This is a genomic window from Mesorhizobium loti R88b (genome assembly GCF_013170845.1).
Classification (GTDB): Bacteria; Pseudomonadota; Alphaproteobacteria; order Rhizobiales; family Rhizobiaceae; genus Mesorhizobium; species Mesorhizobium loti_B.
In genome coordinates, this window is the sequence record NZ_CP033367.1 from 4,294,121 (window position 1) to 4,350,727 (window position 56,607).

Annotated in this window: 53 protein-coding genes and 1 pseudogene (2 of these 54 only partly in view); 26 read left to right on the plus strand and 28 right to left on the minus strand. The window is 62.3% G+C overall.

All coding sequences use genetic code 11. The features are described 5' to 3' along the window. The 3 genes and pseudogenes from EB235_RS20880 to EB235_RS20890 all read right to left on the minus strand — a co-directional run. Nucleotides 1-23 (minus strand): annotated as a pseudogene (locus EB235_RS20880) (3'-5' exonuclease) (it extends 591 nt beyond the left edge of the window). A gap of 41 nt (nucleotides 24-64) precedes the next feature. Continuing rightward, a complete protein-coding gene (locus EB235_RS34825) occupies nucleotides 65-436 on the minus strand; it encodes an Imm1 family immunity protein (protein WP_027029145.1) in 372 nt (123 codons plus the stop codon). Between the two features lie 141 nt (nucleotides 437-577). Then, nucleotides 578-7,258 carry a kinesin gene (locus EB235_RS20890; RefSeq protein WP_027029144.1) on the minus strand — a complete coding sequence of 2,227 codons (6,681 nt, stop codon included), beginning with the start codon at nucleotides 7,256-7,258 and terminating at the stop codon, nucleotides 578-580. A gap of 272 nt (nucleotides 7,259-7,530) precedes the next feature. Here EB235_RS20890 and EB235_RS20895 point away from each other — a divergent pair, with 272 nt between their 5' ends. The 3 genes from EB235_RS20895 to EB235_RS20905 all read left to right on the plus strand — a co-directional run bounded on the left by EB235_RS20895 (nucleotide 7,531) and on the right by EB235_RS20905 (nucleotide 9,439). Further along, nucleotides 7,531-7,899, plus strand: coding sequence for an Hpt domain-containing protein (locus EB235_RS20895; RefSeq protein WP_027029143.1), 369 nt, complete (start codon nucleotides 7,531-7,533; stop codon nucleotides 7,897-7,899). A 96-nt stretch (nucleotides 7,900-7,995) separates the two neighbouring features. Beyond that, nucleotides 7,996-8,316 carry a 2Fe-2S iron-sulfur cluster-binding protein gene (locus EB235_RS20900; protein ID WP_027029142.1) on the plus strand — a complete coding sequence of 107 codons (321 nt, stop codon included), beginning with the start codon at nucleotides 7,996-7,998 and terminating at the stop codon, nucleotides 8,314-8,316. 91 nt (nucleotides 8,317-8,407) lie between these two features. Next, the gene (locus tag EB235_RS20905; RefSeq protein ID WP_027029141.1) at nucleotides 8,408-9,439 is read left to right on the plus strand and encodes an NAD(P)/FAD-dependent oxidoreductase; all 1,032 of its coding nucleotides are present in this window, start codon (nucleotides 8,408-8,410) and stop codon (nucleotides 9,437-9,439) included. 16 nt (nucleotides 9,440-9,455) lie between these two features. On the opposite strand, the gene EB235_RS20910 is transcribed toward EB235_RS20905, so the two are convergent. After that, nucleotides 9,456-10,937, minus strand: coding sequence for an MDR family MFS transporter (locus tag EB235_RS20910; RefSeq protein ID WP_027029140.1), 1,482 nt, complete (start codon nucleotides 10,935-10,937; stop codon nucleotides 9,456-9,458). Between the two features lie 229 nt (nucleotides 10,938-11,166). Next, a complete protein-coding gene (locus EB235_RS20915; protein ID WP_027029139.1) occupies nucleotides 11,167-11,790 on the minus strand; it encodes a DUF922 domain-containing Zn-dependent protease in 624 nt (207 codons plus the stop codon). A gap of 115 nt (nucleotides 11,791-11,905) precedes the next feature. Here EB235_RS20915 and folP point away from each other — a divergent pair, with 115 nt between their 5' ends. Genes folP through folK form a run of 3 tightly spaced genes read left to right on the plus strand, consistent with a single transcriptional unit; the run spans nucleotide 11,906 to nucleotide 13,628 of the window. Next, a complete protein-coding gene (gene folP / locus EB235_RS20920) occupies nucleotides 11,906-12,769 on the plus strand; it encodes a dihydropteroate synthase (protein WP_027029138.1) in 864 nt (287 codons plus the stop codon). Between the two features lie 3 nt (nucleotides 12,770-12,772). After that, complete coding sequence (folB, locus tag EB235_RS20925) at nucleotides 12,773-13,132, plus strand: dihydroneopterin aldolase (RefSeq protein WP_027029137.1); 360 nt, start codon at nucleotides 12,773-12,775, stop codon at nucleotides 13,130-13,132. Further along, nucleotides 13,116-13,628 (plus strand): 2-amino-4-hydroxy-6-hydroxymethyldihydropteridine diphosphokinase, encoded by a 513-nt coding sequence (gene folK / locus EB235_RS20930; protein ID WP_027029136.1) that lies wholly within the window; start codon nucleotides 13,116-13,118, stop codon nucleotides 13,626-13,628. Before folB ends, folK begins: the two co-directional genes overlap by 17 nt. Nucleotides 13,629-13,662: 34 nt before the next feature. Here folK and EB235_RS20935 read toward each other — a convergent pair whose 3' ends face one another. After that, the gene (locus EB235_RS20935; RefSeq protein ID WP_027029135.1) at nucleotides 13,663-14,208 is read right to left on the minus strand and encodes a DUF924 family protein; all 546 of its coding nucleotides are present in this window, start codon (nucleotides 14,206-14,208) and stop codon (nucleotides 13,663-13,665) included. A gap of 15 nt (nucleotides 14,209-14,223) precedes the next feature. Then, entirely contained in the window at nucleotides 14,224-16,059 is a 1,836-nt protein-coding gene (locus EB235_RS20940; RefSeq protein ID WP_027029134.1) for a monovalent cation:proton antiporter-2 (CPA2) family protein, read from the minus strand. A 162-nt stretch (nucleotides 16,060-16,221) separates the two neighbouring features. Between EB235_RS20940 and EB235_RS20945 the strand changes: the two genes are divergently transcribed. From EB235_RS20945 to EB235_RS20955, 3 genes are all read left to right on the plus strand, one after another. Beyond that, nucleotides 16,222-17,211 (plus strand): AraC family transcriptional regulator, encoded by a 990-nt coding sequence (locus EB235_RS20945; protein WP_027029133.1) that lies wholly within the window; start codon nucleotides 16,222-16,224, stop codon nucleotides 17,209-17,211. Between the two features lie 59 nt (nucleotides 17,212-17,270). Beyond that, complete coding sequence (locus tag EB235_RS20950) at nucleotides 17,271-18,479, plus strand: MFS transporter (RefSeq protein WP_027029132.1); 1,209 nt, start codon at nucleotides 17,271-17,273, stop codon at nucleotides 18,477-18,479. Between the two features lie 180 nt (nucleotides 18,480-18,659). Next, nucleotides 18,660-18,926, plus strand: coding sequence for a hypothetical protein (locus tag EB235_RS20955; protein WP_027029131.1), 267 nt, complete (start codon nucleotides 18,660-18,662; stop codon nucleotides 18,924-18,926). An 86-nt stretch (nucleotides 18,927-19,012) separates the two neighbouring features. On the opposite strand, the gene EB235_RS20960 is transcribed toward EB235_RS20955, so the two are convergent. The 4 genes from EB235_RS20960 to EB235_RS20975 form a co-directional block, all read right to left on the minus strand. Beyond that, a complete protein-coding gene (locus EB235_RS20960; protein WP_027029130.1) occupies nucleotides 19,013-19,564 on the minus strand; it encodes a hypothetical protein in 552 nt (183 codons plus the stop codon). Nucleotides 19,565-19,687: 123 nt separating this feature from the next. Further along, a complete protein-coding gene (locus tag EB235_RS20965; protein ID WP_027029129.1) occupies nucleotides 19,688-20,773 on the minus strand; it encodes a YcjF family protein in 1,086 nt (361 codons plus the stop codon). Next, complete coding sequence (locus tag EB235_RS20970) at nucleotides 20,770-22,248, minus strand: YcjX family protein (protein ID WP_027029128.1); 1,479 nt, start codon at nucleotides 22,246-22,248, stop codon at nucleotides 20,770-20,772. Before EB235_RS20970 ends, EB235_RS20965 begins: the two co-directional genes overlap by 4 nt. Before the next feature lie 76 nt (nucleotides 22,249-22,324). After that, a complete protein-coding gene (locus tag EB235_RS20975) occupies nucleotides 22,325-22,828 on the minus strand; it encodes a SixA phosphatase family protein (RefSeq protein ID WP_027029127.1) in 504 nt (167 codons plus the stop codon). Between the two features lie 277 nt (nucleotides 22,829-23,105). Between EB235_RS20975 and dksA the strand changes: the two genes are divergently transcribed. After that, nucleotides 23,106-23,522 (plus strand): RNA polymerase-binding protein DksA, encoded by a 417-nt coding sequence (dksA, locus tag EB235_RS20980; RefSeq protein ID WP_006202025.1) that lies wholly within the window; start codon nucleotides 23,106-23,108, stop codon nucleotides 23,520-23,522. A 135-nt stretch (nucleotides 23,523-23,657) separates the two neighbouring features. On the opposite strand, the gene EB235_RS20985 is transcribed toward dksA, so the two are convergent. Beyond that, on the minus strand, nucleotides 23,658-24,416 hold the full coding sequence (locus EB235_RS20985) for a flagellar biosynthetic protein FliO (protein ID WP_027029126.1): 759 nt from the start codon (nucleotides 24,414-24,416) through the stop codon (nucleotides 23,658-23,660). Between the two features lie 326 nt (nucleotides 24,417-24,742). On the opposite strand from EB235_RS20985, the gene cckA reads away from it, so the two are divergent. Further along, nucleotides 24,743-27,319: a cell cycle histidine kinase CckA gene (cckA, locus tag EB235_RS20990; protein WP_027029125.1), complete on the plus strand. Its 2,577-nt coding sequence runs from the start codon at nucleotides 24,743-24,745 to the stop codon at nucleotides 27,317-27,319. Nucleotides 27,320-27,466: 147 nt separating this feature from the next. Here the strand turns inward: cckA and EB235_RS20995 are convergent, their stop codons facing one another. After that, entirely contained in the window at nucleotides 27,467-27,772 is a 306-nt protein-coding gene (locus EB235_RS20995) for a ribbon-helix-helix domain-containing protein (RefSeq protein ID WP_027029124.1), read from the minus strand. A gap of 231 nt (nucleotides 27,773-28,003) precedes the next feature. On the opposite strand from EB235_RS20995, the gene EB235_RS21000 reads away from it, so the two are divergent. The 3 genes from EB235_RS21000 to EB235_RS21010 all read left to right on the plus strand — a co-directional run bounded on the left by EB235_RS21000 (nucleotide 28,004) and on the right by EB235_RS21010 (nucleotide 30,634). Beyond that, a complete protein-coding gene (locus EB235_RS21000) occupies nucleotides 28,004-28,399 on the plus strand; it encodes a VOC family protein (RefSeq protein WP_027029123.1) in 396 nt (131 codons plus the stop codon). An 83-nt stretch (nucleotides 28,400-28,482) separates the two neighbouring features. Next, nucleotides 28,483-29,013, plus strand: a complete 531-nt coding sequence (locus tag EB235_RS21005; RefSeq protein ID WP_027029122.1) for a hypothetical protein — start codon at nucleotides 28,483-28,485, stop codon at nucleotides 29,011-29,013. A gap of 49 nt (nucleotides 29,014-29,062) precedes the next feature. After that, entirely contained in the window at nucleotides 29,063-30,634 is a 1,572-nt protein-coding gene (locus tag EB235_RS21010) for a GMC family oxidoreductase (protein WP_027029121.1), read from the plus strand. 124 nt (nucleotides 30,635-30,758) lie between these two features. Here the strand turns inward: EB235_RS21010 and EB235_RS21015 are convergent, their stop codons facing one another. After that, nucleotides 30,759-31,166 (minus strand): hypothetical protein, encoded by a 408-nt coding sequence (locus EB235_RS21015; protein ID WP_027029120.1) that lies wholly within the window; start codon nucleotides 31,164-31,166, stop codon nucleotides 30,759-30,761. 344 nt (nucleotides 31,167-31,510) lie between these two features. Here EB235_RS21015 and urtA point away from each other — a divergent pair, with 344 nt between their 5' ends. From urtA to EB235_RS21045, 6 genes are all read left to right on the plus strand, one after another. Continuing rightward, nucleotides 31,511-32,791: an urea ABC transporter substrate-binding protein gene (gene urtA / locus EB235_RS21020; RefSeq protein ID WP_245268748.1), complete on the plus strand. Its 1,281-nt coding sequence runs from the start codon at nucleotides 31,511-31,513 to the stop codon at nucleotides 32,789-32,791. 108 nt (nucleotides 32,792-32,899) lie between these two features. Further along, complete coding sequence (gene urtB / locus EB235_RS21025) at nucleotides 32,900-34,516, plus strand: urea ABC transporter permease subunit UrtB (RefSeq protein WP_027029118.1); 1,617 nt, start codon at nucleotides 32,900-32,902, stop codon at nucleotides 34,514-34,516. Next, the gene (gene urtC, locus EB235_RS21030) at nucleotides 34,513-35,748 is read left to right on the plus strand and encodes an urea ABC transporter permease subunit UrtC (protein ID WP_027029117.1); all 1,236 of its coding nucleotides are present in this window, start codon (nucleotides 34,513-34,515) and stop codon (nucleotides 35,746-35,748) included. The genes urtB and urtC overlap by 4 nt, the downstream gene beginning before the upstream one ends. A gap of 6 nt (nucleotides 35,749-35,754) precedes the next feature. Continuing rightward, nucleotides 35,755-36,501: an urea ABC transporter ATP-binding protein UrtD gene (urtD, locus tag EB235_RS21035; protein WP_027029116.1), complete on the plus strand. Its 747-nt coding sequence runs from the start codon at nucleotides 35,755-35,757 to the stop codon at nucleotides 36,499-36,501. A 69-nt stretch (nucleotides 36,502-36,570) separates the two neighbouring features. After that, a complete protein-coding gene (gene urtE, locus EB235_RS21040; RefSeq protein WP_013895283.1) occupies nucleotides 36,571-37,266 on the plus strand; it encodes an urea ABC transporter ATP-binding subunit UrtE in 696 nt (231 codons plus the stop codon). A gap of 261 nt (nucleotides 37,267-37,527) precedes the next feature. Further along, nucleotides 37,528-37,704, plus strand: a complete 177-nt coding sequence (locus tag EB235_RS21045) for a hypothetical protein (protein ID WP_080680721.1) — start codon at nucleotides 37,528-37,530, stop codon at nucleotides 37,702-37,704. A gap of 44 nt (nucleotides 37,705-37,748) precedes the next feature. Here EB235_RS21045 and EB235_RS21050 read toward each other — a convergent pair whose 3' ends face one another. The 9 genes from EB235_RS21050 to EB235_RS21090 all read right to left on the minus strand — a co-directional run bounded on the left by EB235_RS21050 (nucleotide 37,749) and on the right by EB235_RS21090 (nucleotide 46,211). Further along, entirely contained in the window at nucleotides 37,749-38,897 is a 1,149-nt protein-coding gene (locus EB235_RS21050) for a GGDEF domain-containing protein (protein ID WP_027029115.1), read from the minus strand. 180 nt (nucleotides 38,898-39,077) lie between these two features. Then, nucleotides 39,078-39,884 carry a DUF72 domain-containing protein gene (locus tag EB235_RS21055; protein WP_027029114.1) on the minus strand — a complete coding sequence of 269 codons (807 nt, stop codon included), beginning with the start codon at nucleotides 39,882-39,884 and terminating at the stop codon, nucleotides 39,078-39,080. A gap of 43 nt (nucleotides 39,885-39,927) precedes the next feature. Further along, entirely contained in the window at nucleotides 39,928-40,392 is a 465-nt protein-coding gene (locus EB235_RS21060) for a GNAT family N-acetyltransferase (RefSeq protein WP_027029113.1), read from the minus strand. After that, entirely contained in the window at nucleotides 40,389-40,799 is a 411-nt protein-coding gene (locus EB235_RS21065) for a DUF302 domain-containing protein (protein ID WP_032925368.1), read from the minus strand. The genes EB235_RS21060 and EB235_RS21065 overlap by 4 nt, the downstream gene beginning before the upstream one ends. Continuing rightward, nucleotides 40,799-43,720, minus strand: coding sequence for an excinuclease ABC subunit UvrA (gene uvrA, locus EB235_RS21070; protein WP_027029112.1), 2,922 nt, complete (start codon nucleotides 43,718-43,720; stop codon nucleotides 40,799-40,801). Before uvrA ends, EB235_RS21065 begins: the two co-directional genes overlap by 1 nt. A gap of 694 nt (nucleotides 43,721-44,414) precedes the next feature. Beyond that, on the minus strand, nucleotides 44,415-44,714 hold the full coding sequence (locus EB235_RS21075; RefSeq protein ID WP_032925367.1) for a hypothetical protein: 300 nt from the start codon (nucleotides 44,712-44,714) through the stop codon (nucleotides 44,415-44,417). A gap of 88 nt (nucleotides 44,715-44,802) precedes the next feature. Then, on the minus strand, nucleotides 44,803-45,408 hold the full coding sequence (locus EB235_RS21080; protein WP_027029111.1) for an ATP-dependent Clp protease proteolytic subunit: 606 nt from the start codon (nucleotides 45,406-45,408) through the stop codon (nucleotides 44,803-44,805). A 21-nt stretch (nucleotides 45,409-45,429) separates the two neighbouring features. After that, a complete protein-coding gene (locus tag EB235_RS21085; protein WP_027029110.1) occupies nucleotides 45,430-45,900 on the minus strand; it encodes an SRPBCC family protein in 471 nt (156 codons plus the stop codon). Further along, nucleotides 45,897-46,211 (minus strand): ArsR/SmtB family transcription factor, encoded by a 315-nt coding sequence (locus EB235_RS21090; protein ID WP_027029109.1) that lies wholly within the window; start codon nucleotides 46,209-46,211, stop codon nucleotides 45,897-45,899. Before EB235_RS21090 ends, EB235_RS21085 begins: the two co-directional genes overlap by 4 nt. Before the next feature lie 227 nt (nucleotides 46,212-46,438). Between EB235_RS21090 and EB235_RS21095 the strand changes: the two genes are divergently transcribed. Then, the gene (locus tag EB235_RS21095; RefSeq protein WP_027029108.1) at nucleotides 46,439-46,960 is read left to right on the plus strand and encodes a single-stranded DNA-binding protein; all 522 of its coding nucleotides are present in this window, start codon (nucleotides 46,439-46,441) and stop codon (nucleotides 46,958-46,960) included. Between the two features lie 134 nt (nucleotides 46,961-47,094). Continuing rightward, nucleotides 47,095-47,520: an OsmC family protein gene (locus EB235_RS21100; protein ID WP_027029107.1), complete on the plus strand. Its 426-nt coding sequence runs from the start codon at nucleotides 47,095-47,097 to the stop codon at nucleotides 47,518-47,520. 24 nt (nucleotides 47,521-47,544) lie between these two features. On the opposite strand, the gene EB235_RS21105 is transcribed toward EB235_RS21100, so the two are convergent. After that, nucleotides 47,545-48,174 (minus strand): MarC family protein, encoded by a 630-nt coding sequence (locus tag EB235_RS21105; RefSeq protein ID WP_027029106.1) that lies wholly within the window; start codon nucleotides 48,172-48,174, stop codon nucleotides 47,545-47,547. 161 nt (nucleotides 48,175-48,335) lie between these two features. Further along, a complete protein-coding gene (locus tag EB235_RS21110; RefSeq protein ID WP_027029105.1) occupies nucleotides 48,336-48,869 on the minus strand; it encodes a hypothetical protein in 534 nt (177 codons plus the stop codon). Nucleotides 48,870-48,954: 85 nt separating this feature from the next. On the opposite strand from EB235_RS21110, the gene EB235_RS21115 reads away from it, so the two are divergent. Further along, nucleotides 48,955-49,851 (plus strand): helix-turn-helix transcriptional regulator, encoded by an 897-nt coding sequence (locus tag EB235_RS21115; protein WP_051429576.1) that lies wholly within the window; start codon nucleotides 48,955-48,957, stop codon nucleotides 49,849-49,851. On the opposite strand, the gene EB235_RS21120 is transcribed toward EB235_RS21115, so the two are convergent. Both EB235_RS21120 and EB235_RS21125 read right to left on the minus strand, forming a co-directional pair. Further along, entirely contained in the window at nucleotides 49,815-50,438 is a 624-nt protein-coding gene (locus EB235_RS21120; protein WP_027029104.1) for a ParB-like protein, read from the minus strand. The genes EB235_RS21115 and EB235_RS21120 overlap by 37 nt on opposite strands. Beyond that, the gene (locus tag EB235_RS21125; protein WP_032925366.1) at nucleotides 50,435-52,135 is read right to left on the minus strand and encodes a SulP family inorganic anion transporter; all 1,701 of its coding nucleotides are present in this window, start codon (nucleotides 52,133-52,135) and stop codon (nucleotides 50,435-50,437) included. Before EB235_RS21125 ends, EB235_RS21120 begins: the two co-directional genes overlap by 4 nt. Nucleotides 52,136-52,347: 212 nt before the next feature. Between EB235_RS21125 and gyrA the strand changes: the two genes are divergently transcribed. Then, complete coding sequence (gyrA, locus tag EB235_RS21130) at nucleotides 52,348-55,152, plus strand: DNA gyrase subunit A (protein WP_027029102.1); 2,805 nt, start codon at nucleotides 52,348-52,350, stop codon at nucleotides 55,150-55,152. Nucleotides 55,153-55,222: 70 nt separating this feature from the next. Here gyrA and EB235_RS21135 read toward each other — a convergent pair whose 3' ends face one another. Continuing rightward, on the minus strand, nucleotides 55,223-55,375 hold the full coding sequence (locus tag EB235_RS21135; RefSeq protein WP_080680719.1) for a hypothetical protein: 153 nt from the start codon (nucleotides 55,373-55,375) through the stop codon (nucleotides 55,223-55,225). A gap of 194 nt (nucleotides 55,376-55,569) precedes the next feature. Here EB235_RS21135 and coaD point away from each other — a divergent pair, with 194 nt between their 5' ends. Together coaD and EB235_RS21145 are read left to right on the plus strand one after the other, a co-directional pair. Continuing rightward, complete coding sequence (gene coaD, locus EB235_RS21140) at nucleotides 55,570-56,070, plus strand: pantetheine-phosphate adenylyltransferase (protein ID WP_027029101.1); 501 nt, start codon at nucleotides 55,570-55,572, stop codon at nucleotides 56,068-56,070. Between the two features lie 110 nt (nucleotides 56,071-56,180). Continuing rightward, a protein-coding gene (locus EB235_RS21145) for a peptidylprolyl isomerase (protein WP_245268950.1) crosses the window boundary here: on the plus strand, nucleotides 56,181-56,607 show its 5' portion. Its footprint extends 68 nt past the window's final position; 427 of the gene's 495 nt are visible here — the first part of the coding sequence; its start codon is at nucleotides 56,181-56,183; the stop codon falls past the right edge of the window.

Sequence of the window (56,607 nt, forward strand, 5' to 3'; positions counted from 1 at the left end):
TCGAATATGATCGCCGTCTTCACGGTGAGCGCCCTTTTCATCCAGCGTTCGCTGGCCGCGTTGGTCACATGTCCTGCCATGCCACTGACTGGTATTGGCCACCGTTTTTGAGGAAGAAGTATGCTATCGCCTCGTAGCATTGCTCGATCGGGATGCACCACGACAGCGGATATTCGTCAACCTGACCGTTCGCGAGCGTGTAAACGCTCGTCCCATCCTTGCGTTGGGTGCCTTGTGTCACCGAACCGCTGTCTCCATCGAAGCGCAAATACATCAGCCAGGCGTTGTCGCCATTCCTCAGCATAGAGAGGGACTGGCCACCCGGGGCCGAGATCCATAGTTCAAACTGTAGCTCCAGGTCGAAATGACCAAGGACTGGGGCGAACTCTTCGAAGGTCTCGTATGGCTGAGTGACTCCCTTGAATGTGACTTTCACCGCGTAGGCTCGCTTGGAGAAGGTGATGGCACTCTCTAGATGTGGTCAAAGCCGACAGGGAACTCGGCGTTTCGGCGCCCAGCTTGCGGAAACGCAGAGGTCTCCGCAAGCGAACCTCGGTGGTCGCCTGGCCGCCGAGGCTTAGTGCAGGCGGCCGCTGGCGTGGGCCAGCATGGTGTAGACCTTGCCGGTGTCCGAGGTCAGGTAGGTCTGCGCCATGATGTTGTCGCGGTCGTTGCGCGAGACATCCTTGAGCAGCTTTTCAAAGTCGTCGCAGTAACGGTCGACGGCGGCGCGGAACTCGGCCTCTCCCTGATACTTGCGGCGGATTTCGTCGAACGTCTGCTGGCCCTTCAGCGTGTAGAGCCGGCGTGTGAACACGTCCCGCTCGCCGCGCCGATAGCGGTTCCACAACTCGATCGAAGCATCATGGTCGATGGCCCGTGCGATGTCGACGGAGAGCGAGTTCAGCGATTCCACGACATGGGCCGGCGAACGCTGGGCAGGGGCCGCGCGCGGTGCTTCCGCGGGCGCCGAAGGTGCTGCGGGCCTCAGATCCGCATCGGTCGACGCCGCGGTCAGGAGGTCTCGCACCCAGCCGCCTTGTGGCGTGCGGGTGTTGGCGTCTGGACGCGGGCGCGGTGCCGCCTCGGCCGGACGCTCGAGATCGAGCGTGCCGCGCAGTGCTGCGCCGCCCAGCGGCGCCTGAGGCGTGCGAAGCTCCGGCTGCGGTGCCGGCGCGCGACGCGGCGGCTCGGCGGGACGTGCAGCCGGTGCTTGCGGCGCCGGGCGCAGGTTGCGTGGCTCCGAGGTGTCGCCGCCGCGACCGGACTTCGCGACGATGTCCGAAAGCTCCTTCAAGGCGTTGATCTGCTCGGAAACAGCACGGCGGATGGCGGAGGTCGATTCCTTCGCCTCTTCCGGCATCTCGATGACGCCTTTCTTGAGCTCGGCGCGGGTGAGGTCGAGTTCGCTCTTGATCGAGCCTGCGGTGCGCCGCATCTCCTCGGTGGCGTCGGCGAAGCGCTTGGTTGCCGAATCCACGACGTCGGTGATGGCAATGCGGATCTTGTCAGCCGACTCCATCGTCTTGCCTTCGGCGTTCTGCAGCGTCTGGCCGACGAGGTTTTCGAACGAGCGCATGACCCTTTCGAGATCTTCCGACTTCTTGACCAGGCCGACGGCGAGGTCTTCGAGCGACGACTGCCTCTCCAGCGTGTGTTCGAGGTTGCTCTGGGCGGAGCTCAGCAGGTCAGAAGCACTGGACAGCAGGCGGCTGTGCTCGTCGAACTTGGTGGCGATCGAGGCCACTTCGCGCAAGGTCGACGATGACAGTTCCGTCAGCCTTGTCGTGTTCGAATCGACCAGACGCGCCGAGCTGGCAAAGGTCTGCGCCGCCTTTTCGGTGGTGGCCGCGAAGCTCTGCGTGCTGCCGCTCAGACGTTCATCGACCTGGCCGAGATTGACGGCGGCCTGCTCGATCAGCTGACCGAGCTGCGAGCTGGACTTGGTCATGCGGCCGATGAGGTCGGCGACGCTGTCGGACAGCGACGAGCGGGCGCCTTCGACCGCCGACAAGGTCTCGGCGGTGCGGTTGGCGAGCGCGTTGACGAGGGCTGCATTTTCGCTGCGCAGCTTTTCGGTGGCACGTTCGGTGACCTCTTCCATGCTCTTTTGCAGTTCCGAGCCGCCCTGGGCGAAACGCTCGACCAATGGCCGTGCGGTCTCGTCGAGGATCTTCGCCATTTCGGCCGATCGCGCCGCGAGCATGGTGTTGAGTTCGCGGGTGTTGGCGCCGATCGTCTTGGCGGCGTCGTTGGTGCTCTGGCCGATATGCTGGCCAACCGCGGTGAAGGTCTCGGCGATCACATTGGCGCGCGAAACCAGTTGCGCCTCGGCGGTCGAAACCTGCTCGTTGAGCCTCTGGCCCATCGCCTCGGTGGTGTAGGTGAGCCGGTTCTCGACGCTGGCGATCTGCTCCTCGACACGGGCGGCCGCGGCCGCCGCGCTCGATGCAAGACGCTCGTCGGCGCCGGCAAGTGCCTGCTCGATTTCCCGGGCATGCACGGCCATTTCCTGGCCGGTCTGGCGCGCACGGTCGGCGACCCTCTGCTCGGTGCTGGCGAAGGCACCGACGATGGTCTGCGCGTGCTCGCCAATCGTCGACGAGCTGTCGGCGATGCGCGCGACGAGACGCTGGTCTGCGTCGTCGAAGATACGGCCGATTTCCGACGCACGGCTGGACAGCGCGTCCGAACCTTCGGCGATGCGTGAGACCAATTGCTGGTCGGCGGCATCGAAGATGCGGCCGAGATCGGATGCACGGGCGGCGAGCGCCTCGGCGGATTCGCCAATGCGCATGCCGAGCCGTTGGTCGGCGCTTTCGAAGTTGCGCAGGATGTCACCGGCGCGGGCTGCCAGCGACTGTGCCGTCTCCACGGCGCGGGCAACCAGTTTCTGGTCGGCCGCATCAAAGGCCCCGGCAATCTCGTTGGCACGGGCGGCCAGATGATCGGCGGTATCCTGAGCCCGGGCGGCCAACTGATCGGTGGTTGCCTGGGCGCGGGCGGCGAGCTTCTGGTCCGCCATGTCGAAGGTGCCGGCGATCTCGCCGGCGCGTGCGGCCAGCTGATCGGCGGTTTCGTGGGCACGGGCCAGCAGCGTGCTGGAGGTGTCATCCGCACGGGCAAGCAAGGCGTTCGAGGTATCTTCCGCACGGGCGTGGAGGCGACGATCGGCCTCCTCGAAGGTGCGGGCGATGTCTTCGGCCCGCGCCAAAAGGGCGGCGGACGTCTGTTCGGCGCGCTCGGCGATCTTGCGATCAGCGTCACTGAAGGCTGCACCGGCCTGCTCATGCAGCGTGCTGGTGACTTCCAGGACCTTTTCGCGCAACGCGCCGGCAACGAAGACCGCGCTCTTCTCGAGCACGCTGCGAACATTGTCGACGCCGGTCGAGAGCGCGCGCTCCATGGTTCCGGAGCGTTCCTCGATGATGCCGGTCTGACGGCTGAACGCCTGCTCGATCTTCTCCACATCGGCGGCGATCGCGGCAGAAATGTCGGTGCTCCTGGCCGCGATCTGGTCGATGTGGCCGGACAGTGAGCGGTCGACGTCCTTGCGGGTGTCGGCGAGCTTGACGAGATCGTCTTCCAGCGCGCGGGTGAGCATGTTGCGGCCTTCGGCCAGCTTGCCGACATGGCCGGCGATAATGCCGTCGATATCGCCGCGGCTTTCGGTCAGCTTCTGCAGGTCCGCTTCGAGGATCCGCGAAAGCTGCCCACGATCCTCCGCCAGCTTCTCAGACTGGCTGGATATGACACCTCTGATGGTGTTGAGGTCCGATTCCAGCGCGCGCTTGAGGATGTCGCGGCCTTCGGCGAGCTTCTCGACCTGACCGGCAACCAGACCATCGATGCTAGAGCGGCTTTCGGCCAGCTTGGCCAGATCGGCTTCGAGCGCGCGCTTGAGCACGTCGCGGCCTTCCGCCAGTTTCTCGACCTGGCCGGCGACCAGACCGTCGATGCTCGAACGGCTTTCGGCCAGCTTGGCAAGATCGTCCTCGAGCGCCTTCGACAGCGTCGAACGATCCTGGACGAGCCTTTCGGCATGACTGTTTACCAGGCCGCTGACACCTTCAAGGTCGGCTTCCAGAGCGCGCGCGAACTGTGCGCGGTCATCGATAAGCTTCTGTGACTGGTCGGCAACGGTGCCTCTGATCGTGTTGAGGTCGGCTTCCAGCGCGCGCTTGAGGATATCTCGGCCTTCGGCAAGCTTCTCGACCTGACCTGAAACCAGCCCGTCGATACCCGAGCGGCTCTCCGCCAGTTTGGCGAGGTCGTCTTCCAACGCCTTGGAAAGGGCCGAACGATCCTGAACGAGCCTTTCGGCGTGGTTGTTCACCAGCCCGCTGACGTTTTCGAGGTCGGCGTCCAATGCCTTCGACAAGGTCGAGCGGTCTTGAACAATCCGTTCGGAGTGGCTGTTGACGAGGCTGTTGACGCTTTCAAGATCGGCTTCGAGTGCCCGGGCGAACTGCGCGCGGTCGTCAACCAGTTTCTGCGACTGGTCGGCAATGGTGCCTTTGATCGTATTCAGATCGGATTCGAGGGCACGCCGCAGGATGTCACGGCCTTCAGACAGCTTCTCGACCTGACCGGCGACGAGGCCGTCAATGCTGGAGCGGCTGTCGGCCAGCTTGGCCAGGTCGTCCTCGAGAGCCTTCGATAAGGTCGAACGATCCTGGACCAGCCTGTTCATATGGTCGGCGATGACGGCGTTCACATTCTGCAGGTCGGCTTCCAGGACCCGCGAAAGCTGTCCGCGATCCTCCGCCAGCCTTTCCGACTGGCTCGATATGACACCCTTGATGGTGTTGAGGTCCGATTCCAGCGCGCGCTTGAGGATGTCGCGGCCCTCGGCCAGCTTCTCGACCTGGCCGGCGACGAGGCCGTCAATGCTCGAACGGCTGTCGGCCAGCTTGGCAAGGTCGGCTTCGAGTGTCTGCGACAGCAGGCTGCGATCGTTGACAAGCCTACCCGAATGATCGTCGAGCAGGCCCCTGATGCCCGAGAGGTCATTCTCGAGCGAACGACCGAGCTGGGTGCGGTCTTCCGCAATCTTTGCCGAATGGGTCTCGATCAGGCTCTTGATGCCGACAATGTCGTTTTCCAGCGCCTTGGCGAGCACCGCACGGCCCTCGGCGATCTTCTCGACCTGACCGGCGACAAGACCATCGATGCTGGCGCGGCTGTCGGACAGTTTGCCGAGGTCTGCTTCCAGGGCGCGCGACAGGATGTTGCGGCCTTCGGCCAATTTTCCGACATGTCCGGCGACCATTTCATCAATGATTGTACGGGCTTGAACGAGTTTCCCGGAGTCTTCATTGAGAGCCAGCGAGAGCCGGTTGCGGCCTTCTTCCAGCCTTTCGAGGTGGCTGCCGAGCGACGCATCGATGGCTGCGCGCGATTCGTTGACCTTGCGCAGATCCTCTTCGAGGGCACGCGCGATCAGGGTGCGGCCTTCGGCCAGCTTCTGCACCTGGTTGGTCACCGCGGCATCGATGCCCGCGCGGCCCTCGGCGAATTTCGCCAGGTCCGCCTGCATGGCGGACGCCATGCGTTCGCGACTTTCGGATAGCTTGCGGCTGTGGTTTTCGACGGCTTCCTCGATGCCGACGCGGGCGTCGGCAAGCCGCTGGATGTCGCTGTCGAAGGAACGCGAGACGACATGACGCGCCGCTTCCATGCGGCCGGCGAAGTCGCTGGCGCGGGCTTCGAGCATGCTCGAAGTCGAGGTGACGATGTCGGCCATGTCGGCACCGATCTGGGTCTTGCCCTGATCGATCATCGCGGAAAGCGTATCCTTGCTTTCGGCGAAAGTGTGGGCGATCTCGCGGGCGCGCTCGACCAGCGTCTCGTTGATCTGGCGGGCGCGGGCCTCAAGGGCGGCGTTGAGCTTCTGCGTGCCGGTGTCCAGCGCCTCGGCGCGGGTCTGGAATTCGCTGATCAGCGCCTGGCCGCGTTCGGCCAGCGTGCGCTCGATGCCGTTAAGGCTGGCTTCGAACTCCGAATTGAGGGTGCGCGCGGCGCCGCCAAGCAGCGACACCATGCCGGTGGTGCGATCGTCGAGCAGATCGGTCAGCGACCGGGTCAGGCCGTCCGTCGTATCCGTCAGTTTGGCAATGCGCGTGTCGAGCAGGCTGGCGAAGGCCTCGCCAGAGGTCGACAGCCGGTCGGTGATGTTGTCGAGGCGGCCTTCCACCGAATCAAAGATCGACATCGAGCTTTCATTGATGCGGTCGATCAACGTGTCGCCGGAATTGGTGATCGTCATCGACAGCTTGGTCGATGCGTTGAGGATCGAGTCGCGGATGATGTCGCTGGCAGCGCCGATTTCATCCCGAAGCGTCTCATGCGCCCCCGAAATCGAGGCGCGGACCCGCTCCGCATGGGTGACGACCGCCTCGCGCTCGCTGCCGAGCCCGTCGACGAGCGAACGGATACGGGTTTCGTTTTCCGAATAGGAGCGCTCGATCTGGTTGACTTCGCTGTGGACCAGCGTTTCCAGTTCCACGGCGCGGGCAAGCGTGCGTTCGATGCCTTCGCCCATGGCCGCCACCTCGCGGCGAACGGCCTGGCCGATCATCATGACGCGATCCTGCGCCATGTTTTCCGGCTCGGTCAGACGGAAAGCAACCTCGGTCATCGACTGCGCGGCAATGCGCATGTCCTGGGCGCGGCGAATCATGGCCGCGAAGGCCCAGAACAGGATGACCGGCACGATCGCCGCGATCGCGAGGCCAATCAGCTCGGGACGGGCAAGGAGCTGATCAAGCGTGCGGATCCGCCAGATGGTCGGTCCAAACAGCAGGTTGGCCAGCCCGCCGGCGCCTGCGATCCAGGCGAGCGAGACAAAGGCAATAATCCAGTAGACGGTGTTGGAGGCACGCCTGTTGAGGCTGTGCAGGAGCGTCTTGTAGTCCTTCTGGCGATCGTCGTTGGCCGGCGCGAAACCTGCTGGCTGGGCGGCATTGCGTGTTTCAACAGGACGCAGCTCGGCGGGCTTGGCCTTTGGTGCGGGCTTCGCGGCCTGATTGGTGATGGGGGCCTGATTGGCGGTCGGCGCCGGCTTCTGGTTGCGTCCCTCGCGTGCCAGCTCGTCGGCGGCTTGCGATATCTGCGCTTCCAGATCTTCCATCGAAGCCGCGATGTCGAGGTCGCCGTTGTCGACATCGCTGCTGAGGTCGAGATCGAGCGCTTTTTCCAGTTCCCTGGCCACGTCGCTGTCGAGAGTTCTCGTCGTCGTCGTTGGTTTCTTTGCCATGCCTTCGCTACCCTGTACTAGCTGCCGCGGGCTTATAATTGTCTTTGTCGTACCCCCGCGCAGGAGGCTGAAAATGGACCCTCGTATCGTAATGACACAGGGGGGTAAAGAAAACATGCATTCCGCGAGATACGTAAAACTTTAAATATAAGGTTAACGGAAGCGTGATTTGGGTGCCGCTTTCGCAACATTTTTCCAGGCCATTCATTAACCCGTTGTCCACTGGATTCGCCTAGTTTTTCAGGCGATCGAAGAAAATGGAGTTCGAGTTCATGCGTGGCGAAAGCGGCATTGCCTTTTCAATGCCCGGGGGCGACGTATCGGGAACGAGGCAGTCCCGACCAGTCGATTTGGCACACCTTGCCCGACAGACGATGGGTGACCGAGCCCTTGAGCAAGAGGTGCTGGCGCTGTTTGTACAACAGGCACTGTCGGTGCGCGACAAAATAGTCGATGCCGACATCAAGGACCGACTGCTGCTGGCGCACGGGCTGAAGGGGTCGGCTCGCGGTGTCGGCGCCTTCGCCATTGCCGATTGCGCCACCGAGATCGAGCAGCGGCCGGAAGACAGCCAGACGCTTAGGCGGCTTGGCAAACTGATCGACGAAGTGCGCGATTTCATCGCCGCCATCAATCGCTAGGCCGGTTTGCGGAAAAACGTCACGGAGCGGCGCTTTCGCGCGGCAGTTGACTTGTCTGCCGGAGTGATTATCTCGGCGGAAACTCTCAGGTGACAAATGACCAAGCTGACCTTCATCGCCCGTGACGGCACACATTTCGACATGGATGCCGAAAACGGCTCGACGGTGATGGAAAACGCCATCCGCAACGCCGTGCCGGGGATCGAGGCGGAGTGCGGTGGCGCCTGCGCCTGCGCAACCTGCCACGTCTATGTCGATGAGGCATGGACGGCGGAAGTCGGCGAACCGGAAGCGATGGAGGAGGACATGCTGGACTTCGCCTACGACGTCCAGCCGAATTCGCGGCTGTCCTGCCAGATCAAGGTGCGCGACGCCCTCGATGGGCTGGTGGTGCGGGTGCCGGAGCGCCAGGGTTAAGGCCCACGCACCAATTTCTTTGACACTGGCTGCTTGGCAGCGGGCCAGTGGTCATGCAGTCTCACGCCAATCCAGCAGCGAGGCACAGCGCATGACCGGGACCATCAGCACAGACGTCCTCATTGTCGGGGCAGGGCCGGTCGGCCTGTTTGCCGTGTTCGAACTCGGCCTGTTCGACATGAAGTGCCACCTGATCGACATCCTCGACAAGCCCGGCGGCCAATGTGCGGAACTCTATCCGGAGAAGCCGATCTACGACATTCCGGGCTGGCCTTCGATCTCGGCGCAGGGGCTGGTCGACAAATTGCTCGAGCAGATCGCGCCGTTCAAGCCTGACTTTACCTACAACCGCATGGTCTCCAGCCTCGAAAAGCTGGAGGACGGCAGCTTTCGCGTCGTCACGGACGAGAACGAGGTGTTCGAAACCAAGGTGGTGGTGATTGCCGCCGGTGGTGGCTCGTTCCAGCCGAAGCGCCCGCCGATCCCGGGCATCGAACCTTATGAGGGCAAGAGCGTCTTCTATTCGGTGCGCCGAATGGAGGATTTTCGCGGCCACGACCTCGTCATTGTCGGCGGCGGTGACTCTGCGCTCGACTGGACGCTGAACCTTCAGCCGGTGGCCAAGAGCGTGACGCTGGTCCATCGACGGCCCGAATTCCGCGCCGCACCCGACAGCGTCAACAAGATGTACGCCATGCAGGAGATGAAGCAGCTGGAATTCAGGGTCGGCCAGGTGACCGGGCTCACGGGCGCCGATGGTCAGCTGTCATCGGCCACCATCAAGGGTGGCCCGGATGGCGATATCGAGGTGCCATGCACGCGCATGCTGCCGTTTTTCGGCCTGACCATGAAGCTCGGGCCGATTGCCGAATGGGGGCTCAATCTTCATGAGAACCTGATTCCGGTCGATACCGAGAAGTTCCAGACATCGGTGCCCGGTATCTTCGCGGTCGGCGACATCAATTCGTACCCGGGCAAGCTGAAGCTGATCCTGTCGGGTTTCCACGAGGTGGCGCTGATGGCGCAGGCCGCCAAGCGCGTCATCAGCCCCGGCGAACGTATCGTCTTCCAGTACACGACCTCGTCAACCAGCCTGCAGAAGAAGCTCGGCGTTTCCGGCTAGGGCCCAAATTAGGTCCTTACTCCGCCAGGATCGGCGCCGGATTGTCGACATGACCGCGAAGCTCTTTCTCGGGCATCAGCGTCAGCGTGATGAGCCCCAGCACCAAAGTGGCGGCGGCGACGAGAAAGATCATCACGAAGGGTTGGACCGATGCGACATGTCCAGCCACCTGCACGCCTTCGCCGGCCAGCGGCAACCCATAGCCCAGCGCGACCGCGCCGAGTATCGCGACACCCAACGCGCTGCCCAATGAACGCAGGAAGGTCAGCACGCCCGTTGCTACGCCAAGGTGTATGCGACCGACAGCGTTCTGCACGGAGACGGTGGTTACCGGGAATGTCGTTCCGGTTCCCAGTCCGATACAGATGGTCAGGACTTCGACGACGATCAGCGATGCATGGCCGGCGACAAAGGCCAGCAGGCCCATGCACAGCGAAGCGAAGATGACGCCGGTCATCGCGATGCGCTTGTAGTGAGTGAAGCGGGGTATCAGGCGGCCGCTGGAAGCGGCCCCGCCAACGGTTCCAAGCAGAAGGCCAAGCATTGCAATGCCTGACTGGCTGGCCGTCAGGCCAAGTATCGACTGCAGATAGACAGGCAGGTAGACCGCAACGCCGACGCTGGAGGCCTGAAAAAGGAACATCGACAGAGTGCCGGCGAGCACGATCGGATTGCCCAGCACCTCGAGCGAGATCAGTGGTTCGGCGGCTCGCATAAGGCGCAAGGCGAAGGCGCTCCAGAAAACAGCGGAGCAGGCCAGGACGCCAATGACTTCCGGCGAGATCCAGGGATAGGCGCTACCGCCCCAGTTCAGCGCCAGCAGCAGCAGGGCCGTGGCCACGATGAGAAGCAACGCGCCAAGACCATCGATGCTGTGGTTCTTGGCGGCGATCGGCAGCTTTTTGAGTGGCTTGTTGATGATCGCCATCGCAACGAAGCCCAGCGGGATGTTGATCCAGAAGATCAGCGACCAGTGCAGATGTTGCGCAAAGGTGCCGCCCAGCAGCGGCCCGGCGACGCTGGCGACGGCCCACGTGCCGGAAAACCACGCCGCATAGCGCGCGCGCTCGCGCGGCGGAACAAGATCTCCAACCACCGTTTGCGTCAGCGCGAAAAGGCCACCGCCACCGGCACCCTGGATCGCGCGTCCCAGGACAAGGACGAACATGTTGGGGGCAAGTGCGCTGATCAGCGATCCCAGGAGAAAGATAAGGATGGCCGCATAGACGGTCGGCCGGCGGCCGTAAACATCGGAAATCTTGCCGTAAAGCGGCGCCACGGCGGTTGCGGTCAAAAGGTAGCCGGTGACGATCCATGGCAGGTATTCGGCATGGCCGAGCGAGCGCCCGATCGTCGGCATGGCGGGCGCGACGATGGTCTGGTCAAGTGCGGCCAACAGCATCGACAACAGCACGCCGCCGATGATGGCGTTCTTCTCGCGTTCGGTCAGCGGTGTTGCGGCAGCCGCGATGGTCTGCTTATCGACAGCCTGGTCCATAGTCTTGTCCGTGTGTTTGTGCGCTACGCGTTCACCGATTGGGCTTGCCTGGTGCATCCGCGGCGCGATCGATCGTGGTGCTCGTGCTTCGTAGGTTGTGCCCTGCCAACCCCGTGATATGTCGTTCCGTATAAGCCGATTTCGACCTCTGCTCGAAAATTTTTCGAAGCTGGCACTACGCTTCGGCCCGCTTGGCTTGCGTCGGCGCCATTGAGTGCGCCGCCGAAATTCAGGCCGGTGGCGGCAGCTGGCCGTTCTCGATGCGCTCGATACGATAGCGCATGAGCCGCAGGATACGGCTTTCGAAATTGACGCTTTCGACGCGGTCGAACTGCACCTGGGCGCGGTCGTGCCTGGCGAGGACGGCGGCGGTGATCTCGGCCGCCTTGGCCTTGGCCGCGTCGCAATCCTTCTGCGGATAGGCCGCCTTCAGCGCGTCTTCCAGCTCGCGGGCGTGGTTCTTGGCGATCTCGACATGGCGTTCTTCGTGGCGCTTGATGTCGGCCGCCAGCGTGTCCCAGAACAGCTTCACATCGGGGTCCGCCTTGCGTGGACGGCGCCATTCCGGAAGGATCACCTTGACCTTGACCGTTACGGCGGCGTCGGCGATCCGGCAGGAGCTAGCCTGCCTTGCGTAGCTGATGCGGGTGGTGAAGGCCATCTGGGTGGCGCCGGGGTGGCGGGAGCCTGTGCTTTTGACCTGCGGCCCGTGTGTGGAGAGCTGCTTCTCGATCTCGTCGAGCGTGCTGCCGCCAATGGAAAAATAGCTGTATGTTTTCACCAGATTGGCAGCGCCCGCCGGGACGGCGGTTACAGCAAGCAGCAGCGCGCAGAGCAGGGATCGTTTCATCATATTGCCTCTTCGACCACCTTGCTTTACGGCCGTTGCCGGCGCAACGGAATTGATCCTTTGCGGATCACACATCGTTGATGAGCCCTTGGTTGATGAGCCCCATGGTTGATGGACAATGACGGCGAGGCGATGGCAGCTGGCGCATGGACGCCATCTCGACCTTGGCGGCAAGGCCGTGGTCGTCGGCATCCTCAACGTCACCCCCGACAGCTTTTCCGACGGCGGCCTGTTTGATGCTCCGCAAGCGGCGCTGGCCCAGGCGCGTCGCATGATCGGGGAAGGGGCTCATATTATCGATGTCGGTGGAGAATCGACCCGACCCGGCGCTGCCGCCGTATCGGCCGCTGAGGAACAGGCGCGTATCCTGCCGGTGATCGAGGCGTTGGCGAAGGCCGGCGAGGTGCTGATTTCCGCAGACACCTATCGCGCCGAAACCGCGCGGCTTGCGGTGGAGGCCGGCGCCCATATCGTCAACGATGTCTGGGGCCTGCAGCGCGAGCCCGATATTGCGCATATCGCCGCCGAAACCGGTGCAGGGCTGATCGTCATGCATACCGGGCGGGATCGCGAGAAACTGCCCGACGTGATCGCCGACCAGTTTGTTTTCCTGGAGAGATCGCTGGTCATCGCCCGTCACAATGGCGTTGCGGACGACCGCATCGTGCTTGACCCCGGATTCGGCTTTGCCAAGGAGACGGCGCAGGAAAATCTCGACCTGATGGCGCGGTTTTCCGAACTTCATGCGCTCGGTTTTCCATTGATGGCCGGCACTTCGCGAAAACGCTTCCTCGGCACCGTCACCGGCCGCGATGCGGCCGATCGCGCTGCCGCAACGGCGGCAACCAGCGTCATTCTCAGGCTCAAGGGCGCGCATCTGTTTCGCGTCCATGATGTCGCAATCAACGTGGACGCGCTGGCCGTGGCGGATGCTATGCTGGCGCGGGAGACCGCTAGGTCGGACCACAGATCGGAACGCTGAGCCATGTATGTCATCCGCATGAAGAACTGCGCCTTCTTTGCCCGGCACGGCGTGCTCGACGAAGAGGAGGCGCTTGGTCAGCGCTTCTATGTCGACGCGGAGCTCACCGTGGAGCCAGGTCGCGCGCTTGTCGATGACGCCATCGGGGAAACGGTCAATTACGGTATTGCGTTTACAGTGATCGAAAAGATCATCACCGGGCAGCGGCGCTTCCTGATCGAGGCGTTGGCGATGGAGGTGGCAAAGGCGCTGACGGCACGCTTTCCGCAGATACGCAAGGCCGAGATCACCGTGCGCAAGCCGAACGCTCCGGTGCCTGGTGTGCTCGATTACGTCGAGGTGACCGTTGTCTGGCCCGAGTAACACTGTCTATCTCAGCCTCGGCGGCAATCTGGGCGACCCGGCAACCTCTATGGCGGCTGCGCTGCGCATTCTCGATGCCGATGCGGACACGCGCGTCGCTGCCGTCTCGTCGCTCTACCGCACGCCGCCCTGGGGCAAGCTCGACCAGCCGGATTTTCTCAATGCCGCCGCCGAATTGTCGACGCGGCTCCCGCCGCGGGCGCTGCTCGACCTCTGCCTTGATGCGGAGCGCAAGCTGAAGCGGGTGCGCGAGGAGCGTTGGGGGCCGCGCCTGATCGACATCGATATTCTGGTGTTCGGCGACCAGATCATTCACGAGACCGGGCTGGAAGTGCCGCATCCCCGCATGCTGGAACGCGCCTTCGTGCTGGCGCCGCTGGCCGAGATCGCGCCGGATCTTGCCGTCGGCGGACGAAGTGTGTCGGATCGATTGGCCGTGGTCGATACATCAGGGATCGAACGTCTGGCGTCGGGCCGTGATTGGTGGCTGGCCTGAGCTCTCGTTGGCTAACTGCCGGGCGTCGTAGCGGTCAGCCGGAGAACCCGCCTTCATCGAGAAATGCCTGTTCCTGCGGTGTCGTCTCGCGGCCAAGCATCTTGTTGCGGTGCGGAAACCTGCCGAAGCGCTGGATGATGTCGTGATGCTCCAGCGCATATTTCAGGTTGAACTCGGCCTTGGCGGCGTGCAGTTCCACCGAAATGTCCTGGTCGGCAAGGTTTTCCGCATGTTCAAACGGCAAATAGAGGAAGACGCGGAGCTCCGGTTCCAGCGCCAGATCATGCCCTGATGTGACCGCCTTTTGAGCGAAATGCTTCGCCAGCGGGTCGGTGGCGTACATATGGCCGGTGCCGCGAAAGCAATTGCGCGGAAACTGATCGAGCAGGATCATCAGCGCCAGCGAGCCTTCGGCGTGCTCCGACCAGTCGTCGCATTCGCGCCGCGCGGCGGAGTAGTGCAGGTCGAGAAAGCGTTCGCGAAAATTGGTATCGAAAGCATCGTTCTTTTCGAACCACGCATCTTCGCCGGCGTCACGCCAGAATCTGGTGACCGACAGGGCCCTGTTGTCCAATTCCATGCCTGGGTTCCCTGTTCAGTCGGTCGTTTCGGATTTGTGCAGAACGCCGGCCGTCTCCTCGTTGAGGGCCTTGCCCGGGCGGCGCGGCGTGGAGAGCGGTGTCGGGATCGGCGTGCCGATATTGCCCCGCAAGAAGCGTTGGCCGGCACGAATGCCTTCGGCGAGCTGGGTTTCGAAACGGTCGGTGTCGCGGCGCCTGACGTCTTCGATCGTTTCAGCGACGTCTTCAGGATCAACGCCAAGCGATTCCAGCGCCGAGCCGCCGAAAACCAGAGCCGATTCAAACGTCTCGCGCAGCTGATAGTCGACGCCGGCGCGGATGAGCTGCAGCGCCGTACCGCGGTCGAAAGCGCGCGCCAGCACGGTAAGCAAGGGAAACTCAGCCTTGACGAGCTCGGCGATGCGAACGGCGGCATCGGCCTTGTCGACGCAGATCAACACCGCGCGCGCCTGGCCAGCGCCCGCGGCGCGCAGGATGTCGAGCCGTGTGCCGTCGCCGTAGTAGACCTTGAAGCCGAAATCGGCAGCCGCCTGGATCATCTCGACATCATTGTCGATGATCGAGACGTCGATACCGCGTAGCAGCAGCGGCTGGCTGGCGATCTGGCCGAAGCGGCCGAAGCCGATGACCAGCACGCTGCCGGTCAGGCCGTCGGCGACATCGACCCCGTCAAGCGACTGCTCGTCGCGCGGCGTGATATAGCGCAAGGCGATGATCGCCAGCGGCGTCAGCACCATCGAAATGATGACGATTGCCGTCAGCGTTGCGTTGGCGTTGCCGTCGATGATGCCGACCGCTGCGGCCGCTGAATAGAGGACGAAAGCGAATTCGCCGCCTTGCGCCATGAAGATCGCGCGCTCCAGCGCTTCGCGATGGCCGGTCTTGAGGATGCGGGCGACGATGTAAATGCCGAACGCCTTCATCACCATGTAGGCGACGACATAGATCGCAATCAGCTTCCAGTTCGCGGCCACCACATGCAGGTCGAGCGACATGCCGACCGCAAGGAAGAACAGGCCGAGCAGAATGCCGCGGAACGGCTCGATGTCGGCCTCGAGCTGATGGCGGAAGGTCGATTCGGACAGAAGCACGCCGGCCAGGAAGGCGCCCATCGCCATCGACAGGCCGCTGAGCTGCATGACGAGTGCCGATCCGAGCACGACCAGGAGTGCGGCGGCCGTCATCACCTCGCGGGCACGGGCGTCCGCCAAGATGCGGAAGAAGGGGTTGAGCAGGTAGCGTCCGGCCAGCACCAGTCCGACGATCGCGGCAAGGCCAATGCCGACCTCGGTCAGGCGCTCCGACAGGCTGGTGTCTGCACCGCCCGGCGCCAGGAACGCGATGAGGGCCAGCAGCGGCACGATGGCCAGATCTTCCAGCAGCAGGATGGAGACGATGCGCTGGCCTTTCGGCGAGGCGATCTCGCCGCGTTCCTCGAGAAGCTGCATGACGATCGCCGTCGAGGTCAGCACAAAACCGGCGCCTGCGACGAAGGATTGCGAGACGGGGAAGCCTCCAGCCACACCGACACCGGTCAACAGAATCGCGCAGACGCCCACCTGCAGCGCGCCGAGGCCAAAAATCTCCCGGCGCAGGCCCCAAAGCCGCGATGGCTGCATTTCCAGCCCGATGATGAACAGGAACATGACGACGCCGAGTTCGGCGACATGGAGGATGGCTCCCGATTCGGAAAAGACACCGATGCCGAACGGACCAATCACGACGCCGGCGGCCAGATAGCCCAGGATCGAACCGAGACCCACGCGTTTGAAGATGGGAACGGCGATGACCCCCGCGGCAAGCAGCGCCACCACCTGAATGAGATCGCTGCCTGATGCTTCCGCTGCCATGCCTCTTGTCCCTGTGTCCGACAGCAACTCCTTGCATGCAGTTGAAGCGGGAGGCAAGGGCGGCGAGCCTGCCAGGACGGGCAGGGTGCCGTTGAAGCGTTTCCCCTGGTGGAACAACGGTCTCTGCTTGCTCGCCGGACGATTGGTGTCTATATCGGTGGGATGCCTGACCATTCGTCCCGACCGTCTTTAGCGCCACATATTCCGATGGATGCGCTCAGCGAAGTCCTACAGGACTTTCGCTTGAGTGGCGTCAACTATGGCCGCTGCGAGCTCCGGCATCCATGGAGCATCGCCTTTCCGCAACAACCGCTGCTTCGTTTTCACTTTGTTGGTCAGGGTCCATGCTGGATCCATACCGAAGCGCAGGGCTGGCAGGAATTGCGCGATGGCGATCTGGTGCTGCTGCCGCAAGGCATTGCCCATCGGCTGGCGAGTGCCCCGGACGTTGCAGGCGACTCGCTCGAGGGTTGCCAGGTGATCAAATTGGGGGGCAATTTCTGCGAGGTGGTGCGGGAAGGAACGGGCGCGACGAGCACGCTTTTCTGCGGCTCCATGGCCCTGGGCTCTTGTGCGCTTAACCCATTGATCACGTTGATGCCGCCTATCATCAAGGGGTGCGATGTGGCCGGCAATGACCCGATTGTCGGCCCTCTGCTGGCGGCCATGACGGCGGAGGCCGCGCAACCGCAGATGGGCAGCGCCACGATTCTGTCGCGTATGGCGGACTTGCTGACGGCCCGGCTCATCCGCTGCTGGGTCAATTGCAATGGGGCCTCGACCACCGGTTGGCTTGCAGCCATCCGCGACCCCCATATTGGCCGCGCTCTGGCAGCCATGCACAGAGACCCCGGCCATAACTGGACGCTGGAAAGCCTCGCCGGGCTGGCAGGCCAGTCGCGCTCGATTTTCGCCGAGCGCTTCAGCGCTGTGTTGGGGGAGGGTGCTGCACGCTATCTCGCCCGTCTGCGCATGCAGCTTGCCCGCGAGTTGCTGGGGCAAAGCGGCTTGTCGGTGGCCGAGGTCGCTGCCCGCCTGGGCTATGATTCCGAGGCATCCTTCGCTCGCGCGTTCAAGCGCATCACCAATGTCTCGCCCGGCGTTGTGCGCCGCACAATTCCCGGACGAATAGACATGAATTTCGGATTTTAAGGTACATATAATCCGACCGGACTCGCCTATCTAAGATCTCCAAACTTGGAGATCTTCCCGTGAGTGACACGACATTACAGCTTGAAGACGCCGCGATCGGCCTTGATGCCGACGCCCCAGCCGCGTGGAGCGCGGCCACCTGGTTCGCGGTCATTTCATTGGCGGCCACCAGCTTTGCCCTGGTGTCAGCCGAATTCCTGCCGGCAGGCCTGTTGACGCCAATGGCGCGCGATCTCGGCATCAGTGAGGGAACGGCCGGGCAGGTCGTCACCGCCACAGCTTCCGTCGGCGCCGTGACGGCCATGTTGAGCAATGTTCTCATCGGCCGATTGAACCGCAAGACGGTGCTGATTGGCCTCATGGCCCTGGCAGTCGGTTCCAATATTCTTGCGGCGCTGGCGCCCAATTTCTGGCTGTTGTTGCTGGGCCGGGCCGGGTTGGGCATCGCGCTCAGCGCTTTCTGGGCACTTTCAGTTGCCGTCGTGGCGCGGCTGGTTGGCGCCAATGCGACAGGTCGCGGCATGGCTATCGTCACCCTCGGCGTCTCGCTCGCCACCATTGCCGCACCATCGATGGGCGCGTTGATCAGTGACTGGATAGGCTGGCGCAGCGCCATGGCCATGACAGCGGGGTTGGCCTTGCTTGCCATGCTGCTGCAGTTGCTTAGCCTGCCGACCTTGCCTGCAACGGCAAGCAATAGTCTTGCAGACGTATTTCGGCTGACACGGCGGCGTGGCATTCAACTCGGCATGCTTGCTATTGTTTTGCTGATGACGGGGCATTTTGCCGGCTCGGTCTATGTGCGCCCCTTCCTTGAACATGTGACGCTCCTTACAACCGGACCAATTGCCCTGGCGCTGCTCGGATTTGGCATCGCCGCTGTGATCGGTAATATTGCCGGTGGCCGCATGGCCGACACCAACATCCACGTGGCCCTCGCAGTCACCGCCGCGTTAATGGCGTTTGCGGCGCTGGCTTTGGTGTTTTGGGGCGCGCATACCGGTGTTGCCTTCGGCTTCGTTACGCTGTGGGGCTTCGCCTTTGGCATGGCGCCTGTGGTTCTGCCGACAAATATGTCCCGCGCCGCGCCTGATGCGCTGGAAGCAGCAGGCAGCCTGATGGTGACCTCCTTCCAGGTTGCCATCACTATCGGTGCGGTTGTTGGCGGTTATGTCGTGGACACCTATGGCGCTACCGGGCCTTTGACTCTGACTGCTATCCTTGCCGCTTCGACAGCCGCCTTGGCGCTGCTACAGCCACGCAGCTAAACTTTGCTGCCGCTGACACAGTAGCCTGAATCCGGCCGCCGGCGATGTTGCAGGCGCGTTACACAAGTTTACGCCTGGCCTGCGTTGCTTGTTGCCACAATCGAAGGCTAAGGACGTTCGGCTTCGGCCATTGGAGGGTGAGCGACGATCAAGTCGCGCCCTTTTGAGGAGATGACTGACATGAAGAAGTTTTTGCTTGTTGCCGTCGGCCTGGCGGTGCTTGCTGGTTCGGCCTGTTCGAAGGCGCCGGAATGCACGACCGAGATCGCGACCAAGAAGGCTCAGGACATGGCTGCCGCGCTGCAGGAAGCGATCACCAAGGATCCGTCCAAGGCGGCCGACCTGACCGCCAAGGTCCAGGCGGTGACAACCAAGTACCAGGGCTCCACGACCCTGGCCGACGCCTGCAAGGCCTATGACGAAGTGACGGCAGCGATCAAGGGCTGACGCCTGATTCGACTGTTCAAGGAGGCGGTGGCGATGGACCGCCGCCTCTTTTTTTGGGGGTGTATCTGAGGGTAGCGCGATACGGCTCAGTTCGGCGCGATGGAGCCGACTTCGACAGCATCGACGCGCTTCAGGCTCATGCCGATGACCGGCACCAACTGGTCCTGCACGCGCACGGCAATCGTCACGGTCATCGAATTGTCGTCGGGAATGCGGGCCTGCATGACGCCGCGCAGCTGGTTGCGGTTGATGGTGAAGATCACCTTGCGGGCATCGACGACATTGCCGCCGATGATATCGAGGCCTGAACCGGCCGCTCCCCCCATGAAGGAGCCCTTGTAGTCGCGGCCCTTGCGCTCGATCGTGGCCGACATCGGCTGAGTGAACACGCCGACCCGGCAGCCGCCGTCAAGCGTCATGCCCATCTTGCCGTCCGGTGTGGAGCCGGTGAAGCTGCAGTTGAATTTCGTGCCCTTGTACTTGCCGGCGACGATTTCGCCTGGGCCAACCCATTTGCCTTCGGCCGATTGGAAGAACTGCTTGTCCGGCTCTGCAGCGGAAGCCCCCGAGGCGACACCGACGACTGCTGTGATCGCGACGGCCAGGGGCAGGACGCTGGACAGAATTACGCTTTTCATCGACGACACCCGGCAACAAAGTGGCTGTTTGGAACCGGTTTGACCATGAAGAAGATTGGTTAATGCTTCGTCACTGCGGGCCTTCGAACCCGCAATCCGCTCATCGCTGCGAAGAACAGAACGCTATTTGCCGGAGCCTGCTGTTTCGGTGTCTTTCTTGGTCGCGAACGATGTCAATGCCGAGAGGAAATCGCCCAGTCCCGGGCGCTTCGCGGCGCTGAAGGGCAGGGGACGCGCCGTCTCCATCGCCGCGATGCCGATGCGCGCCGTCATCATACCGTTGACAACCCCTTCGCCAAGTTTTGCCGACAGGCGCGCCGCCAGGCCATGGCCGACGATCTGCTGGACAAAACTGTCGCCGACGGCGATCGAACCGGTAACCGCCAGATGCGCCAGCACGCTGCGCGCCAGGCGGAAGAAACCCAGCGTTCCCGGGCGTCCACCATAGAGTTCCGAGAGCCGGCGAATGAGGCGCCCAGCCTCGAACACGACATAGGCGACATCGACGAGCGCACGCGGGCTGACCGCCGTCACCAGCGAGACGCGTTTGGCGGCCTCGAGAATCACAACCTTTGCTCTGGCATCAAGGGGGCCGAGAATTTCCGCTTCGGCCAGACGCACCAGATTGCCGCCGTCGATGATTTCGCCGCGCAGTTCGGCCAGAGCACGCCGACCGGCCGCGGTTTCTGGCTTGGCCGCAACGAAGGCCGAAAGCTCGTCGACCACCGATCGCGCCGCCTTGGGGTCGTCGCGCGCGATGGCATCGAGTGCCCGCTTCTGCAGTTTTTCGACTTCGGCGAGGCGCGCGATCGCCAGGAACTCGCGGATCAGGATCACCATAAGCGCCAAAACGGCAATCGCTGCCATGCCGGCGGCCAGCCAACCCAGCCATTCAGCGCGGGCGAAGAGATCGCGGATCAGCTGGTCGGTCCACAGGCCGACAGCCAGCGAAACCAGCACGCCGATCGCGCCAAAGAAAATGCTGCTGAACAGCGAGCGTTTTCTGGGGGCGATCGCCGGCGGCGGCTCGGCCGCAACGATGTCTGGCTCGTCGAACACGTCGACCTCGGCCGGTATGACCAGCGCGACGTCCGTCTTAAGCGCCCGAGGTTTGCGCGAAAGCTCGGCTTGGCGCGCCTCTGGCGCCCCTTGTTTCGGCGCGGCTTCCGGCTCGATGCGGAATGCCGCCGGCTTGCGGGGCGCGGTCATGCCAGATGGTCTCCGATCAGGAACTGCAAGGCACGGTCGAGCCTGATATGCGGCAACGACAATGTGACGCCTTCGGCCGTGCGTTCGAGTTTTGGCGGGCGGAACCGGACGAAGCGAATTGCTGGGTCTATGGAGTCCTGCCTGTGGTCGGGTCCCGAGACGTCGAATACCGCATCAATGTTCTCCGGTAAGTCACCGGGAAATATCGCTGTTTCCGTCTTCCCGTCAAATGTTTCGCCGTTGATCTTCTCGCCGGCGATCGGCGTGCCGATGATGACCGGCAACGTCTCGCGGCCTTGCTTGACCGTGCCTTCGCGGGTGGCGCGCACTGCTGCCATGGCGACCACATCGACATCGGCGCCGGTGAAGTTTGCCCGCGCCACGGCGCGGTCGGCCAGCCGCCGCACGATCGCCTGCAGACGGTCGTGGCTCTCATGGTGCAGGTGATCGGCCTTGGTCGCGGCGACCAGGATGCGGTCGATGCGCCGCGAGAAGAGGTCGGTGAGGAAGCTGCCCCGGCCGGGACGGAAACAGCTGAGGATCTCGGTCACCGCACGCTCGAGGTCGGCCATGGCGCCGGGGCCGGCGTTCAGCGCCTGCATGGCGTCGATCAGCACGATCTGGCGGTCGAGGCGGGTGATGTGTTCACGGAAGAAGGGCTTCACGACATGCGTCTTGTAGGCCTCATAGCGCCTCTCCATCATGGCGTGCAGCGATCCCGGGCGCGGACGCCTGTCGCCGAGGCCGGCCAGCGGCGCGAAGGTCAGCGCGGGCGAGCCTTCGAGATCGCCGGGCATCAGGAAGCGGCCGGGCGGCAAGGTCGAAAGCGCCCGCTCGTCAAGCTTGCAAGCCTTGAGATAGGCAGCGAAGCTTTCGGCCAGGCGCCGTGCGGTCATCTCGTCGGCGCCGGCATTCGGGTCGATCTCGGCTGATATCGCCCGCCACGCCTGCGAAAGATCCTCGCGCACCGGCAGAGCAGCCATCTCGATGGCCTCGCGTGAAAAATCGGCGAAGGATTTGCCGAGCAGCGGCAGGTCGAGCAGCCATTCGCCGGGATAATCGACGATGTCGACCGACAGCTTGCCTGATGAGAACATGCGGCTCCAGCCAGAGGCCGATTCATATTCGATGGTCAGCCGCAGTTCCGAAATGGCGCGCGTCGAATCGGGCCAGACACGGTCATTGACCAAAGCGGCGATGTGGTCCTCGTACTGGAAGCGCGGCACAGCGTCGTCGGGCTGTTCTTCGAGGAAGGCGCGCGCGATGCGCCCGGACTTCTGCGCCTCGAACAAAGGAAGGCGCCCGCCATGGATCAGATTGTGGACGAGGGAGGAGATGAACACAGTCTTGCCGGCGCGCGAAAGCCCTGTAACGCCCAACCGCAGCGACGGAGAAAAAAGCCCCGTGGCGCGTCCCGACAGCGTATCGAGGGCAATCCTTGCCTCGTCGGTGAAGGTGGTCAGCGATGATGCCAAAATGTGATCTCTCAGGGCTTGCGTCCGCCCGATATAGGCTCTGCAACCCGGCTTTGAAATGGCTCGGGAAGCGCTATCAAAGATCAGCCGGGGTCAGGAACGCTTCGAGATAGCCCGCTTCCTGGGTCGCTTTCGCCAGATCGTCCAGGAAACGCACGACCGCCAGGCCCGAGGTCGGGAACCCGTGATTGAGCATGGCCCGCGCCGCCTCTTCGCCGTCGCCCGAGACCGCCATGGCAAGATCCTCCGTCATCGGGTTGTGGCCGATGACCAGCAGGGAACCAAGCCCGCCGTGCTCCCGGATGAGGCGGAGATAGCCCGCCGCATCTTCGCTATAAAGTGTGTCGAAAAACAAGACCTTGCCGGTGTCGGTCTGGCCGGCCAGGCCTTCTAGCGTTTCCCTGGCGCGCCTGGCGTTGGAGCACAGCGTCAGGTCCGGGACATAGCCACGCGAGCGCATGGCAGATCCCATCACCTCGGCATCGGCGCGGCCGGATGCGTCGAGCGGGCGATCGAAATCTCGCATGCCGGGCAGCGCCCAGCCGGCCTTGGCGTGCCGCAACAGATAGAGCCTGCTCACCCAACCTCCAACGCTACCGAAGCCGAAGCCACACCGCGATTAGCCATGAGAAGGGCGTTGCGCACAATGGTTCGTATTTTCCGCGCAATGAATCACGCAGGAGACGGCGTGGCAAAGGGTTGAGGTCCTTTCGCCATCGAATCAGCTGCATCTCGCGCCGACGCGGGTTGCAGGGGTGCGCTTTAACAATTGCGTGAGTCGGTGGCCGATTGCGCTTGTGCAGGCGTCGGGTGGCGAATATATAGGCCCGAAATTTGGGGCAGTTTGGGTGAGTCGAATGAACGACATCGTTACCGCCGATTACGTACCCTCCGAAGACGAGCCGTTCATGAATGAACGGCAGAAATCCTACTTCCGCCTGAAGCTCGTCACTTGGAAAAACGACATATTGCGCGAAGCGCGCGAAACTCTCGAAATCCTGCAGCAGGAAAACGCCAACCACCCCGACCTCGCCGACCGCGCCTCTTCGGAAACCGACCGCGCCATCGAGCTCAGGGCCCGCGACCGTCAGCGGAAACTCATCTCAAAGATCGATTCGGCGCTGCAGCGCATCGACGAAGGCACTTACGGCTACTGCGAGGAAACCGGTGAGCCGATCGCACTGAAGCGGCTTGATGCGCGCCCGATCGCCACCTTGTCGATCGAAGCGCAGGAACGCCACGAGCGCCGCGAAAAAGTCTATCGCGACGACTGAGCGCACAACGAAGTTGATACTAAGAATGGCCGGGTTTCCCGGCCATTTTTGTTGGTGCGTGATCCACCGCAATAGCGAGACGTACTCGAAACCTTGGCAGGTCTCGCCGGCTGTCCGGGCGGGTTCAGGCGCCAATCATCTCTTCTGGCTTGAAAGTTCGCCCAGAAGCCTGGTCATTTCATCGTCGAGCGACGGCGGCGCCTTGGCGGCCGGATTGCCCACCGGGCCACCCGAGCGGGGCTGGTCGAGCGAAATTTCAAGATCCTTCATCAGCGTATCGTCGATGCTGTCCTGCCTTGGCGGCGGCGGTGGCGCGTGCCTGACGGCATTGGCGTTGGCGGAGCCATAGGCAGGCAGCGGCGTGACATTGGTCGACTGATAGGTCTGCGCCACCGGTTTCGGTGCGGGCGCCGGGGCCGGTGGCGGCGTTGCCGGGCGTGGGCGGGCAGGCGGCGCTGCCGCGGTCATCGGCTGCGGCTGTGGTGCGGGTCGTGCCGGAGCGGGAGCCGGCTGAGGCGGCCGCGGTTTTGCCGCCGGAGCAGCAGTGGCCGGGACAGGCTGCAGGCCGCCATCTCCGGTCAGCGCCGGACGGCGCGGCGCAGCCAGGCGTATGTCGCGCTCGACGACGACGTCGGTCGGGCCACCGATCAGGAGCAGATGTTCGATGTCGTCGCGGCGCACCAGCACCAGCCGGCGGTGACTGTCGACGGCGGTGGCGTCCATGACGGCCAGCCGCGTCTTGCGGTTCCGGCCACCGGCGACAAACGTGCCGAAGGTCAGGTTGCGCACGAGCCTGATGATGACGAGCACGATGACCAGCAGGATCAGCGCCGCGAAGGTCCACAGGAGTGCTGCCGCATAACCAGGGCCCGCCACGCTATCCAGCCACTGCATTGGTTTCCCCTGATCGGTTTGGAAAGTGACGCGACACTAGACCGTTGGGACTAGCTACCGCAAGTTGCCTTCACGCATCGTGAACAGCTTGAAACACTGGGAAGGCCGGCCGGCATCATTTTTATCCGACATTTGCCGCCCGGGCCTTTTCCGGACCAGGAGAATGTGATTCAACCGGCTAAAGCGCGTCGCGCTGAAGCCGATTCATGCGACGCGCTTTAGGTCCTTGTTTTCATGCATGTCGTTTTCCCAAAATCGAAGTCATTTTTGGGCGACATGCATTAGGGGCGGGTGTCGGAACATCGGACTTCACGAGCAGGGGGCATATGGCCAAGGAAGCGCGCGGCGATTTCTATCCGGTACCGATCGTCGACCAGAATACGCGACCGGGCGCGGTCACCCGGCTGATCATCTTCATCGTCGTTCTGACGGGCGCCGCGATCGTCTTTGGCCTGTTCCGCGAGCGCCTCGGCGATCCCTTCCTGCTCGGCATGCTCGGCGTGCTGGCGATGATCGGTGTCGGCTTCCTGTTCGCGACCGCGATCGGCTTCGTACAGGTTACGCCGCGCTCGACCGGCGATGAACTGTCCAAGGCTTTCGTCGATTCTATGGGCCAAGGCCTGCTGGTCACGGACACCAAGGGCCGCGTTGTCTACGCCAACCGGGCCTATGCCGACATGACCGGAGCCTCCTCGGCCGCCGACCTCAAGACGGTCGAAGGGCTGTTGTCTGATGTCCCCGAGGCCTCGGTGACCATCTATCGGCTCGCATCCGGCCTGCGTGACGGCCAGCCGGGCGATGGCGAGTTTCGGCTGGCGCAATCGATCCGGCCCGGCGCCGAACCGGGGGCCCGCTGGTACAGGGCGCGCGCCCGTGCCTTCAGCGTTCCGGCCCAACGGCTGCCGATGCTGGCCTGGCAGCTCTCAGACATTTCGCAGGAACGGGCCGAGCAGGAGCGTTTCTTCCTCGATCTGCAGAAGGCCATCGATCACCTCGACCATGCCCCGGCCGGTTTCTTTTCCGCCGACCAGGACGGCCGCGTCACCTACATCAATGCGACGCTGGCCGAATGGCTGGGCATCGATCTCGCCTCCTTCACGCCCGGCGCGGTGACCTTGCCGGATATCGTTGCCGGTGATGGCATGGCGCTGGTGCGCTCGGTCAAGGCCGATCCCGGCACGACACGCAATGCGGTCATCGATCTCGACTTGACCACAATGACGGGGGAAGCGCTGCCGGTGCGCTTCATGCATCGCGTTTCGGCCAGCCGCGAAGGTATCGGCGGTCCGACACGCACGATCGTGCTCAACCGCACGCAAGGCGAGGACGCCTCAGCGGATCTGCGCGCTTCGGAAGTGCGCTTCACACGCTTCTTCAATTCGACGCCGATGGCGATCGCGGGTGTCGATGCCAGCGGGCGCATCCTGCGTACCAACGCGCCATTCCTGTCGCTATTTTCCTCGGTCGTCGACCGGGACGCCGTCGATCGCCGGGTGCGTCTCGATACAGTGCTTCATGAACGCGACCGACCGACCTTTGCAATTGCGTTCGAAAAGGCGAGGCAGCGGCAGGCTGACATCGAACCGATCGACACGCTGCTGCCTGGCAACGACGACCGGCACATCCGTTTCTACGTCAACGCCGTCGCCGACGGCACCGGCGGCGAGGGCGCAGAGGAATCGGCCATCGTCTATGCCGTCGAGACGACCGAGCAGAAGGCGCTCGAAGGGCAAATGGCACAAAGCCAGAAGATGCAGGCGGTCGGCCAGCTTGCCGGCGGCATCGCCCACGACTTCAACAACGTGCTGACCGCCATCATCATGGCCTCGGACTTGCTCTTGACCAATCATCGACCGTCGGATCCATCCTTCCCCGACATCATGAACATCAAGCAGAATGCCAATCGGGCGGCCTCGCTGGTGCGGCAGTTGCTGGCCTTCTCGCGCAAGCAGACCTTGCGTCCGGAAGTGCTGAACCTCACCGACGTGCTGGCCGATCTCAGGATGCTGCTCGCTCGCCTGGTCGGCAACGACATCAAGCTGAAGGTCGATCATGGCCGCGACCTGTGGCCGGTCAAGGTCGATATCGGCCAGTTCGAGCAAGTGGTGGTCAACCTGGCCGTCAACGCGCGCGATGCGATGCCGGCCGGCGGCGACATCACCGTGCGGACCCGCAATGTGACAGCCGAGGAGTGCAAGACCTTCCCTTACCGGGAGCTCACTGCTGCAGACTATGTCGTGGTCGAAGTCGAGGACACCGGCAGCGGTATCGCGCCTGACGTGCTGAAGAAGATCTTCGAGCCGTTCTTCACCACCAAGGAGGTCGGCAAGGGCACAGGCCTTGGCCTGTCCATGGTCTACGGCATCATCAAGCAGACCGGCGGTTTCATTTTCTGCGATTCCGAGGTCGGCAAAGGATCGACCTTCCGCATCTTCCTGCCGCGTCATATCGCTGAAGCGAAAAAGGCGGCCGAACCCGGTGACGCGCCGGCAGCCGTGCCGGTCAAACCGGTCGACAGCACCAAGGACCTGTCCGGGTCAGCAACGGTGCTGCTGGTCGAGGATGAGGATGCCGTGCGTATGGGCGGCATGCGGGCGCTGGTATCGCGCGGCTATACCGTGCATGAAGCGTCCTCGGGTGTCGAAGCACTGGAAGTGTTCGAAGCCCTTGGCGGCAAGGTCGATATCGTCGTTTCCGACGTGGTGATGCCGGAGATGGATGGGCCGACCCTGCTTGGCGAGCTGCGCAAGCGCCAGCCGGACATCAAGTTCGTCTTCGTATCAGGCTATGCCGAGGACGCGTTCGCCAGGAACCTGCCGGCCGATGCGCATTTCGGTTTCCTGCCGAAGCCGTTCTCGCTCAAGCAACTGGCGACGATCGTCAAGGATGTGCTGGAGTCCTAGAGCATTTCGCCGTTTCACGGAAACGGCAAAATGCTCTAACTCATTGTTTTGACGCAATTCCGGACGGAAAACCGCTTCACACTTTTCCTGGAATTACTCTAGATCAGTTCACCGTTTCACGGAAACGGCGGATTGCTCTCCAGATAATCAGGCGGCCCGCCGCTTCGGCACCATCTGCTCGTCCATGCCTGGCCGGTGGCCGCGCAGGTAGAGCGCGCAGGTAGTGCGCAGCATCGACGCGAAGTTCGGAATGGCGCCATTGATCTCGATCGCTTCGTCATAGAGCTTCGAAATGAACTTGGGCGTGGTCAAACCCTGGCTGTCCGCGATCTCGTCGAGCAGCGCCCAGAACGTGGCTTCGAGCTGGATGCTGGTCGAGTGCCCGTCGATACGGATCGACCGGTTGATCTGACGATAGCCTTCGGGATCCTGGCCCGCAAATACCCTGCACATCCGACAAACCTCCCATGCTTGTTGGTCTTGGGTGGATGGACCGCATTGCATCGCTGCAGCGCAACTCATCCCCGGTATCACTTTCCGGCAAAAAAGCCGTGACCGCAATCGGACTTTCGTCCGTATCGCATTTCGCGGAATAATTCACGCTTTTGGGCGTGGTAACCGGCTGCCACCATCTTTTCCGCGTGCCGCTCATAATCGGTTCCACACATCATTGCGGAGACTGATTTGGCGAAGGCGATTCATTCCATGATCCGGGTTCTCGAGGAGGCCCGATCCGTTGATTTTTACAGAAACGCTTTTGGGCTCGATATCGCCGACAGGCTGGACTTCGAGACCTTCACACTCATCTATCTCAGCAATGCCGAGACAGGGTTCGAGCTAGAGCTGACCGTGAACAAGGGCCGGAGCGAGCCTTACGGACTTGGCGACGGTTACGGCCATCTCGCCGTTTCGGTCGCCGACCTCGACAGTGAACACGACCGTATCGGTGCGCTCGGCCTCAACCCAAAGAAGATCGTCGAGTTTAACCGCGACGGTACGCTCATCGCCCGCTTTTTCTTCATCGAGGATCCCGACGGCTACAAGATCGAGGTCCTGCAGCGTGGAGGACGCTTCCAATAGGGGGATTATTCGGCCGTGCCCATCGGCGCGGACGCCAGCAACGGCACTCCTAGGGGTGCAAATAGCAAGCAGGGAGGAAACAAATGGTCACGATCTATGACGGGAAGCCTGGACTTTCGCGTCGTGAACTTCTCAAGCGCGGCAGCATCGGTGCGCTGCTCGTCATCTCCGGCAGCGCCGTCATCAACCCGGAACAGGCCTGGGGGCTGGAAACCTCAACGCTGAAGCCCGAGACGATGGCGACGCTGATCCAGGTGGCGCGCGATATCTACCCGCATGACCAGGTGCCGGACAAATATTACGCTATCGCCGTCAAAGGTCATGACGAGACGGCCGCCAAGGATCCCGCCCACAAGGAGCTGATCGAGAAGGGAATTGCCGAACTCGACAAAAAGGCCGGCATGGGCGGTTATCGAGGGCTCGGCTGGGAGGAGCAGCGTGTGGCGCTGCTCACCGAGATAGAGAAGACGCCTTTCTTCCAGACGGTTCGCGGCGGCCTGGTGGTCAGCCTCTACAATCAGCAGGAGGTGTGGCCGATCTTCGGCTACGAGGGCGAGTCCTACTCCAAGGGCGGCTATATCGCGCGCGGTTTCAGCGACATCGAGTGGCTCTGAGCCTCGATCGTTCCAGTAACCCGCAAACAGGAATTCATGGGAGGAAACCATGGCAGTTTCATTTGATCTGAAAAACGACGGTGTTGTCGTCATCATCGGCTCGGGCGCCGGCGGCGGCACGCTCGGCAACGAACTGGCGCAGAAAGGCATCGACGTCGTCATCCTCGAGGCCGGCGCGCGCCACGAATATGAAGACTTCATCAACGATGAGTGGGGTTCGTTCGCCCAGTTGGCCTGGACGGACAAGCGCACGACGTCCGGCGACTGGCGCGTGGCCAAGGATTTCCCGAACCTGCCGGCCTGGATCGTCAAATCGGTCGGCGGTTCGACCACGCACTGGGCCGGCGCCTCGCTGCGCTTCCAGGAGCATGAGTTCAAGACCGCGTCGACCTATGGCAAGCTGGAAGGCGCGAACCTTTTGGACTGGCCGGTCACGCTGGCCGAAATGGAGCCGTACTACGCTAAGGCGGAAGCCAAGATGGGCGTCACCGGAACCAATAACTGGCCGCGTTTGCCGGGCAACAACAACTTCAAGGTGCTGAAGGCCGGCGCCGACAAGCTCGGCTACAAGGAATGCCATACCGGCAACATGGCGATCAATTCCGTCGAGCGCGACGACCGCAATTCCTGCCAGCAGACCGGCTTCTGCTTCCAGGGCTGCAAATGGGGCGCCAAATGGTCGACGCTCTATACCGAAATCCCCAAGGGCGAAGCGACAGGCCATCTCGAAGTCCGGCCGAACGCCATGGTGATCAAGATCAACCACGATGCCTCAGGCAAGGTGACCGGTGTCGTCTACGCCGACAAGGACGGCAAGCTGCAGGAACAGAAGGCTCGCATCGTCGCCGTCGCCGGCAACTCCATCGAGAGCCCGCGCCTGCTGCTCAATTCGCAGTCGGCCAAGTTCCCGCATGGGCTCGCCAACTCGTCGGGGCAGGTGGGCAAAAACTACATGCGCCACACCACCGGTTCGGTCTATGCCATCTTCGACAAGCCGGTGCACATGTACCGCGGCACCACCATGGCCGGCATCATCCGCGACGAGGCGCGCCATGATCCATCGCGCGGTTTTGTCGGCGGCTACGAGTTCGAGACGCTGTCGCTCGGCCTGCCGTTCATGGCGGCTTTCCTCAATCCTGGCGGCTGGGGCCGATCCTTCACCACCGCGCTCGACCATTACGACCATATGGCTGGCCTGTGGATTGTCGGCGAGGACATGCCGCGCGAGGAAAACCGCATCACCTTGCACAAGGACGAGAAGGACGCTCACGGCATGCCTATTGCCGACGTGCATTTCGACGACCACCCCAACGACACGGCGATGCGCGACCATGCCTACAAGCAAGCCACAGCGCTTTACGATGCGGTTGGCGCCACACGCACCTTTCCGACGCCACCCTATCCCTCGACCCACAATCTCGGCACCAACCGGATGAGCGAGAAGGCGGAAGACGGCGTCGTCAACAAGCATGGCCAGACGCACGACATCAAGAACCTGTTCGTGTCGGACGGCAGCCAGTTCACGACGGGTGCCGCCGAAAACCCGACCCTGACCATCGTGTCGCTGGCGATCCGCCAGGCCGACTACATCGCGTCGCAAATGTCGGCAAAGACGATCTAACGCACCTCCCAAACCTCCAGGCGGAACGCGAAAAAAACGCGTTCCGCTTTTTTGTTGGAAGCCAGGTCACGACCGGCGCCCGTGCTTGCTGCTTACAGAGCCGGTGGTTGCGCCCGACAAGCATCTATTGAGCCATGCCCCTGGTGCAGGTCGAGGCGGTGAAGGCGCCGTCGGGCTGTTTCATGATGATGTCGAAGGAGGGAGGGCTCTCGCCATCCAGCGTTGCCTGGGTCATCGACAGCGCGTTGCCGCCGGCGGTGTAGCCACCGAGCGGTCCGAGCCACGAGATGACGCCGTTTGCATCCATCTGATAGTTGTAAGCCTGCAGGGCGGCCCCGAATGTGACTGGGCCGGTGTAGACATTTCCCTTGATGGTGATGTCGCCAAGGTTGAGGAACATGCCGAGCAGGTAGACTTCGCAGTGATAGGTGCCGTCTGGCATCTTGCCGTCGCTGAAGTCGGCTCGGGCGGCGCCGGTCACTGCCGCCAGAAGCGCCATGCCGAGAAAGATGTGTGAAATCAGGGATGCCATGACGTCGCCCGGTTGGAGGGGGAGCTTGCCCTATTTACGCTCTGTGCCGCAACATCCGCTGTTTGCGATTTGGCTGTTGGGATCAAAATATAGGCACGTGTCCGATTTGGGCGAAAATTAGGCAATTGCCTTTTTGCGCTGCGCAAATTTCCCTCAACCAATTGTTAACCGGCTTTCTTACATTTATACAAACTAATATAACAACCGATTGAGAACATTAGGATATTTTTCTTTTCACAATATCGCCCGAGCAGTTGGCATGGGGGTTGCATTGTATTGTTGCGGTGCAATCAACCAGCTTGGGAGTCTTCGGTATGAGGGGTAGTTTCTCTACAATAACAAAAATGTTTTCGGCAAGCGTGGTCGCCGCCGGCCTGCTGATGTCCGCACCCGCCAGGGCGGCCGAGGACACGATCAAGGTTGGCATTCTCCATTCGCTGTCGGGGACCATGGCGATTTCGGAGACGACGCTGAAGGACGCCATGCTGATGCTTATCGAGCAGCAGAACGCCAAGGGCGGCCTGCTCGGCAAGAAGCTGGAGGCCGTCGTCGTCGATCCGGCTTCCAACTGGCCGCTGTTCGCCGAAAAGGCGCGCGAGCTGATTTCGAAGGACAAGGTGGCGGCAGTGTTCGGCTGCTGGACCTCGGTGTCGCGCAAATCGGTGCTGCCGGTGTTCTCCGAACTCGACAACATCCTGTTCTATCCCGTCCAGTATGAGGGCGAGGAAAGCGAACGCAACGTGTTCTACACGGGTGCCGCTCCGAACCAGCAGGCTATCCCTGCCGTCGACTATCTGATGAGCAAGGACGGCGGCTCGGTGAAGCGTTGGGTGCTGGAAGGCACCGACTATGTCTATCCACGCACCACCAACAAGATTCTCGAAGCCTATCTGAAGTCGAAGGGGGTTCCCGCTGAAGACATCATGACCAACTACACGCCGTTCGGCTTCTCCGACTGGCAGACCGAAGTTTCGGCGATCAAGAAGTTCGGTTCGGCCGGCAAGAAGACCGCCGTCGTCTCGACCGTCAACGGTGATGCCAACGTGCCGTTCTACAAGGAACTCGGCAACCAGGGCATCAAGGCTGAGGACATCCCGGTCATGGCCTTCTCCGTTGGCGAGGAAGAGCTCGCCGGTCTCGACACCAAGCCGCTGGTCGGCCATCTCGCCGCCTGGAACTATTTCGAGAGCGTCAATACGCCCGAGAACAAGAAGTTCATCTCCGACTGGCACAAGTTCATCAAGAACAACAAGCGCACCACCAACGACCCGATGGAAGCCCACTATATCGGCTTCAACATGTGGGTGAAGGCGGTTGAAAAGGCCGGGACCACCGATCCGGACAAGGTCATCGATGCCATGATCGGCGTTTCGGTGCCGAACCTGACCGGCGGCTATGCGACGATGATGCCGAACCACCACATCACCAAGCCGGTGCTGATCGGTGAAATCCAGGCCAACGGCCAGTTCCAGACGGTCTCGAAGACGCCGGGCCTGGTGATGGGCGACGAATGGTCCGACTACCTGCCCGATTCCAAGGACCTGATTTCCGATTGGCGCGCGCCGCTCAGCTGCGGCAACTTCAACGTCAAAACCGGCAAGTGCGGCGGCAAGGGCACCAACTGATCCTCCCAGGGCTGGACCTTGAGGTCCATGCCCAAGACCGCGTGCGTCCGGACGGTTTCCTCCACCGTCCGGACGCCCATCTCAACCTTCAAGGGTCACCAAAAACCGATGAAGATTTTCCATGCGATGGGCCTGACGCTCTTGTTCCTGCTGGCGACGCTGTCGTCTTCGGGCGCTGCGGAAGCCGATCTGCGTGCCATCATCGCCAAATTCGCGACAGTGACGGACTTTTCCGAGACGGGCGCTGTCGTTCAAGAGTTGACAGCCACTGGCGATCCGGCCGTCGAACGGCCGCTTGCTGCATTGGCGGACGGCAATCTTTACATTCGCACGGCCGACTCGATGGTGTTTGTCGGCAAGGAAGGCGACGAAAACGTCCAGCTTTTTGACCCGCTGAGCGGCGAGGCAGCGGGCGAGGCTTCCGCGGATGACTTAACCCAGATCGGCGTCAACAACACCTTGCGCCGCAACATCCGCGATGCATTGGGCACGTTGACGCTTGGTTCCAAGGATCCGACTGTCCGCATCGCCGCCGCCGACACCATGTTCAAGACACCGGACGCCGCCAATATCGGGCCGCTCGACGCAGCGATCGCCAGTGAAACCGTGGCGAGCGTCAAGGCTCTCCTGGAACAGGCGCGTGCCGCTTCCGTGCTGGTTTCGGACAAGCCAGAAGCAGACAAGCTCGCCGCGATCGCCCTGATCGGTGCGCGTGGCGACCGTGACGCGGTGTCGCTGCTCACCTCCGTCGAGGCCAACGCCTCTGGAGCGGTCAAGGAAGCGGCGACGGCCGCAATCGCGAGCATCAATTCGACGCTGGCTTTCTGGGATGCCGGCCAGAACATCTGGTACGGCATTTCGTTGGGCTCGGTCCTGCTGCTGGCGGCAATCGGCCTTGCCATCACCTTTGGCGTCATGGGCGTCATCAACATGGCGCATGGCGAGATGGTCATGCTCGGCGCCTACACGACCTTCGTCGTCCAGCAGGTGATCCGCACCTCTTATCCTGGCCTGTTCGACTGGTCACTGGTCATCGCTCTGCCGCTCGCCTTCCTGGTCGCCGCACTTGTCGGCCTCGTCATCGAACGTGGCGTCATCCGCTTCCTCTATGGGCGGCCGCTGGAGACGCTGCTGGCGACCTGGGGTGTCTCGCTGATCCTGCAGCAAGCGGTGCGCTCGATCTTCGGTCCGACCAACCAGGAAGTCGGCAACCCGTCGTGGATGTCGGGCTCGTTCAATGTCGGCCAGCTTGCTGTTACCTGGAACCGTCTGTGGATCCTGGTTTTCGCGCTCACGGTCTTTGGCGTGTTGCTCTACGTGATGAAACGCACGCCCTGGGGCCTGCAGATGCGTGCCGTCACCGCCAACCGGCGCATGGCCGCCTCGATGGGCATCAAGACGCCATGGGTCGATGCGCTTACATTTGCGCTCGGATCCGGCATTGCAGGCATCGCAGGTGTGGCGCTCAGCCAGATCGACAACGTCTCGCCCAATCTCGGCCGCGGCTACATCATCGACAGTTTCATGGTCGTCGTCTTCGGCGGCGTCGGCAACCTCTGGGGCACGCTGGTCGGCGCCTTTTCGCTCGGTATCGTCAACAAGGTGCTCGAGCCCTATGCCGGCGCCGTGCTCGGCAAGATCGTCGTGCTGGTGCTGATCATCCTGTTCATCCAGAAGCGCCCGCGCGGCCTCTTCGCGCTCAAGGGCAGGGCGGTGGAAGCATGATCACGGGACGCTTCTTCGCCGCCGGCGCGGACCGCCGCATCGCCATCACCATCTTCCTCCTGCTGGCAGTGGCGATCATCGTGCCGGTGCTCAACCTGGCGGTTGCGCCGACCAGCACCTTCTACATCCCGTCCTATATCGTGGCGCTGACCGGCAAATATCTCTGCTACGCGCTGCTTGCCTTGGCGCTCGATCTTGTCTGGGGCTATTGCGGCATCCTCTCGCTCGGCCATGGCGCCTTCTTCGCGCTCGGCGGCTATGCGATGGGCATGTATCTGATGCGCCAGATCGGCTCGCGCGGCGTCTATGGCAATCCGATCCTGCCTGATTTCATGGTTTTCCTGAACTACAAGGAACTGCCCTGGTTCTGGACCGGGTTCGACCATTTCTGGTTCGCCGCGATCATGGTGCTCGCGGTGCCCGGCCTGCTCGCTTTCGTCTTCGGCTGGTTCGCTTTCCGCAGCCGCGTCACCGGCGTCTATCTCTCGATCATCACCCAGGCGATGACCTATGCGCTGCTGCTGGCCTTCTTCCGCAACGACATGGGGTTCGGGGGCAATAACGGCCTGACCGATTTCAAGGATATTCTGGGCTTCAACGTGCAGGCTGACGCAACTCGCTCGGCCCTTTTCGCCGCAAGCGCTGTGATGCTCGCATTTGCCGTGTTCGTCACATGGGCGATCGTCGGTTCCAAATACGGCAAGCTGTTGATGGCGGTTCGCGACGCCGAGAGCCGCACGCGTTTCCTCGGCTGGCGCGCGGAGAACGTGAAATTGTTTGCCTTCACCGTGTCGGCCGTCATGGCCGGCATTGCCGGCGCGCTCTACGTGCCGCAGGTCGGCATCATCAATCCTGGCGAGTTCGAACCGTCCAATTCGATAGAGGTGGTGATCTGGGCTGCCGTAGGCGGGCGCGGCACCATTGTCGGGCCGATCATCGGCGCTCTGCTCGTCAATGCCGGCAAATCCTGGTTCACCGGCTTGCTCCCTGAACTATGGCTTTTTGCGCTCGGCGGCCTATTCGTCGCCGTCACGCTGTTCTTGCCGAAGGGCGTTATCGGCATGTGGGATTCCTGGCGCGGCAATGCCAAGGCGTTGCGCGCGGCATCCGTCGCTGAAGAAGCCGGCACCGAGGTTGGAGCGGCGCACGCGACCTCGAAGCCCGCGCGCTCGCCGGCGAGAAATCCAGGCGAATGGTCCTGGTCCGACCCTGAACCGCAGGCGGCGGAGTAAGCGACCATGAGCAAGTCGAATACCATCCTCTATCTCGACGGCGTCTCGGTCTCCTTCGACGGCTTTCGCGCGATCAACAATCTGTCGCTGGTGCTCGACAAGGGCGAGATGCGCGCCATCATCGGCCCCAACGGCGCCGGTAAGACGACGATGATGGACATCGTTACCGGCAAGACCCGGCCGGACCAGGGCGAGGTGTTCTTCGACGGCCAGATCGATCTCACCAAGCATGATGAGGCCGAGATCGCCATGATGGGCATCGGCCGCAAGTTCCAGAAGCCGACGGTCTTCGAAAGCCACACGATCGAGGAAAACCTGATGCTGGCGCTCAAGGGACCGCGTTCGATCTTCCCGGCGCTGTTCCACCGCCGCTCGGCCGCCGAAGCGCGGCAGATCGACGATATTCTCGGCATCATAAGGCTCGGCGGCAAGCGTTACGATCTGGCGGCCAATCTCAGCCACGGCCAAAAACAGTGGCTCGAAATCGGCATGCTGCTCGCGCAGGACCCGAAGCTGCTTCTGGTCGACGAGCCGGTGGCCGGCATGACCGATGCCGAGACGGAGGAGACCGCGCGGCTGCTCAAGGACATCGCGCGCGACCATTCGGTCATCGTCGTCGAGCACGACATGCATTTCGTGCGCGAACTCGGCGTCAAGGTCACCTGCCTGCATGAGGGCTCGGTGCTCTCCGAAGGCACACTCGATTTCGTGTCGGCCGACGAGCGCGTCGTCGAAGTCTATCTGGGGAGATGAGCATGATGTGGCGTGTGCAATTCCATCGCTTCGATCTGTCTTTCCTCCGCTTCTGGAAAAGGCGCTGACATGCTCGAAGTTTCCAACGCCACGCTCCACTACGGTGCGGCTCAGGCGCTGCGCGGCGTGTCGCTGAAGGCGGGCGCGGGCAAGATCACCTGCGTGCTAGGCCGCAACGGCGTCGGCAAGACCAGTTTGATGAGATCGATCGTCGGCCACCACCGGCTGACGAGCGGAAGCGTTGCCTTCGAGGGGAAGGCGCTCGACCGGAGCGCGGCGTATGATCGCGCCCGGTCGGGCATCGCATTCGTGCCGCAGGGCAGGGAGATCTTTCCCCTGCTCACGGTGCGCGAAAACCTCGAGTCGGGCTTTGCGCCGTTGAAGCGTGCCGACCGCAACGTGCCGGCGCATGTCTTCGAGCTGTTTCCGGTGCTGAAGCAGATGCTTGGTCGCCGCGGCGGCGATCTCTCCGGCGGCCAGCAGCAGCAACTGGCGATCGGCAGGGCGCTGGTGATGCGGCCGAAACTTTTGGTGCTGGATGAGCCGACGGAAGGCATCCAGCCGTCGATCATCAAGGATATCGGCCGGGCGATCCGCTATTTGCGCGACCAGGCCGGTATTGCCGTGCTGTTGGTCGAACAATATCTGGACTTCTGCCGTGAGCTGGCCGACGAGGTCAACATCATGGACCGTGGCCAGATCGTCCACACCGGGCCAGCGGAAGATTTAGACCGCGCTGATGTTCGCAAGTTCCTTACTGTCTAGAATCGGCGCTGGACTTCCGACGGCGGTCCGAGGCCCTTGGCAAGTCCAATATTTCTTCCATCCGTCATATGCGTCTCTGGCATGCGCAATATCGCGTGCTAGTCTTTTCTTGGCTTTGTGAGTCGGCCGCTTCCGTATCAGTCTGGTTTATCGCAGATCGAGGCGCGGCCTGGGCAAGTTTCACGCAAGCAAGGCTTCCTAGCTTCCCTCCTGCGATCTCTGTCGTTCAACGCGTTTGAGCACACAGGCTAAGGGACAGCCATGGAACGTTACGTCGAAGACTACCAGAAGCGGCGGCTTACAGAACGCGTCGACATCATCGCCGCCATCAACATCTTGAGGTCGCAGGGCTGCGATTACGATGATCTGATAGATGAGATCACCAAGGTGTTTTATGTCGACCTTGATGCCTTCAACGAGATCGTCATGGCGGCATAAGAGCCGCTATCCAACAATCACTTGCACGGTATCGATACGCGCGGTCAGCCAGCGCGTCGGAATGGAGAGGCGGTGACGCGGTTGCGGCCGCCGCGCTTGGCGTCGTAGAGCGCCTTGTCGGCGGCGCTGAGCACCTTGTCGAAGCTGAGGCCCTCTTTGCTGCCAAACGCAAACCCGGCGCTGACCGTGCATGTCAGGGAGCCGGTTTCGGTCTCTATCAGGCGCGTTGCGAAAGCGGTCCGGATGCGTTCTGCTGCTTCCTCAACCGTTTGCGGCAGGGTGCGCTTCAACACCAGTGCGAATTCCTCGCCGCCCATGCGCGCGGCAACGTCGGTCTGGCGAAGATTGCCGGCAAGCTCGCCAGCAAACACCTTCAGCACCTCGTCGCCGGCCGCGTGGCCGAATTCGTCGTTGATGGCCTTGAAATTGTCGAGGTCGAAGACGACCACCGCGGTGAAGGCACCGACCGGCACACTGCCATGCATGTCGAACAACGCGCGCCGGTTGAGCAGGCCGGTCAGGGGATCGGTCAAGGCGTTGCGGCGGTGGTGCCTGGCCAGGCGCCCCTGGTTGAGGGCAAGCGACAGGGCGCCAATACCCGTCATGCTGGCGATAACCACGATGAGGCTGAGCTCCTCTGCCCAGTTGCTTGGTGCATGGCCGAGGATCAGTTTTCCATCCCAGGCAAGAACCATGGCGCAGAGCGCGAAAGAGGTGGCCGTGGCCGAATAGAGCGCGGTGATGCCGATCGTCAGGGCAGGAGCTTCGTCGCGGCCTCTCCAGTATTCGAGCGCCGTCGCGAACAGGAGCAAGGCAGCGAACATGTTCTCGAACATGAAGCCGAGGCCATCATAGCCCAAAGCCATGGCAGGCAGCGCCACCGCCAGCGAAACGCAGCCCAGCATCGCCCGCGGCAGCGGCGAGCCGCCGGTTCGGAACTGGTAGGCCGCACCCAGCATGGTCGAGAAACCGAGCAGCAACAAAGCAAGCGTGGCTATGCCGAGCAGGCGCCCCGGCATGTCGATATAGGCGTCATAGACAAAGATATCGCCGACCACGAACACCAGGCTGATCGCCCATGTCAGCAGGAATTTTTCCGAGCGGGCGGTCAGCCACATGCCGAACAATGTCAGGCTGAGGCAAGCGGCGGAGAAACCGACAGCCAGCAGAAGTGAAGTGTAGTCGAGCGACATGCCCCTCTTTCCCTGCCGGCGGCGGCTCCAGCTCTGCGGCTTGGCGTCGCCTTATTCATGCAGGAAGGAAGTGTCGATAAGGTTACGATGGTAGCGAAGATGCCACGAATAGAGCCTCTGCTACGCGTATAACGCGTACGCGTCTCGCGCATAGCGTGTGGCCAGATCCAGCGGTGCTCGTCAGCCGGCCACGCGTTTCATCAGCGCCATGGCGCCAAGCGGCGCGCGTACTTTGCCCTCGGTGATGAAGTAGACGAACACGTCGCGTGGCTGCACCGGTGCGTCGGTGGCTGGATCGGCGCGCCGCAGATCGGCTGGCTGCTTGCCTTCCGCCCAGATTTTCACACGCGCCGCCCATTCATCGAGACCCTTCGGCGTGTAGCAATCGGGATTGTCGTCCGAGCCGGTCTGCAGCCGCGCGTAGATGAAATCGCCGGTGATGTCGGCGATATCGGGATATTTGGCATGGTCGGCATAGACGATCGCCGCCTTGTATTTACGGGCAAGCGCTGCGAACTCCGGCACGATGAAACTGTCGTTGCGCACTTCCAGCGCGTGGCGCAGGGCGACGCCATCCTGTTTTTCCGGCAGCAGTTTCAAAAAAGCTTCGAAATCGTCTGGATCGAATTTCTTGGTCGGCGCGAACTGCCACAGGATCGGCCCGAGCTTGTCGCCGAGCGCGGCAACGCCGGAGCCGAGGAACCGCATCATCGATTCACCGGCTTCGCCCAGCACGCGCCGGTTGGTGACGAAGCGATTGCCCTTCAGCGCATAGACGAAACCGTCCGGCGACTCAGCTGCCCATTTGACGAAGGTCGGCTCCTTGAAGCTGGAATAATAGGTGCCGTTGACCTCAATGCTTGGCACCTGCCGGCTGGCATATTGCAGCTGCTTGGCCTTCGAAAGCTTGTCCGGATAGAACGATGTGTCCCAGGGCTCGAAGGTCCAGCCACCCATGCCAGAGCGGATTGTTCCCGATTTGCTCATTGTCGTCCTCCCAGTTTAGAAAGTCTGGCCGAGTTCAGAAAAATCAGGCCGTCGTGGTCTCGTCGACCGCCTTCGCCATGTCGACGAGCACCCAGCCTGGCCGATACGGATTGGGCCGGCGACCCGTTTCGCGATAGCCGTAGGCGAGATAGAGCGCGATGTTCCGTTCCATTTTCGCATTGGTGTAGAGCCGGATCTCCGGCAGGCCCCACAGCCGAGCCTGCTGATCCGCGTGATTGAGCAGCTCTATGCCAAAACCCTTGCCCTGGAAGGCCGGCGACACCGCGACGGAGAAGATCATGGCGTGATCCTCATGCCGCTCCAGTGTGAGCGCCCCGGCCAGTTCGCCGTCGCTCTCCAGCAGCCAGACCTCGCGGCCCTCGATGCGCGGGGCATAGTCCTCGGTAACCGGGATCGGTGGCGCGTCGAGTATGGCGTTGTAGGGCGCGTAGGCCGCTTCGGTCAGCGCGACGATCGCGGCGAGATCTTCGGAGCGGGCAAGCCTCATGATTGCTCCAGTCCAGCGGCAGCGGCGATCACCCTTTCCATGCCGGCGGCAATCGCCGCGACTGCGGCATGGCTGGCATCGCCCAGTCCATGGCGCTCGGCGATCCAGTTCGCATCATTGTAGGAAAGCCAGACCTTGCTGTCCTCATCCTCCCAGGCCAGCGCCTTTACCGGCAAGTCGATGCCGGCAAGCTGCTTGTCCTGCATCAGCGGCGTGCCACCTCTGGGGTTGCCGAAGATCAGCAGTTCGGTTGGCCGCAACGACGCGCCGACATCGCGCGCGCCGGCTGCATGATCGATGCGGGCAAACACAAGCAGGCCCGCGCGCTTGACCGCCTCAGCCAGGCGATCGACGGTTTCGCTTACACCAAAGCGGCTTTCGACCGTGATGAGACCATTTTCAGCCATCACTCGGCCGCTTCGCGTTTGCCTCCGGGGCGGCGCTCCAGCAGTTCCTTGAGGAACTGCCCGGTGTAGCTGCGCTTTTCGCGCACGATGGCTTCCGGTGTGCCCTGGGCAACCAGTTCACCACCACCGTCGCCACCTTCCGGGCCGAGGTCGAGCACCCAGTCGGCGGTCTTGATCACTTCGAGATTGTGCTCGATAACCACCACCGTGTTGCCCTGGTCGACCAGTTCATGCAGCACTTCCAACAGCTTGGCGACGTCGTGGAAATGCAGGCCGGTGGTCGGCTCGTCGAGGATGTAGAGCGTCTTGCCGGTCGCCTTGCGCGACAGTTCCTTCGCCAGCTTGATACGCTGCGCTTCGCCGCCCGAAAGCGTCGTCGCCTGCTGGCCGATATGGATGTAGCCCAGCCCAACCTGCTTCAGCGTGTCGAGCTTGTCGCGCACGCCGGGCACGGCGGCGAAGAAATCGACGCCTTCCTCGACCGTCATGTCGAGCACGTCGGCGATCGACTTGCCCTTGAACAGCACGTCGAGCGTCTCCCTGTTGTAGCGCTTGCCGTGGCAGACGTCGCAGGTAACGTAGACATCGGGCAGGAAGTGCATCTCGATCTTGATGACGCCGTCGCCCTGGCAGGCCTCACAGCGGCCACCCTTGACGTTGAACGAGAAGCGTCCCGGCTGATAGCCGCGCGCCTTGGCTTCGGGCAGACCGGCGAACCAGTCGCGGATCGGCGTGAAGGCGCCGGTGTAGGTGGCCGGGTTCGAACGCGGCGTGCGGCCGATCGGCGACTGGTCGATGTCGATGACCTTGTCGAGGAATTCCAGGCCCTCGATGCGGTCATGCTCGGCCGGATGCTCGCGCGAACCCATGATGCGGCGCGAGGCCGCCTTGAACAGCGTCTCGATCAGGAAGGTCGATTTGCCACCGCCCGACACACCGGTGACGGCGGTGAAGGTGCCGAGCGGGATTTCGGCGGTGACATTCTTCAGATTGTTGCCGCGCGCGCCGACGACCTTCAGCCGACGGCCCTTCTTCGCCTCACGCCGTACACCAGGTGTGGCGACTTCAAGCGCGCCCGACAGATATTTGCCGGTGATCGAATTGGGATTGGCCATCACCTGCTGCGGCGTGCCCTGGGCGATGATCTCGCCGCCATGGATGCCGGCGGCCGGGCCCATGTCGACGACATAGTCGGCATGCAGGATGGCGTCCTCGTCATGCTCGACGACGATCACCGTGTTGCCGATGTCGCGCAAATGCTTCAGCGTATCGAGCAGGCGGGCGTTGTCGCGTTGGTGCAGGCCGATCGACGGCTCGTCCAGCACATAGAGAACGCCGGTGAGGCCAGAGCCGATCTGCGATGCCAGCCGGATGCGCTGGCTTTCGCCGCCCGACAGCGTGCCGGAATTGCGCGACAGCGTCAGATAGTCGAGCCCGACATCGTTGAGGAAGCGCAGCCGCTCGCGGATTTCCTTGAGCACGCGCACCGCGATCTCGTTCTGCTGGGCGTTGAGATGTGGCGGCAGGTCGGTGAACCACTGGTCGGCTTTGCGGATCGAAAGCTCGGTGACTTCGCCGATATGTTTTCCAGCGATTTTCACCGCCAGCGACTCAGGCTTCAGCCGATAGCCCTTGCAGACAGGGCAGGGCGTCGCCGACATGAAGCGCTCGATCTCCTCGCGCATCCAGGCGGATTCGGTCTCTTTCCAGCGCCGCTCGAGATTGGGGATGACGCCTTCGAAAGTCTTGGTCGTCTTGTAGGAGCGCAGCCCGTCATCATACTGGAAGGTGACTTCGCGCTCGCCGGTGCCGCGCAGGATCGCGTCCTGGGCTTCTGTGCTCAAATCCTTGAACTTGTCGCTGAGCTTGAAATTGTAAGCCTTGCCCAATGCTTCGAGGGTCTGCACGTAATAGGGCGAAGTCGACTTCGCCCACGGGCTGACGGCGCCGTCACGCAGCGACACGTTCTCGTCGGGCACGACGAGGTTGGGATCGATGGCGCGCTGGCTGCCGAGCCCGTCGCAGGTCGGGCAAGCGCCGAACGGATTGTTGAACGAGAACAGCCTGGGCTCGATCTCCGGAATGGTGAAGCCGGACACCGGACAAGCAAATTTCTCCGAGAACAGGATGCGCTCATGCGTCTCGTTCTTGGATTTGTTGACCGAATCCTCGCCGGTTTGGCTCGAATCGAGCGGCTTGTCGGCGAATTCGGCCACCGCAAGGCCGTCGGCGAGCTTCAGCGCTGTTTCGATGGAATCTGCAAGCCTTGTCGCCAGATCGCCGCGCACCACGATGCGGTCGACGACGACGTCGAGATCATGTTTGTACTTCTTGTCCAGCGCCGGAACATCGGCGATTTCGTAAAAGACGCCATCGACCTTGACGCGCTGAAAGCCTTTCTTCTGCAGTTCCAGCAATTCCTTGCGGTACTCGCCCTTACGGCCGCGCACGATCGGCGCCAGGATGAACAGGCGCGTGCCTTCCTCGACCGCCAACACGCGGTCGACCATCTGCGAAACCGTCTGGCTCTCGATCGGCAGGCCGGTGGCCGGCGAATAGGGGATGCCGACACGCGCAAACAGCAGGCGCATGTAGTCGTAGATCTCGGTGACGGTGCCGACCGTCGAGCGCGGGTTCTTCGATGTCGTCTTCTGCTCGATGGAGATGGCAGGCGACAGGCCGTCGATCTGGTCGACATCAGGCTTCTGCATCATTTCGAGGAATTGCCGGGCATAGGCCGACAGGCTCTCGACATAGCGGCGCTGGCCTTCGGCGTAGATGGTGTCGAAGGCGAGCGACGATTTGCCGGAGCCCGACAGGCCGGTCATGACAATCAGGCTGTCACGCGGCAGGTCGAGATCGACATTCTTCAGATTGTGTTCGCGCGCCCCGCGAATGGAAAGGTATTTATGGTCGGCCATCGCCGGTCGCCGCCTCAAATCTGGAATTCGTGGGATTGGCGGGTTTTTCCCGGCCATCCCCTATGTAGGTGTTTTTGCCGCCACGTCGAGAGACGCCACAATTCTCGACGAATTCGTTTAACCGTCTTTCGCGCGAGGGGGCAAGCGGAAAGAACAAAGGCCGAACACGCTCCTGACAAATCCTGTGTACCAGCCCGGCTCCGCCATGTGTCCCGCGATCACTTTTTTCCGTAACCGGCTATTGAAGGTTGACGTCTCCGACTCAGGGGAGCAGTCTCCAAAAGTCAAACTAAGCCGGCCGTCTTTTGATGGCCTCGCCGCCCAGGGGGCGGTCTGCGAGACGCCGCAGGCATCTGCGATTTGTGCTTCGGGACGACAATGTCGCAACGGACAGAGGAGCGGAGCCATGACGCCACCTGACAGTCCCCTAGGGTTCCAGGTATCACTGGAGCCGCGGCAGGCATAAGTGCCAGGGCCGAGCGTTTGCGCCGCCCGACAAACCGTGACCTGCCGTATCCCCCAAAAATCAGAGACTGCTAGTCGGATCGTCGGCTGACGCCGCGAAGCATCCGAAATCAAACGCCGGCAGTACACTCCCGGCAAAAATGGATTTGATATCCAGACAAGCCCCGTCCGTTTGCCTAGGCACGGCGGGGCTGATTTTTTGGGGAATGGCTGGCCTGGCGGAGGCAGCTTACCGCCGAGGCTTGAACCCACCCGTGGCAGCGTCGATCGTGATGCTACCGGAAATCCTGAGATCGGTATTGCCGATCTTGAACGTGCCGTTTCCATCGCTTGGAAACGCGTCGTCCGGTTCCGGCACCGGAGCCGGTTTGGCGATGCGATAATCGCCGGTCACACCAGGCAGGGCGCCTTTCTGCGCCGATGATGAGGCGTCCTCGCCGAGTGCCGTGCCAGACGCAAGGCCAGCAATAGCGATTACTGCAGCCGCGATAAGGCTACGGGATGCTCTGAAGGGATGAGTGTCGGTCATTCCAGGATTATAGGGATGAGCCGCCACCGGAACCAGACAGGTATCGTCAAATCTTCGACAGCGGCCAGGAATCCCATGTCGCTTTAGCCTATGCCGCTTTCTTGCGGGTGTCGAAGACGTGGTCCACGATGCCCCATGCCTGGGCTTCGCGGGCCGTCATGAAATGGTCGCGGTCCAGCGTGCGCTCGACCTCTTCATAGCTGCGGCCGCAATGCTGGGCATAGAGCTCCGCCATATGGCGTTTGGTCTTGCCGATGCGCTCCGCATGGCGCTGAATGTCGGAAGCCTGGCCCTGGAAGCCGCCCAGCGGCTGATGCAGCAGGATGGTGGCGTTGGGCAGCGCGATGCGGCGCCCCGCCGTGCCGGCCATCAGCAGGAACGACCCCATCGACGCGGCAAAACCCATGCACACGGTCGACACCGGGCAACTGATATATTGCATCGTGTCGTAGATGGCGAACCCGCTGGTCACCACGCCGCCTGGCGAGTTGATGTAGAGCGAGATCTCCTTGTCGGGATTGTCTGACTCCAGCGACAGAAGCTGCCCGCAGACCAGCGCCGAGACGTCGTCGTTGATCTCGCCATTGATGAACACGATGCGCTCGCGCAGCAGCCGCGAGAAAATGTCGAAGGCGCGCTCGCCGCGGCTCGATTGCTCGATCACCATCGGCACCAGACTGGCAATACCGCTCATTTTTTGTCTCCGATTCCGTGTTCAGGCCGCGCGCAGCAGAAGGTGCGGTGTGTTGGCGGCGATGGGCTTTCCAGTACCGCTCAAACCCAGCGAGAGCCGGCAGCCGGCGCCCGCCATGGCAACAGCAGGCATCGCTTTCCCGGCAAAGCCGTCATGGACGATGCGCAGATGCGTGCCGCCGGAAACGGTGCGGGCGAGTGTGAAGGTAACGGTGCTGTCGAGCGGGTCCTGTCGCGACGCATCGCGTGGCTGCTCGCGCCAGGAATAGCGCAATAGGCGTTCCGGCTCGGCGTCGAGGATTTCACATTCAATCGCGGTGTCCGGCCCGGCAAAGGTAAAATTGCCGCCGGCTTGCGGTTTGATGTCGTTCGGCATCATCCAGGCGGCAAGCAGTTCCGGCACGGTCAGCGCTCGCCATACCTTTTCCGGAGGTTCAGCGAGATCGTATTCGAACTCGAGCGCATCGGCGGCGATTTCGTTTTTGCTGTTCATTGATCCATGTCTTTCAAAACCGTCTTCAGCTTTTCGATGCGCTCCGGCCAGAAGGTCCGGTAGCGGTCGATCCAGGAGAGCAAGGGAGCAAGTCCCTGCGGATCGGCGCGATAATAGGCGTTGCGGCCGGCCCGCCGCTCGACCACCAGGCCGGCGCCACGCAGCACCGCCAGATGCTGCGACACGGCCGGTTGCGATACCGTCAGGCCGCTGCGTAATTCCGACACGCTCATCTCGGCTGCGGCGAGACGCTCGAAGACGGCGCGGCGCGTCGGGTCGGCCAGGGCGCGGAAAATCTCTGCTTCGATCATGACAAAAGCATAAGTCGATACTTATCAATTTGGCAAGTGCTGTTTTGAAACCCATATGATGGCCTCGGTCATTGCTGCCATTCCTTGACAATCAGCGGTGATGCATATAGGAACGAAAAGGGAACAAAAACCTTGTGGGAAAAGCCAGCCTTAGCAGGCGGCGGACGTCTGCAACCTGTAAGGTGCTGCGACAAAATTTAGTTTTCGGATGAGCGCGGAGAAATATCATGGCGGGTAGCGTCAACAAGGTCATTCTGGTCGGCAATCTCGGCGCCGACCCTGAAATCCGGCGCCTGAACTCGGGCGAGCCGGTCGTCAACATCCGCATCGCCACGTCGGAAAGCTGGCGCGACAAGAATTCCGGCGAGCGCAAGGAAAAGACCGAGTGGCACAATGTCGTCATTTTCAATGAGGGCATCGCCAAGGTGGCCGAGCAGTATTTGAAGAAGGGCATGAAGGTCTATGTCGAGGGCCAGTTGCAGACGCGCAAATGGCAGGACCAGACCGGTGCCGACAAGTACACGACAGAAGTCGTGCTGCAGAAATTCCGTGGCGAGCTGCAGATGCTCGACGCGCGCGGTCAGGGCGAGGGCGGTCAGGTCGGCGGCTATGCCGGTGGCGGCAGCAGCCGTGGTTCCGATTTCGGCCAGTCCAGCCCAAGCGAGAGCTTCAACCGTGGCGGCAGCGCTCCCAGGGGCGGTGGCGGTGGCGGTTCGTCGCGCGAGCTGGACGACGAGATTCCGTTCTGATCGAAGCAATACCAACGGCTGACATCGAGTGATCAATATGCCCCGAGGGTCCTGCATGGACTTTCGGGGTTTTGCGTTGTTGATTTGGGATCAAGAATGTTGATCTGGGATCAAAGGACTGAAAGGGCAGAGCGATGAAGGCACGGGTGAAATGGGTCGAAGAGCGCACCTTCGTCGGCGAGTCCGGCAGCGGCCACAAGATCGTGCTGGGCACAGCCTCCAGCCCTGACGGCAAGACGCCGGGGCCAAGCCCGATGGAACTGATGTTGATCGGCACCGGCAGCTGTTCGGCCTATGATGTCGTCCATATCCTCGAGAAGGGCCGCGAGGCGGTCGAGGACTGCGTCGTCGAACTCGATGCCGACCGGGCCGAGACCGATCCAAGGGTGTTCACACGCATCCACATGCATTTCATCGTCAGGGGCCGGGCGCTGTCGTCGGACAAGGTCAAGCGGGCGATCGATCTGTCGATCGAAAAATACTGCTCGGCCTCCGCCATGATGGCCAAGACGGCCACGATCACGCATGATTTTGAAGTGATTGATACGGCAGCGAAGTGAGGGCAGTAGGGCAGGGACTACCGCTCAACCCGCCATCAGCGCCTTGATGCCATCCGCCACGAACTGCACGGCGAGCGCCGCCAGAATGACCCCCAACAGGCGGGTCAGGATCGAGCGGCCGGTCTGGCCGAGGATGCGGTCGATGCGCTCCGACAGCACGAACACCAGATAGGTGATGGCGAGGCAGACGAAGATGATGCCGACCAGTGCGGCTTGCGCGGCAAAACCCTGAAACGAGCCGGAGAGCAGCACCGTCGCCGAAATGGCGCCGGGACCGGCGATCAGCGGGATCGCCAGCGGGAAGGCGGCGATGTTGTGGATCATGTCCTTGGTGATGGCGACGTCGCCGATCTTCTCCTTGCGATCCTGCCGGCGCTCGAACACCATTTCGAAGGCGATGAAGAAGAGCAAAAAGCCGCCGGCGACACGGAAGGCCGGCAGTGTGATGCCGAACACCGACAGGATCGATGCGCCGGCGACTGCAAACAGCGCCATCACTAGGAAACCGATGATCGAGGCGCGAACAGAGACTTGCCGGCGCTCCTCGCGGTTCATGCCGCGTGTCACGGCGAGAAACAGCGGCGCCAGCCCGGGCGGATCAATGGTCACGAGAATGGTGACGAAGGCATTGAACAGGCTGTCGAAACTCGGCATCGCTGACCCTCCCGCCGGGCCGAGCCCGCACCACGGTATTGGTAGAGCAAAGCGGGAGCACTGAAAACAGGCTCTGGCCGTGAAATGCCAGGCTCAGCCTTTATGCTGGTGGGACAGCGCGAAGGATCGTTACCTACTATTTCGATAGACTTTTCAAAAGCTTATCGATCTTCATTCGCTCGCCGCGCCAGGAACTCGACCTCGAGCCGCCATGTCTGGCCATTGTCGTGCGAGCGCTCGCCGAGCCAGCGGAAGCTGTCTTTCGTGATCCGCGAAAAGCTCCAGCGTACCGAAGAGCCGGTGCCGTCGGAGCCGACCTGCACGATCGTGTCGCCCTCGGCGCGGCCGAGCTGGCGGCTGAAATACCGGTTGCGCGGATCGCTCCAGAAAATGTGCCACGCGTCCGCGCCGGGATCGTAGACCCGCAGCGTCGTGCCATAGAAAGTCCATGGTCCCAGAGACGGCGAGGGGCCGGCGTCGCGAGCGGGCAGGATCCAGACGTCCTGGATGGCGCGGCCTTCAAGCACCCAGCCGAAATGCACCTCGCCACGCCCGGTCAGCACGGTGCCATCCCCGAGGTGGCGTGAGGCGTCGAAGGTCCAGGCGCCGACGAAACGACCGTAAAGGTTCAGTTTTTCACCGAGCCCGCTGATCGGTCCGGGACTGTGCAGGGCTTCGGCAAAGGGGTCGAACATGGCTGCGGTCTCTTCGTGTCAGGAGACCGCGAGAAGTAGGCGCTGACGGGGTTCAGGGCTTGGGAAAAATTGCTATATTTCGGCGATGACAGCGACGACGCGCACGCTCGCATCCGGAACCGGCTGGCACGTGGCGGATGTGATCTGCACGGCCGGCGTCGGCGACCGGCCATTCGAGGAAGCCCATCGGGATTTCTGCGTTGCCGCGGTGACTAGCGGTACGTTCCGTTATCGCGCGCAGCAAGGTACGGCGATGCTGGCGCCGGGGGCGCTGCTGCTTGGCAATTCCGGCACCTGCTATGAATGCGGGCACGAGCATGGCAGCGGCGACCGCTGCCTCTCGTTCCATTTCGAGCCGGCTTACATGGAGCGGATCGTCGCTGGCGTGCCGGGCGCCAGGACGCTTACTTTCGGGGCGCCGCGCCTGCCGCCCTTGCCGACCCTGGCGCCGTTGCTGGCCGAGGCGGAGGCCGCTCGCGAAATGGCCGACAAGGATGCCTTCGAGGAACTTTCCCTGCGCGTTGCCGCTGCCGCCGTGGCCACGATTTGCGGCGCTTTGCCCATCAGGCGCGCGCCGAGCCGCCTCGATCAGAAACGGGTGGCGGAAGCAGTGCGGCGGATCGAGCTGGATGCCGACGGGCCGATTTCGCTGTCGGCACTGGCGGATGAGACGGCGACCAGCCCCTATCATTTCCTGCGCATCTTCCGGCAGGTCGCCGGTATGACGCCCTACCAGTTCCTGCTCAAGACGCGATTACACAGGGCAGCGGTGCGGCTGCGCCTGTCGGACGAGGCCATCTCGGCAATCGCGTTCGAGGCGGGCTTCAACGATCTGTCGACCTTCAACCGCCGTTTCCGAAGCATCATGGGCGAGACGCCAGGCGCTTATCGCGTCCGCCGCGCAGGGCGGCCTAAGATGCGCCGAAATTCAGGATCGGCTGAAGCTCAGTCCGACGTTGGCCCACACCAGCCCGGCAGATAGTCCGCGTCCTTGCCCTTAGCGAGTGTCAGCGCCACTTTCATCGCCTTGTCGAAGCTCTTGGCCACGACATCCCTGGCGATGCGACGGCGCAAAAAATCCGCCCAGATGAATTCGCTGAACGGCGTCGTGTCCTTGGCAAAACCGCCCATTCTGCGCAATTCGCCCGCCATGCTCCGGTAGGGATCGTCGATCAGCTCGCCGATTGTCTTCGGAATTGCCGCGTAATCGCGGCGCTTGCCGTTCTCGTCGAACGGGTGCATCCAGCCTCTGTTGTCGAGCGCGAAAAGAAACGCGTCCTTGTCGAGCGCGGACAGGTCACTGATCACGGTCACAAGCACGTCCTTGACGCCTTCCTCGAGCAGGGCGCGAGCGAGGTGATGGTGATCGGTGACGTAGTTGCGGTTTTTGGGACCCAATACGACCGGCACCATGTGTCTGCCGAGAAAAGCGCCGGTCTTCTTCTTGGCGTCCTGCGCCCGGATCATCTGGCGCTTCAGCGCAACTTCCCGCATGCCGACCGTTATCTGCGTCGGCCTCAGTTCGGCGACGGGAACCGGCGTTACACTGGGTTCTCGGGGGTCAATCATGGCGCTCCATCCTGCTCTTGCTGCTGCTGTGTCCCCGGACCAAGTGATTTGATCGCTGCATCGACACTGTGAAAAATCCGCTGCGGGCCGACGAGCTCGGCAATGCCGAACCGCGCCAAAGCCGCCTGGGCGCGCAGCGATTCCAGCCGGGCGATAGCGAAAATCGCGCCTGTCTTGCGGCAATGGGTGATGGTGTCTTTCAGGGCCTGCGCGGCGGTGTAATCGATTTCAACGATATTGCTGGCCTCCAGCACCACCAGTTTCACGGTCTCGTTCCGGGCGTCGACAAGATCGCAAAGGCCGCGCTTGAAGCGGTCGGCATTGACGAAGGACAGGGGCGCCTGGAAGGCTGCCACCAGCACGCCAGAGAGTTGTTCACCAGCACTTGGCTTGCCCGGTGGCCACCACACTGAAGTTCCCGGCACCTGTTCGAGTTCGATCGGCAGCGTCCGGGTCGCGCTCCAGATCCCGTGCAGCAGCGACAGGCCGATGCCGACCGCCACGCCGGTCTCGATCGGCAACACGACAATCGCCGCCATGGTGATCAGGATCAACACGAATTCGACAGGCGCCTGCCGGTAGACATTGGCGAACACCTTCCAGCGCAATATGTGCTGGGCAACGAACATCAAGACACCCGCAAGGGCGGCCTGCGGCACATCGGCGAGCAGACCGCCGCCAAAGGCGCCGAGCGCCAGCACGATGGCTGCGGCAATGAGACCTGACAGTTGCGAGCGGCCGCCCGACTGGGAGACGATGGCCGTGCGCGGCGGGCTGGCATTGACGGCAAAGGCGCCGAACAGGCCGGACGCGATGCTGCCGGCGCCGACACCGACGAAATCGCGATTGACGTCGGGGTCGCCCTGTTGCGGCACGAAGGAACGCGAGGTGGCCGCCGTCTGCACCATGACAACGATTGAAATCAGCAGCGCCAGCGGAACCAGTGCCTGCACATCGTCGAAGCTGACAAGCGGCAGGCCCGGCTGCGGCAGGCCGTTGGGCAAGGCGCCAAGCACCTCGACGCCGCGATCCTTGAGGCCGAAGACGGCGACCGCCGTCGTGGCGAGTACCATGCCGATCAAGGCGCCGGGGATGCGGGCGCTGATACGTTCGGCGCCGAACACGATTGCGAAAACGCCAAGGCCGAGCCCGAGGCTCCAGGGATTGGTGAGATGGAGATTGCCGGCAATCTCGCCGATACGTCTCAAGGTTTCTCCACTCTCGGACGGCAGGCCGAGAAGTCCGGGCATTTGCGAAACGATGATGTGGACGGCGATGCCAGCTAGGAAACCTGTCGTGACCGGCACCGACAACAGGTCGGCGATCCAACCAAGGCGAAAGACGCCGCTGAGCGTCACGACCAGCCCGACCATCAGCGCCAACATGGCCGCCAGCGCCAGGTAATGCGGCGAACCCGCGGTGGCAAGCAGCGCCAGGCTGCCGGCAAACAGCGGCGTGATGGTCGAATCCGCGCCGGCAGAGAGGTGACGATTGGCGCCGAACAGGGCAAACGCCACCGAACCGGCAACAAATGCGAAGAAACCGATTTCGGGAGCAAAGCCACCGAGCCGGGCCGTTGCCATCTGCTCGGGAATGGCGATCGCGGCCAGCGTCAGACCCGCGATCAGATCACCATTGAGATCCGCGGGCTGCCAGCCGCTCAGGGCCCGCAAAGGCAGCCACTGGCTCCAATTCATGGTGCTTACGGCTTTTGTTCGGGGAAGTTGGTCCATTGCCGGCTTTTGCCTTGGTGGCGGCGAAAAGCAAGAATGGCCATATCGTCGCAATCAGCGGTATCCATTTGAAATTACCATCAAAAATGACACTGGAAAAGTGCCGGGAATATTGGAGTTTCGGCCGTGCATCCTATATAAGCGGTCAGTGATTCCTGATTAGATTGTGATCCAATTTGACCGACCAAAAAACACCGCGCGGCGCCGACGGCGGCCCTACCGGCATCGAGCCCATCTCCATCATCGAGGAGATGCAGAACTCCTATCTCTCTTACGCCATGAGCGTGATCGTGAGCCGTGCGCTGCCCGATGTGCGCGACGGCCTGAAGCCCGTGCATCGCCGCATTCTCTACGCGGCGCATGAGAGCGGCTACCACTGGAACCGCAAATATGTGAAGTCGGCGCGCCCTGTTGCCGACGTGATGGGTAAATACCATCCGCATGGCGATGCCTCGATCTACGACGCCTTGGTGCGTATGGCGCAGGACTGGTCGCTGCGCGTACCGCTGATCGACGGGCAGGGCAATTTCGGCTCGATCGACGGCGATCCGCCGGCGGCAATGCGCTACACCGAATCGCGGCTGACCAAGGTCGCGCATGAGCTTCTGGAGGATATCGACAAGGATACCGTCGATTTCCAGGACACTTATGATGCCTCGGATACCGAACCCAAGGTTCTGCCGGCACGCTTTCCCAATCTGCTGGTCAACGGCTCCGGCGGCATCGCCGTCGGCATGGCCACCAACATCCCGCCGCACAATCTGGGCGAAGTCTGCAACGGCGCCATCGCTGTCATCGACAATCCGGCGATCGACCTGCCGGCGCTGATGGAGATCATTCCGGGGCCTGATTTCCCGACCGGCGGCATCGTGCTTGGCCGTTCCGGTATTTACAGTGCCTATTCGACCGGCCGCGGCTCCATCGTCATGCGCGGCAAGGTCAACATCGAGGCGCGCGGCAATGACCGCGAGTCGATCATCATCACCGAAGTTCCCTATCAGGTGAACAAGTCGTCGATGATCGAGAAGATGGCCGAACTGGTGCGCGACAAGCGCATCGAGGGCATTTCCGACATTCGCGACGAGAGCGACCGCCAGGGCTATCGCGTCGTCATCGAGCTGAAGCGCGATGCGGTTGCCGACGTCATCCTCAACCAGCTTTACCGTTTCACGCCGCTGCAGACCTCCTTCGGCGCCAATATGGTGGCGCTGAACGGCGGCAAACCTGAAGTGATGAACCTGACCGACATCCTGAAGGCTTTTGTGTCCTTCCGCGAGGAGGTCATCACAAGGCGGACGAAATTCCTGCTGCGCAAGGCGCGCGACCGCGCCCATGTGCTGGTGGGCCTCGCCATCGCCGTCGCCAATATCGACGAGGTCATCAAGCTGATCCGCACCGCGCCCGATCCGCAGACGGCGCGCGAGCAGTTGATGGAGCGGCGCTGGCCGTCCGGCGATGTCGAATCGCTGATCCTTCTGATCGACGATCCGCGCCACCGCATCAATGAGGACGGCACCTACAATCTGTCCGAGGAACAGGCGCGCGCCATCCTCGAACTGCGCCTGCAGCGCCTGACCGCGCTCGGCCGCGACGAAATCGCCGACGAGCTGAACACGATCGGCGACGAGATCAAGGATTACCTCGACATCCTGTCGTCGCGCGCGCGCGTCCAGCAGATCGTCAAGGACGAACTCGCCGCCGTGCGCGACGAGTTCGGCACGCCACGCCGCACCGAGCTCACCGACGGCGGCGCGGACATGGAAGACGAGGACCTGATCCAGCGTGAGGACATGGTCGTGACGGTTAGCCATTCGGGCTATATCAAGCGCGTGCCACTGTCGCTTTACCGGGCGCAACGCCGTGGCGGCAAGGGCCGCTCCGGCATGTCGACCAAGGAAGAGGATTTCGTCACCAGGCTGTTCGTGGCCAATACCCACACGCCGGTGCTGTTCTTCTCCTCGCGCGGCATCGTCTACAAGGAAAAGGTCTGGCGGCTGCCGATCGGCAATCCGCAGTCACGCGGCAAGGCGCTGATCAACATGCTGCCGCTGGAGCAGGGCGAGCGCATCACCACCATCATGCCGCTGCCCGAGGACGAGACCAGCTGGGGCGAACTCGACGTGATGTTCGCCACCACGCGCGGCACCGTACGCCGCAACAAGCTGTCCGATTTCGTTCAAGTCAACCGCAACGGCAAGATCGCCATGAAGCTGGAGGAGGAGGGCGACGAGATTCTCGGCGTCGAAACCTGCACCGATAATGACGATGTGCTTTTGACCGCCAGCTCCGGCCAGTGCATCCGCTTCTCGGTCGGCGACGTGCGCGTCTTCCAGAGCCGCAATTCTGTCGGCGTGCGTGGTATCACCATGGCCGAGACCGACCGCATCATCTCGATGTCGGTGATCGAGCATGTCGATGCGCCGCCGGCCGAACGTGCCGCCTATCTCAAGCGGGCTGCGACCGAACGGCGGACTGCCGCCGGTATCGCGGCCGGCGAAGAGGAAGAGATCGCGCTGACCAATGAAGAGGTCGGCGAGGAGACAGAGCTTTCCGACGAGCGCTATGAGTTCCTCAAGGCACATGAGCAGTATGTGCTGACGGTGACCGAATATGGCTACGGCAAGCGCTCTTCGTCTTACGATTTCCGCCTGACCGGCCGCGGCGGCAAGGGTATTCGCGCCACCGACGTGTCGAAAGTGGCGGAGATCGGCCGGCTGGTGGCGACTTTCCCGGTCGGCAATGATGACCAGATCATGCTGGTGTCGGACGGTGGCACGGTCATTCGGGTGCCGGTCAACGGCATCCGTTTTGCCAGCCGCGCCACGAAGGGCGTGACCATCTTCAACACGGCTGAAGGTGAGAAGGTTGTGTCGGTCGAGCGGATCTCGGAGCCGCAGGCGGACGAGGAAAGCGACGAGGCCGTCGAGGGTGGCGTTGAGCCTGGTCTGGAGACCGATACTGGTCCGGACAGCGCTGAGTAAATTCTGGGGAACGGCGTTCTACACAGCAACGCCGGCCCATTGGCCGGCGCGGCAGCAAGTTCAGACTGGTTTAGTAGTGACTATACGGTTTGCGCGGGCCGAAGCCTTCGAAGCGCTTGGTGGTTGCCTTGACGCGGACGCGTTGTGCCTCCTGATGCAGCCCAAATACGGTGGCGATCAGCATGGCGACGGTCATTGCGGTGGCGAGCATGTAGATCAGCATTTGCGTGTTCTCCTGCGCCTTACAACGGATAAATGGGATTTTGGTTTCATCTTATTAAGGTGCAATCTAGTGAACGCTGCGTGAAGGCTTCGTGATCAGCGTGTTCATCTGTCGTTCATGCGCCGGAAAAGGTTCACGACCGTTGCGCCAATCGGATTTGCCTTTGCGAGAGAGGCTCGCTAGAAGCACCTGCCATGACTGAACGCACCGCCCTTTATGCCGGCTCCTTCGACCCGCTGACCAACGGCCATCTCGATGTGCTGAAGGCATCGCTGGCGGTCGCCGACATCGTTTATGCCGCGATCGGCATTCATCCGGGCAAGAAGCCGCTGTTCTCCTTCGAGGAGCGGGTGCAACTCATTGAGACCGCGACGAAAGCCGAATTCGGCAGGGATGGCGCCCGCATCAGGGTGGTCGCCTTTGACGGGCTGGTCATTGATGCCGCCAGGAGAGAGGGTGCCTCGATCATGATCCGCGGCCTGCGCGACGGCACCGATCTCGATTACGAAATGCAGATGGCCGGCATGAACGAAACCATGGCGCCCGAGCTGCAGACGGTTTTTCTGCCCGCCAGCCCGTCGGTACGCACCATTACCGCCACACTTGTGCGCCAGATAGCCTCGATGGGAGGCGACATCCGCCCCTTCGTGCCGGCCGCTGTTGCCGGCGCGCTCACCGCCAAATTCGCGAAATAAGTCCGGAGAAAATCCTCATGCAGCTGAAAAAGCTTGCCTCGTTCCTCGTTGTGCTTGCCGGTCTCGTGACCGCATCGGTCTCGGCCTACGCCGCCGACCCGGAAAACACGATGATCATCACGCTGAAAGATGGCGACGTCACCATCGCGTTGCGGCCTGACCTCGCGCCCAAGCATGTCGCACAGATCAAGAAGCTCGTGCGTGACCATGCCTATGACAATGTCGCGTTCCATCGCGTCATCGACGGCTTCATGGCGCAGACCGGCGACGTCAAGTTTGGCAACATGAAGAAGGGTTTCAATGCCCAGGCCGTCGGCACCGGCGGTTCAGATCTGCCCGACCTGCCGGCCGAATTCTCGCAGACCGAACACTACAAGCGTGGCGTGGTCGGCATGGCCCGCTCGCAGGACCCGAACTCGGCTAATTCGCAGTTCTTCATCATGTTCGCGCCGGCGCCGCCGCTCGATGGCCAGTACACCATCGTTGGCAATGTCGTCAGCGGCATGGAGCTGGTGGACAAGATCAAGAAGGGTGACG

Bases quoted from the DNA above. Each gene is read 5' to 3' on its own strand.
- EB235_RS21080 (WP_027029111.1), bottom strand. From the start codon at position 45,408: ATGAGCGGTATTGCCAGTCTGGTGCCGATGGTGATCGAGCAATCGAGC.
- EB235_RS20935 (WP_027029135.1), bottom strand. From the start codon at position 14,208: ATGGAATTGGACAACAGGGCCCTGTCGGTCACCAGATTCTGGCGTGAC.
- uvrA (WP_027029112.1), bottom strand. From the start codon at position 43,720: ATGGCCGACCATAAATACCTTTCCATTCGCGGGGCGCGCGAACACAAT.
- EB235_RS21045 (WP_080680721.1), top strand. From the start codon at position 37,528: ATGGAACGTTACGTCGAAGACTACCAGAAGCGGCGGCTTACAGAACGC.
- EB235_RS20940 (WP_027029134.1), bottom strand. From the start codon at position 16,059: ATGGCAGCGGAAGCATCAGGCAGCGATCTCATTCAGGTGGTGGCGCTG.
- urtB (WP_027029118.1), top strand. From the start codon at position 32,900: ATGAAGATTTTCCATGCGATGGGCCTGACGCTCTTGTTCCTGCTGGCG.
- EB235_RS21055 (WP_027029114.1), bottom strand. From the start codon at position 39,884: ATGAGCAAATCGGGAACAATCCGCTCTGGCATGGGTGGCTGGACCTTC.
- EB235_RS21085 (WP_027029110.1), bottom strand. From the start codon at position 45,900: ATGAACAGCAAAAACGAAATCGCCGCCGATGCGCTCGAGTTCGAATAC.
- urtA (WP_245268748.1), top strand. From the start codon at position 31,511: ATGTTTTCGGCAAGCGTGGTCGCCGCCGGCCTGCTGATGTCCGCACCC.
- EB235_RS20905 (WP_027029141.1), top strand. From the start codon at position 8,408: ATGACCGGGACCATCAGCACAGACGTCCTCATTGTCGGGGCAGGGCCG.
- EB235_RS20910 (WP_027029140.1), bottom strand. From the start codon at position 10,937: ATGGACCAGGCTGTCGATAAGCAGACCATCGCGGCTGCCGCAACACCG.
- urtC (WP_027029117.1), top strand. From the start codon at position 34,513: ATGATCACGGGACGCTTCTTCGCCGCCGGCGCGGACCGCCGCATCGCC.
- EB235_RS21100 (WP_027029107.1), top strand. From the start codon at position 47,095: ATGAAGGCACGGGTGAAATGGGTCGAAGAGCGCACCTTCGTCGGCGAG.
- urtD (WP_027029116.1), top strand. From the start codon at position 35,755: ATGAGCAAGTCGAATACCATCCTCTATCTCGACGGCGTCTCGGTCTCC.
- EB235_RS20960 (WP_027029130.1), bottom strand. From the start codon at position 19,564: ATGAAAAGCGTAATTCTGTCCAGCGTCCTGCCCCTGGCCGTCGCGATC.
- dksA (WP_006202025.1), top strand. From the start codon at position 23,106: ATGAACGACATCGTTACCGCCGATTACGTACCCTCCGAAGACGAGCCG.
- EB235_RS20915 (WP_027029139.1), bottom strand. From the start codon at position 11,790: ATGATGAAACGATCCCTGCTCTGCGCGCTGCTGCTTGCTGTAACCGCC.
- EB235_RS20890 (WP_027029144.1), bottom strand. From the start codon at position 7,258: ATGGCAAAGAAACCAACGACGACGACGAGAACTCTCGACAGCGACGTG.
- urtE (WP_013895283.1), top strand. From the start codon at position 36,571: ATGCTCGAAGTTTCCAACGCCACGCTCCACTACGGTGCGGCTCAGGCG.
- EB235_RS21115 (WP_051429576.1), top strand. From the start codon at position 48,955: ATGACAGCGACGACGCGCACGCTCGCATCCGGAACCGGCTGGCACGTG.
- EB235_RS21110 (WP_027029105.1), bottom strand. From the start codon at position 48,869: ATGTTCGACCCCTTTGCCGAAGCCCTGCACAGTCCCGGACCGATCAGC.
- EB235_RS20965 (WP_027029129.1), bottom strand. From the start codon at position 20,773: ATGACCGCGCCCCGCAAGCCGGCGGCATTCCGCATCGAGCCGGAAGCC.
- EB235_RS21015 (WP_027029120.1), bottom strand. From the start codon at position 31,166: ATGGCATCCCTGATTTCACACATCTTTCTCGGCATGGCGCTTCTGGCG.
- EB235_RS21050 (WP_027029115.1), bottom strand. From the start codon at position 38,897: ATGTCGCTCGACTACACTTCACTTCTGCTGGCTGTCGGTTTCTCCGCC.
- EB235_RS21075 (WP_032925367.1), bottom strand. From the start codon at position 44,714: ATGACCGACACTCATCCCTTCAGAGCATCCCGTAGCCTTATCGCGGCT.
- EB235_RS21065 (WP_032925368.1), bottom strand. From the start codon at position 40,799: ATGGCTGAAAATGGTCTCATCACGGTCGAAAGCCGCTTTGGTGTAAGC.
- cckA (WP_027029125.1), top strand. From the start codon at position 24,743: ATGGCCAAGGAAGCGCGCGGCGATTTCTATCCGGTACCGATCGTCGAC.
- EB235_RS21095 (WP_027029108.1), top strand. From the start codon at position 46,439: ATGGCGGGTAGCGTCAACAAGGTCATTCTGGTCGGCAATCTCGGCGCC.
- EB235_RS20900 (WP_027029142.1), top strand. From the start codon at position 7,996: ATGACCAAGCTGACCTTCATCGCCCGTGACGGCACACATTTCGACATG.
- EB235_RS21105 (WP_027029106.1), bottom strand. From the start codon at position 48,174: ATGCCGAGTTTCGACAGCCTGTTCAATGCCTTCGTCACCATTCTCGTG.
- EB235_RS21120 (WP_027029104.1), bottom strand. From the start codon at position 50,438: ATGATTGACCCCCGAGAACCCAGTGTAACGCCGGTTCCCGTCGCCGAA.
- EB235_RS21060 (WP_027029113.1), bottom strand. From the start codon at position 40,392: ATGAGGCTTGCCCGCTCCGAAGATCTCGCCGCGATCGTCGCGCTGACC.
- EB235_RS21010 (WP_027029121.1), top strand. From the start codon at position 29,063: ATGGCAGTTTCATTTGATCTGAAAAACGACGGTGTTGTCGTCATCATC.
- EB235_RS21005 (WP_027029122.1), top strand. From the start codon at position 28,483: ATGGTCACGATCTATGACGGGAAGCCTGGACTTTCGCGTCGTGAACTT.
- EB235_RS21135 (WP_080680719.1), bottom strand. From the start codon at position 55,375: ATGCTGATCTACATGCTCGCCACCGCAATGACCGTCGCCATGCTGATC.
- folB (WP_027029137.1), top strand. From the start codon at position 12,773: ATGTATGTCATCCGCATGAAGAACTGCGCCTTCTTTGCCCGGCACGGC.
- EB235_RS20895 (WP_027029143.1), top strand. From the start codon at position 7,531: ATGCGTGGCGAAAGCGGCATTGCCTTTTCAATGCCCGGGGGCGACGTA.
- coaD (WP_027029101.1), top strand. From the start codon at position 55,570: ATGACTGAACGCACCGCCCTTTATGCCGGCTCCTTCGACCCGCTGACC.
- EB235_RS20985 (WP_027029126.1), bottom strand. From the start codon at position 24,416: ATGCAGTGGCTGGATAGCGTGGCGGGCCCTGGTTATGCGGCAGCACTC.
- EB235_RS20945 (WP_027029133.1), top strand. From the start codon at position 16,222: ATGCCTGACCATTCGTCCCGACCGTCTTTAGCGCCACATATTCCGATG.
- EB235_RS20955 (WP_027029131.1), top strand. From the start codon at position 18,660: ATGAAGAAGTTTTTGCTTGTTGCCGTCGGCCTGGCGGTGCTTGCTGGT.
- EB235_RS21090 (WP_027029109.1), bottom strand. From the start codon at position 46,211: ATGATCGAAGCAGAGATTTTCCGCGCCCTGGCCGACCCGACGCGCCGC.
- folP (WP_027029138.1), top strand. From the start codon at position 11,906: ATGACGGCGAGGCGATGGCAGCTGGCGCATGGACGCCATCTCGACCTT.
- EB235_RS20995 (WP_027029124.1), bottom strand. From the start codon at position 27,772: ATGTGCAGGGTATTTGCGGGCCAGGATCCCGAAGGCTATCGTCAGATC.
- EB235_RS21125 (WP_032925366.1), bottom strand. From the start codon at position 52,135: ATGAATTGGAGCCAGTGGCTGCCTTTGCGGGCCCTGAGCGGCTGGCAG.